This window comes from Psychrobacter sp. APC 3279, assembly GCF_030407795.1.
In the GTDB taxonomy this organism is placed as follows: domain Bacteria; phylum Pseudomonadota; class Gammaproteobacteria; order Pseudomonadales; family Moraxellaceae; genus Psychrobacter.
In genome coordinates, this window is sequence record NZ_JASDCR010000006.1 from 1 (window position 1) to 57,671 (window position 57,671).

At 42.4% G+C, this 57,671-nt stretch carries 51 protein-coding genes, 1 tRNA gene and 2 pseudogenes (1 of these 54 running past the window's edge); 25 read left to right on the plus strand and 29 right to left on the minus strand.

Annotated features, from left to right (window positions below; all coding sequences use genetic code 11):
- Together QL898_RS04060 and QL898_RS04065 are read right to left on the minus strand one after the other, a co-directional pair.
- A pseudogene (locus QL898_RS04060) lies at positions 1 to 286 on the minus strand (Na+/H+ antiporter NhaC); the annotation flags it as partial.
- Positions 287 to 502: 216 nt separating this feature from the next.
- Positions 503 to 577, minus strand: a tRNA-Gly gene (locus QL898_RS04065).
- A gap of 529 nt (positions 578 to 1,106) precedes the next feature.
- Here QL898_RS04065 and QL898_RS04070 point away from each other — a divergent pair.
- The 4 genes from QL898_RS04070 (at position 1,107) to QL898_RS04085 (ending at position 3,520) form a co-directional block, all read left to right on the plus strand.
- On the plus strand, positions 1,107 to 1,919 hold the full coding sequence (locus tag QL898_RS04070) for a M48 family metallopeptidase (RefSeq protein WP_057761502.1): 813 nt from the start codon (positions 1,107 to 1,109) through the stop codon (positions 1,917 to 1,919).
- A gap of 284 nt (positions 1,920 to 2,203) precedes the next feature.
- Complete coding sequence (locus QL898_RS04075; RefSeq protein WP_290175894.1) at positions 2,204 to 2,524, plus strand: BolA family protein; 321 nt, start codon at positions 2,204 to 2,206, stop codon at positions 2,522 to 2,524.
- A 74-nt stretch (positions 2,525 to 2,598) separates the two neighbouring features.
- Positions 2,599 to 2,958 (plus strand): SirB2 family protein, encoded by a 360-nt coding sequence (locus QL898_RS04080; RefSeq protein ID WP_290175895.1) that lies wholly within the window; start codon positions 2,599 to 2,601, stop codon positions 2,956 to 2,958.
- A 166-nt stretch (positions 2,959 to 3,124) separates the two neighbouring features.
- The gene (locus QL898_RS04085; protein ID WP_102091853.1) at positions 3,125 to 3,520 is read left to right on the plus strand and encodes a hypothetical protein; all 396 of its coding nucleotides are present in this window, start codon (positions 3,125 to 3,127) and stop codon (positions 3,518 to 3,520) included.
- Between the two features lie 206 nt (positions 3,521 to 3,726).
- Here QL898_RS04085 and trxC read toward each other — a convergent pair whose 3' ends face one another.
- The 4 genes from trxC to QL898_RS04105 form a co-directional block, all read right to left on the minus strand.
- Complete coding sequence (gene trxC / locus QL898_RS04090; protein ID WP_290175896.1) at positions 3,727 to 4,164, minus strand: thioredoxin TrxC; 438 nt, start codon at positions 4,162 to 4,164, stop codon at positions 3,727 to 3,729.
- 145 nt (positions 4,165 to 4,309) lie between these two features.
- The gene (locus QL898_RS04095) at positions 4,310 to 4,930 is read right to left on the minus strand and encodes a class I SAM-dependent methyltransferase (RefSeq protein ID WP_290175897.1); all 621 of its coding nucleotides are present in this window, start codon (positions 4,928 to 4,930) and stop codon (positions 4,310 to 4,312) included.
- Between the two features lie 75 nt (positions 4,931 to 5,005).
- Positions 5,006 to 5,194, minus strand: a complete 189-nt coding sequence (locus QL898_RS04100) for a DUF2892 domain-containing protein (protein ID WP_201548079.1) — start codon at positions 5,192 to 5,194, stop codon at positions 5,006 to 5,008.
- 115 nt (positions 5,195 to 5,309) lie between these two features.
- Positions 5,310 to 6,176, minus strand: coding sequence for an MBL fold metallo-hydrolase (locus tag QL898_RS04105; RefSeq protein WP_201548080.1), 867 nt, complete (start codon positions 6,174 to 6,176; stop codon positions 5,310 to 5,312).
- Positions 6,177 to 6,554: 378 nt separating this feature from the next.
- Here QL898_RS04105 and QL898_RS04110 point away from each other — a divergent pair, with 378 nt between their 5' ends.
- From QL898_RS04110 to QL898_RS04135, 6 genes are all read left to right on the plus strand, one after another.
- Positions 6,555 to 6,842 carry a metalloregulator ArsR/SmtB family transcription factor gene (locus QL898_RS04110; protein WP_057761516.1) on the plus strand — a complete coding sequence of 96 codons (288 nt, stop codon included), beginning with the start codon at positions 6,555 to 6,557 and terminating at the stop codon, positions 6,840 to 6,842.
- Between the two features lie 46 nt (positions 6,843 to 6,888).
- Entirely contained in the window at positions 6,889 to 8,592 is a 1,704-nt protein-coding gene (locus QL898_RS04115) for a SulP family inorganic anion transporter (protein ID WP_290175898.1), read from the plus strand.
- Positions 8,593 to 8,838: 246 nt separating this feature from the next.
- Positions 8,839 to 9,165, plus strand: a complete 327-nt coding sequence (locus QL898_RS04120; RefSeq protein WP_057761519.1) for a sulfur transferase domain-containing protein — start codon at positions 8,839 to 8,841, stop codon at positions 9,163 to 9,165.
- 66 nt (positions 9,166 to 9,231) lie between these two features.
- Positions 9,232 to 9,564 (plus strand): TIGR01244 family sulfur transferase, encoded by a 333-nt coding sequence (locus tag QL898_RS04125; protein WP_057761521.1) that lies wholly within the window; start codon positions 9,232 to 9,234, stop codon positions 9,562 to 9,564.
- A 388-nt stretch (positions 9,565 to 9,952) separates the two neighbouring features.
- Positions 9,953 to 10,810 (plus strand): bile acid:sodium symporter family protein, encoded by an 858-nt coding sequence (locus QL898_RS04130; RefSeq protein WP_102078816.1) that lies wholly within the window; start codon positions 9,953 to 9,955, stop codon positions 10,808 to 10,810.
- A 197-nt stretch (positions 10,811 to 11,007) separates the two neighbouring features.
- Positions 11,008 to 11,766, plus strand: a complete 759-nt coding sequence (locus QL898_RS04135) for a glutathione S-transferase family protein (RefSeq protein ID WP_290175900.1) — start codon at positions 11,008 to 11,010, stop codon at positions 11,764 to 11,766.
- An 84-nt stretch (positions 11,767 to 11,850) separates the two neighbouring features.
- On the opposite strand, the gene QL898_RS04140 is transcribed toward QL898_RS04135, so the two are convergent.
- Positions 11,851 to 13,299 (minus strand): alanine/glycine:cation symporter family protein, encoded by a 1,449-nt coding sequence (locus tag QL898_RS04140; protein WP_290175901.1) that lies wholly within the window; start codon positions 13,297 to 13,299, stop codon positions 11,851 to 11,853.
- Positions 13,300 to 13,558: 259 nt separating this feature from the next.
- Entirely contained in the window at positions 13,559 to 15,136 is a 1,578-nt protein-coding gene (gene ahpF / locus QL898_RS04145) for an alkyl hydroperoxide reductase subunit F (protein ID WP_290175902.1), read from the minus strand.
- A gap of 439 nt (positions 15,137 to 15,575) precedes the next feature.
- Between ahpF and QL898_RS04150 the strand changes: the two genes are divergently transcribed.
- Positions 15,576 to 15,824 carry a DUF465 domain-containing protein gene (locus QL898_RS04150; protein WP_057761532.1) on the plus strand — a complete coding sequence of 83 codons (249 nt, stop codon included), beginning with the start codon at positions 15,576 to 15,578 and terminating at the stop codon, positions 15,822 to 15,824.
- Between the two features lie 170 nt (positions 15,825 to 15,994).
- Here the strand turns inward: QL898_RS04150 and ahpC are convergent, their stop codons facing one another.
- Positions 15,995 to 16,561, minus strand: a complete 567-nt coding sequence (ahpC, locus tag QL898_RS04155; RefSeq protein ID WP_057761534.1) for an alkyl hydroperoxide reductase subunit C — start codon at positions 16,559 to 16,561, stop codon at positions 15,995 to 15,997.
- Positions 16,562 to 16,829: 268 nt separating this feature from the next.
- Here ahpC and QL898_RS04160 point away from each other — a divergent pair, with 268 nt between their 5' ends.
- Both QL898_RS04160 and QL898_RS04165 read left to right on the plus strand, forming a co-directional pair.
- Positions 16,830 to 17,741 (plus strand): hydrogen peroxide-inducible genes activator, encoded by a 912-nt coding sequence (locus tag QL898_RS04160; protein ID WP_057761536.1) that lies wholly within the window; start codon positions 16,830 to 16,832, stop codon positions 17,739 to 17,741.
- Positions 17,742 to 17,780: 39 nt separating this feature from the next.
- Entirely contained in the window at positions 17,781 to 18,452 is a 672-nt protein-coding gene (locus QL898_RS04165; protein ID WP_290175903.1) for a hypothetical protein, read from the plus strand.
- Here the strand turns inward: QL898_RS04165 and QL898_RS04170 are convergent.
- From QL898_RS04170 to QL898_RS04200, 7 genes are all read right to left on the minus strand, one after another.
- Positions 18,430 to 19,032 carry a methyltransferase domain-containing protein gene (locus tag QL898_RS04170; RefSeq protein WP_290175904.1) on the minus strand — a complete coding sequence of 201 codons (603 nt, stop codon included), beginning with the start codon at positions 19,030 to 19,032 and terminating at the stop codon, positions 18,430 to 18,432. The two genes, QL898_RS04165 and QL898_RS04170, sit on opposite strands and share 23 nt — an antisense overlap.
- Positions 19,033 to 19,236: 204 nt before the next feature.
- On the minus strand, positions 19,237 to 19,770 hold the full coding sequence (locus QL898_RS04175) for a M48 family metallopeptidase (RefSeq protein WP_290175973.1): 534 nt from the start codon (positions 19,768 to 19,770) through the stop codon (positions 19,237 to 19,239).
- 216 nt (positions 19,771 to 19,986) lie between these two features.
- Entirely contained in the window at positions 19,987 to 21,549 is a 1,563-nt protein-coding gene (locus QL898_RS04180; RefSeq protein WP_290175905.1) for a DUF1513 domain-containing protein, read from the minus strand.
- Between the two features lie 3 nt (positions 21,550 to 21,552).
- Positions 21,553 to 22,704: an imelysin family protein gene (locus QL898_RS04185; RefSeq protein ID WP_290175906.1), complete on the minus strand. Its 1,152-nt coding sequence runs from the start codon at positions 22,702 to 22,704 to the stop codon at positions 21,553 to 21,555.
- A gap of 82 nt (positions 22,705 to 22,786) precedes the next feature.
- Entirely contained in the window at positions 22,787 to 24,367 is a 1,581-nt protein-coding gene (locus tag QL898_RS04190; protein ID WP_290175974.1) for a di-heme oxidoredictase family protein, read from the minus strand.
- A gap of 382 nt (positions 24,368 to 24,749) precedes the next feature.
- Positions 24,750 to 26,207, minus strand: a complete 1,458-nt coding sequence (locus QL898_RS04195) for an imelysin family protein (RefSeq protein ID WP_290175907.1) — start codon at positions 26,205 to 26,207, stop codon at positions 24,750 to 24,752.
- Between the two features lie 426 nt (positions 26,208 to 26,633).
- Positions 26,634 to 27,290 carry an OmpA family protein gene (locus QL898_RS04200; RefSeq protein ID WP_290175908.1) on the minus strand — a complete coding sequence of 219 codons (657 nt, stop codon included), beginning with the start codon at positions 27,288 to 27,290 and terminating at the stop codon, positions 26,634 to 26,636.
- 375 nt (positions 27,291 to 27,665) lie between these two features.
- Here QL898_RS04200 and QL898_RS04205 point away from each other — a divergent pair, with 375 nt between their 5' ends.
- From QL898_RS04205 to minE, 5 genes are all read left to right on the plus strand, one after another.
- A complete protein-coding gene (locus tag QL898_RS04205) occupies positions 27,666 to 28,628 on the plus strand; it encodes an acyltransferase (RefSeq protein WP_290175910.1) in 963 nt (320 codons plus the stop codon).
- Positions 28,629 to 29,009: 381 nt separating this feature from the next.
- The gene (locus QL898_RS04210) at positions 29,010 to 30,107 is read left to right on the plus strand and encodes a hypothetical protein (RefSeq protein WP_290175911.1); all 1,098 of its coding nucleotides are present in this window, start codon (positions 29,010 to 29,012) and stop codon (positions 30,105 to 30,107) included.
- A 71-nt stretch (positions 30,108 to 30,178) separates the two neighbouring features.
- Positions 30,179 to 31,003 (plus strand): septum site-determining protein MinC, encoded by an 825-nt coding sequence (gene minC / locus QL898_RS04215; protein WP_290175912.1) that lies wholly within the window; start codon positions 30,179 to 30,181, stop codon positions 31,001 to 31,003.
- 289 nt (positions 31,004 to 31,292) lie between these two features.
- Entirely contained in the window at positions 31,293 to 32,105 is an 813-nt protein-coding gene (gene minD / locus QL898_RS04220; protein ID WP_057761560.1) for a septum site-determining protein MinD, read from the plus strand.
- Positions 32,106 to 32,107: 2 nt separating this feature from the next.
- A complete protein-coding gene (minE, locus tag QL898_RS04225; protein ID WP_057762631.1) occupies positions 32,108 to 32,398 on the plus strand; it encodes a cell division topological specificity factor MinE in 291 nt (96 codons plus the stop codon).
- A gap of 85 nt (positions 32,399 to 32,483) precedes the next feature.
- Here minE and QL898_RS04230 read toward each other — a convergent pair whose 3' ends face one another.
- From QL898_RS04230 to pilG, 9 genes and pseudogenes are all read right to left on the minus strand, one after another.
- Positions 32,484 to 33,011 (minus strand): cytochrome b, encoded by a 528-nt coding sequence (locus tag QL898_RS04230; protein WP_290175913.1) that lies wholly within the window; start codon positions 33,009 to 33,011, stop codon positions 32,484 to 32,486.
- A 138-nt stretch (positions 33,012 to 33,149) separates the two neighbouring features.
- Positions 33,150 to 33,647 (minus strand): hypothetical protein, encoded by a 498-nt coding sequence (locus tag QL898_RS04235; RefSeq protein WP_290175914.1) that lies wholly within the window; start codon positions 33,645 to 33,647, stop codon positions 33,150 to 33,152.
- A 17-nt stretch (positions 33,648 to 33,664) separates the two neighbouring features.
- Positions 33,665 to 34,660 carry a chemotaxis protein CheB gene (locus tag QL898_RS04240; protein WP_290175915.1) on the minus strand — a complete coding sequence of 332 codons (996 nt, stop codon included), beginning with the start codon at positions 34,658 to 34,660 and terminating at the stop codon, positions 33,665 to 33,667.
- Entirely contained in the window at positions 34,650 to 41,525 is a 6,876-nt protein-coding gene (locus tag QL898_RS04245) for an Hpt domain-containing protein (RefSeq protein ID WP_290175916.1), read from the minus strand. Before QL898_RS04245 ends, QL898_RS04240 begins: the two co-directional genes overlap by 11 nt.
- A 30-nt stretch (positions 41,526 to 41,555) precedes the next feature.
- Positions 41,556 to 42,413: a CheR family methyltransferase gene (locus QL898_RS04250; protein ID WP_290175917.1), complete on the minus strand. Its 858-nt coding sequence runs from the start codon at positions 42,411 to 42,413 to the stop codon at positions 41,556 to 41,558.
- Positions 42,414 to 42,598: 185 nt separating this feature from the next.
- Positions 42,599 to 43,696 (minus strand): annotated as a pseudogene (locus QL898_RS04255) (methyl-accepting chemotaxis protein); the annotation flags it as partial.
- A 492-nt stretch (positions 43,697 to 44,188) separates the two neighbouring features.
- Positions 44,189 to 44,719: a chemotaxis protein CheW gene (locus QL898_RS04260; RefSeq protein ID WP_160022438.1), complete on the minus strand. Its 531-nt coding sequence runs from the start codon at positions 44,717 to 44,719 to the stop codon at positions 44,189 to 44,191.
- Positions 44,720 to 44,722: 3 nt separating this feature from the next.
- Entirely contained in the window at positions 44,723 to 45,085 is a 363-nt protein-coding gene (locus tag QL898_RS04265) for a response regulator (RefSeq protein ID WP_057761573.1), read from the minus strand.
- A gap of 179 nt (positions 45,086 to 45,264) precedes the next feature.
- Positions 45,265 to 45,642: a twitching motility response regulator PilG gene (gene pilG, locus QL898_RS04270; RefSeq protein WP_057761576.1), complete on the minus strand. Its 378-nt coding sequence runs from the start codon at positions 45,640 to 45,642 to the stop codon at positions 45,265 to 45,267.
- A 687-nt stretch (positions 45,643 to 46,329) separates the two neighbouring features.
- On the opposite strand from pilG, the gene QL898_RS04275 reads away from it, so the two are divergent.
- The 7 genes from QL898_RS04275 (at position 46,330) to QL898_RS04305 (ending at position 54,816) form a co-directional block, all read left to right on the plus strand.
- Complete coding sequence (locus tag QL898_RS04275) at positions 46,330 to 47,547, plus strand: HlyD family efflux transporter periplasmic adaptor subunit (protein ID WP_290175919.1); 1,218 nt, start codon at positions 46,330 to 46,332, stop codon at positions 47,545 to 47,547.
- 259 nt (positions 47,548 to 47,806) lie between these two features.
- Positions 47,807 to 48,529 carry a response regulator transcription factor gene (locus QL898_RS04280; protein WP_057761578.1) on the plus strand — a complete coding sequence of 241 codons (723 nt, stop codon included), beginning with the start codon at positions 47,807 to 47,809 and terminating at the stop codon, positions 48,527 to 48,529.
- An 85-nt stretch (positions 48,530 to 48,614) separates the two neighbouring features.
- Complete coding sequence (locus QL898_RS04285; RefSeq protein WP_290175920.1) at positions 48,615 to 50,753, plus strand: sensor histidine kinase; 2,139 nt, start codon at positions 48,615 to 48,617, stop codon at positions 50,751 to 50,753.
- Positions 50,754 to 51,009: 256 nt separating this feature from the next.
- Positions 51,010 to 51,780 carry a methionine ABC transporter ATP-binding protein gene (locus tag QL898_RS04290; RefSeq protein WP_290175921.1) on the plus strand — a complete coding sequence of 257 codons (771 nt, stop codon included), beginning with the start codon at positions 51,010 to 51,012 and terminating at the stop codon, positions 51,778 to 51,780.
- 19 nt (positions 51,781 to 51,799) lie between these two features.
- Positions 51,800 to 52,486, plus strand: a complete 687-nt coding sequence (locus QL898_RS04295; RefSeq protein ID WP_057761583.1) for a methionine ABC transporter permease — start codon at positions 51,800 to 51,802, stop codon at positions 52,484 to 52,486.
- Between the two features lie 170 nt (positions 52,487 to 52,656).
- Complete coding sequence (locus QL898_RS04300; protein WP_290175922.1) at positions 52,657 to 53,640, plus strand: MetQ/NlpA family ABC transporter substrate-binding protein; 984 nt, start codon at positions 52,657 to 52,659, stop codon at positions 53,638 to 53,640.
- Positions 53,641 to 53,967: 327 nt separating this feature from the next.
- Entirely contained in the window at positions 53,968 to 54,816 is an 849-nt protein-coding gene (locus QL898_RS04305; RefSeq protein WP_290175923.1) for an aldo/keto reductase, read from the plus strand.
- 101 nt (positions 54,817 to 54,917) lie between these two features.
- Here the strand turns inward: QL898_RS04305 and ccmE are convergent, their stop codons facing one another.
- From ccmE to QL898_RS04325, 4 genes are all read right to left on the minus strand, one after another.
- Positions 54,918 to 55,418 carry a cytochrome c maturation protein CcmE gene (gene ccmE / locus QL898_RS04310; protein ID WP_290175924.1) on the minus strand — a complete coding sequence of 167 codons (501 nt, stop codon included), beginning with the start codon at positions 55,416 to 55,418 and terminating at the stop codon, positions 54,918 to 54,920.
- 243 nt (positions 55,419 to 55,661) lie between these two features.
- Complete coding sequence (gene ccmD / locus QL898_RS04315; RefSeq protein ID WP_057761592.1) at positions 55,662 to 55,883, minus strand: heme exporter protein CcmD; 222 nt, start codon at positions 55,881 to 55,883, stop codon at positions 55,662 to 55,664.
- 16 nt (positions 55,884 to 55,899) lie between these two features.
- Positions 55,900 to 56,688: a heme ABC transporter permease CcmC gene (gene ccmC / locus QL898_RS04320; protein WP_290175925.1), complete on the minus strand. Its 789-nt coding sequence runs from the start codon at positions 56,686 to 56,688 to the stop codon at positions 55,900 to 55,902.
- A gap of 286 nt (positions 56,689 to 56,974) precedes the next feature.
- Positions 56,975 to 57,671: the 3' portion of a heme exporter protein CcmB gene (locus QL898_RS04325; RefSeq protein ID WP_160023583.1), read on the minus strand. Its footprint extends 11 nt past the window's final position; 697 of the gene's 708 nt are visible here — the last part of the coding sequence; its start codon lies beyond the right edge, outside the window — the gene reads right to left on this strand; it ends in the stop codon at positions 56,975 to 56,977.

Below are 57,671 nucleotides of genomic sequence, written 5' to 3' on the forward strand. Positions count from 1 at the left end.
GTATAGCACCTGACATCATCAGAGCCGCAACCATCAGTCCAATAAAGAAGAACAAATAGATGGCACCAATACCGCGCATGACACCTGAGGCCATTTGCGCTTGCATGTCATCAAAGCTGAGTCCTTTATACATACCGATAGCCAGTAGCACACAGATAGCCAAGATAAGAGACAGGTGCGGCACCCAGCCAAAACCAATCATGGTGATACCCATGATACCGATGACGATGGCGGATATGATAAAGGCGAGTTTGGCACTGATTAATGTGAGCGGTTTTGGTGGCATTGGATGCCCTTATGTTGCTATAGGTTTAATTTTCTCAAATATTTAAGTTATGCGTCAATTCTTCAGTATTTATTATGGCTAGACTCTGTCTTGCTTATAGTTAGCTTTAGTTTTTGCTTTCTATGTTCTCGCTATTAGCTGACTTAGCACAGATTTTACACATAAAAAAAAGCCTCACTGTGAAGTGAGGCTTTTTGCGCTTTTTCAAGCCATATTTGGAGCGGGAAAAGAGATTCGAACTCTCGACCCCAACCTTGGCAAGGTTATGCTCTACCACTGAGCTATTCCCGCTTAGTATCAATCCGTAGCGTTGTTAACAACTACTCCGTCTCGATAGGCTGGCTATTTTAGCAAATATTCTGTGGGTGTCAACACCTTTTTTAGAATTTATTTCTAATATTTTTAGCTAAATGCCCTTTTTATCGGATAAATCAACATAAGCAATTGATTTAAAAACAGGAATTAATTTTAGCTAAATGAAAAATATTTCACATTAATTATAGAACTTTAAGCCTAGGCTCTACTTCCTTCAGCTTTATAACGGTCATAAGACAATCGATAAAAGAAAAGTGCACTATTTTCACTCTAATAAAAAGATATCGTACTTACAATCATACGCTTTATTGTTACTTTTCCTATCTTGGTTTTAGGTGGTTAACATTATTATACTTATGTCCAATGGCAGTTAAGGTAAACTTTTACTGTTTAAGCGGATGAATGAGCACTACTAAAAGATTAATAAACACGGCTCCCACATCTGCTGCACTATTCTTTAACTTGTTTGACTTTATGTTTTTCCATCTTATAGAGAGGATATTTTATGAAGAAGTTATTAACCACGACAGTGATGGCCGCTTCGTTGTCAGCACTGACTTTAACTGGTTGTACCAGCACTACCAATTCTGGCGCAGTTGGTGTTGATCGTCAGCAGTTGCTATTAGTGTCTAGTGAGCAAGTATTGGCACTGTCTGCCCAAAGCTATGCCAAAACAATACAAGACGCAAAATCAAAAGGTGTGCTAGATACCAATACCGCTCAGCTAAACCGCTTAAAAAATATTGCGAACCGTTTGGTTGGTCAAGTTGGCGTCTACCGCGCAGATGCAGCCAAATGGCAATGGGAAGTACACACCATCAAGTCTAACGATTTGAATGCCTTTGTGGTGCCGGGTGGTAAGATTATGTTTTATTCAGGCATCATCGATCGTCTGAACCTTACTGATGATGAGATTGCTGCCATTATGGGTCATGAAATCTCTCATGCATTGCGTGAGCATTCACGTGAGCGTCTATCACGCGAATATGCAACCCAAACTGGTATCGGTCTTGCGGCCAGTATATTTGGCTTATCACAAGGACAGGCTGAGTTAGCTGGTACTGCTGGTAATTTAGGCTTGAGCCTACCCCACAGTCGCACTCAAGAAAGCGAAGCCGATCAGATCGGTCTTGAGCTGATGGCACGTGCAGGTTATAACCCTCAGGCGGCTGTCACTCTTTGGCAAAAAATGCAAAAAGCCAGCCAAGGTGAGCCACCACAATTCCTTAGCACTCACCCAACGAGCAGCAGCCGTATCGCAGAGTTACAGTCATTGATGCCAAAAGTTACGCCTCTATATCAACAGTCGCGCCGTTAATAAGTAGCTAATTAGCGACTTTTAGGTTTTAGCAGTGCCTGTTTAAATATCATAGAAGCAAAGTACAGCCAAAGCGTTGTACTTTGCTTTTTTAGTGATAGTCAGACATTGCAGGTTTTATAATTGACAAGCACTGTAGTTGATAAGCACTGTAATCGGCAGGATTTGCACTTGGTCAATTTGGGAATCACACTCTATCCCGCTTACCGTGTCTGTTATAATACTGATAAATATTATTTGCAGATTGCTCAATCAAATTGCGCAAAATACATTGAAGGATTGTTATGAGTACCACACCTACTGCCGACGCACTTCATGCCGAATTACAAGCGCTTGCGCCGCAGCACATCGAACTGCTCAATGAGTCGATGTCGCATGCCGGTTACTTTGAAGGTAAAGAAAGCCACTTTAAACTCACTATCGTTAGCGATGCATTTGAAGGCAAACGACTGGTCGGACGTCATCAGCTGATATATGGCTTAGTTACGCCTTTACTCACTTCACAAGGCGGTCAAGTACATGCTCTCGCTATCCATGCCTATACTCCGACAGAATGGCAAGGTCAAAGCCCTGCGAGTCCATTATGTGCCGGTCAAAACAAATAGCCGATTATGTTTGAATCGCAACTAACTATTTTAAATTAGCCTATATACTGCAGTTTTAGAGGGAGCAATATTCAATGAAACATCTCCATATGCTAATGGCCTTGCTAACGGTTGTGCTGTTTTTGTACCAGAGCTATTTGGTACTGAGTGCAAACAGACAAGCGCCACGTGTAATCAAGATAGCCACTCATATTATCTATGCCCTGCTTATCCTGTCAGGTGCGATGATGCTAATGCAATTGATGGGTGCCAACGCTCCTGTACAGTGGGTGTTTGCCAAAATCATCTTACTGATCGCGGCTATTAGTTCAAGTATTAAAGCGTTTAAGGTTGATGCGACACCTGTGCAAAGAAAAACAGGTATCCTTATTGCTGCCGTTGCTTATATCGGGATCGTAATACTTGCCTTTGCCAAACCAGCAAACTTATTTTAATAAGCAATTTTCTGTTTCAATAAATAACCATTTTAGAAAGCTGTCGATATTTTGATGACATGATGCGAAAATTTTTCATCATCGATGGATTTTCAATATCTTAATCGCGCTATTTTTGCTATCTTAAATAGATATAAATACAATCACTTAGCCTACTGGAGCCATTATGAAAACGTTTACGACAGCGACACTACTAGCTGGCATTTTTGCGCTCTCAGGCTGTGCCTCTACTGGTAACATCACCCCGCAATATGTACCGCCAAGTACTTATCAAAATTATAATTGCCAAGCACTTGGCCAAGAGTACACTCGCGTCAACCGCTATGTCGAAGCGGCTCGCAATGAGCAATCTACCCTATCGGCATCAGGCGTCGGTGTTGGTGTCTCTGCCGGACGCTGGGGTATCTCGCCGAATATCAGCTTTGGTCTAGGCAAAAGTAACAATACCAAAGCACGCGATGCAAAATTATCGCGTCTCTACGGTGAGCGTGATGCAATTGTCCAGTCGGCGCGCATTCAGCGTTGTAGCTTTGCCAATGGCATCAAGATTTATGGTGAATAAGCTTAAGCAAGTGCAAAGCTATCTACACGGCTAAAACAGTGTATGACACCGTAAAAAAGTACATGACACCGTAAAGTAGTACATGAAATAGCAAAAAGCCAATATGCAGATCGCATATTGGCTTTTTTATTGCTACGGTTTTCTGTAAGAAAACATAAGTATTTGGATAAATAGCTTGGATGGTAAACAGTCTTATCTGGTTCATATTACGACTGTAAGCTTTGTACCCACTGAATGATTTGATGACTTGGTAACGCGCCTGATTGACGTGCGACTTCTTTACCATTTCTAAAAGCAACCATCGTTGGCAAGCTGCGAATATTGTAAGGAGCGGCCGCCTGCTCGTACTTATCCGTTTGTACCTTGGCAAAGACCACCTGTGGCAATTGGCTAGCAGCGCTCTTGAATTCTGGCGCCATCATGATGCAAGGTTGACACCAGCTCGCCCAAAAATCCACGATAGTCAGCACATCGTTCTTTTGGATGACCTTATTGACTGTTTGCGCATTTAGCTCATATGGACTGGCAGTCAATAATGGCTGGCCACATTTACCGCATTTTGGCGCAGCGCTTAATCGTGCAGCAGGTACACGGTTGGTTGCTTGGCAATGTGGGCATACTAGATGAAAACTTTGCTCACTCATTATTTAATTCCTATTCTAATTATTTTGTTATTTCAAATACTGTTCATGAACCATTTTATCTAAAAGCTAGTTACGTTGCTTGCTGTAGTTATAGTCGTCGCGTTGATTGGTAAATAATTTTAGCATAGTGAATTGGGCTTATCCTTTATGCCAGTGGCTGTGCCACACCGCTATACACATAGCTCGTCGGTCGTGGACCAGGCAAATACGCTTCGCTCAACTCGTCAATGACAAAACCACCTTCTCTAATAAGCGCCGGAATATCGCGATCTAAATGACACCCACCTGCTATAGGTTTCCAAATAGGCGTCAATCGATGCTGCCAACGCTCAACAGAAGAATCTGGTGCCAGTCCATGCTCACAAAATAGTAAGCGACCGCTAGGTTTTAGCACGCGCGCCATTTCTCGGAGTTCCGCTACTGGGTCATCAATACTGCACAAGGTAAAAGTCATTACAATCGTATCAAATTGATCCGTATCAGCATGGATACCTTGTACATCGACGGCTACCATTTCAACCGGAATGCCAATGCCAGCTGCACGCTCAAGAGCCAGCGACTGCATTTGAGCCGCTGGATCCACACCGATAATAGAAGAGACTTTGTCAGGATCATAAAACTGTAAATTCAGACCGCTACCAATGCCAATCTCCAATACGTTACCGCGTGCTTGCGGAACAATTTTGGAACGTGCTTTCATTACATTGCCCGTACTACAGGCAATATCTATCATTTTGGGCAGCACATACTGCTGATAAAGGTTCATATACCACTCACCACTATATTCAACGTTATCTTTAGTCTATTACTGATTGCACAAAAATACAGTAAATGAATACGCTTACGACTGACGCTTGCACGTATTGATACCGAGTATCGAATAAAGCGCGCATGAGCGGAATAAGCCGGTAAACAGAGGAATCAAGCCAACGATACCCCATAGGCTTTGATAATAAAAACCTAAGGCAATGATTATGAGACCAGCCACAACACGTAATGTTCTATCGGTACGACCTACATTAACTTTCATAATAAATTCCTTGAAATGATAAAAGCGATAATATTTGAGATCAAATCCTATCAAGTTAATGACTATTGACTCATAGTTGATTGATCATAATTTTGCCATTTCTGTAGCAGCTTGACTACAAAGCGTTAATAGGTACTTTCAAATAACGCGTACCATTATCTTCTGTTTCTGGAAAGCGTCCTGCATCGATATTGATTTGTACAGCAGGAATGATAAGGCGAGGCATATCTAAAGTCGCATCACGGCGCTCACGCATCTGTACAAACTCTGCTTCGTTTATACTGTCTTTGACATGGATATTTTCTAGTTTTTGTGCGGCTACTGTCGTCGTTGGGCAATGCTGACGACCTTTGCTCGGATAATCATGACACAGATACATGACCGTATCTTCAGGAAGTGCTAGCAGCTTTTGGATAGACTGATAGAGTGTTTTGGCGTCGCCGCCTGGGAAATCACAGCGTGCTGTACCCACATCAGGCGCAAACAACGTATCGCCGACGAATACCACTGTTTTTTCATCATCAGCGGCTAGATAGGCCATATCGGCACGCGTATGACCGGGTACATACATCGCAGTGATAGTAATATTGCCGAGCTCTAAGGTCTCGCCTTCGTCTGTCAAAATATCAAACTGGCTGGCATCAGTGCGAAAACTGGTGTCAAAGTTAAAAATTTGCTTAAAGATTTTTTGTACTTCGGTGATATGCTGACCAATGACTAACTGTCCACCAAGGCTTTCTTTTACATGAATGGCCGCTGACAAATGATCTGCATGCGCATGGGTTTCAATAATGTACTTAAGCGTCCAATCTTGCTCACGTACAAACTCAATCACTTCATCGACACTGCTAGTATTGGTTCGGCCTGATTTAGCATCGAAGTTCAATACAGGATCGACAATGGCGCATAATTTTTGCTCAGTATCAGCAAGTACGTGGGTATAGGTTTCTGTATCGCTGTCTAAAAAAGAATGAACTTGCATGGCGGCCTCTTTGATTATTTATACATAAGTTATTTATACATATTTTGGACATAGGGATTTTTATCTTTAATTAACCCTTAAATATGATATTCAGTCGTATATAATGCGTTCCTACGACTTATCTGATGCCACCAATATAACAACCACCATACAATTTATCAATTTATATAATGTAATTAATGATAACTTGCTATGTAGCGTGATATCATTGATAATCAACTATATATTGTTCAAAACATCATGACATTTGTTACCATCTAATGTAAGGAATTTGTTCTGACTACTTCTATTTCAGCCGAAGGTACACCTACTCGCAGTCCCACTGACGATGGGTCATCTGATACTGCAGATTTAGTACCTGTCGATCTTGCCAAGCAAATGCAGCAAGCATCACTACAAGCCAGCCAACTATTAAAGTCACTATCGCACCCTGATCGACTACTTCTTCTCTGTCAATTGACCCAAGGTGAATATTGTGTCGGTGAGCTAGAGGATTTGGTCGGAGTTGGGCAGCCGAGCTTATCGCAGCAATTGGGTATATTGCGTAAAGACGAGCTGGTCGCCACACGCCGCGAAGGTAAGCAAATTTACTATAGTATCGCAAGCGAGGATGCGCTAGCTGTACTCGATCTGCTGTATCAACGTTTTTGTGCCAAAGCAGAATAACGCCGCCCTCGCCTAATTATTTGTACTATCTACTGTGGTGATTGATATGTCCTCTATCGTCGCTCGTCTGATTCCAGCTTGGCTGCGTCAATACCAGCTCTCAGCGTTACCGACTGATCTCGTCGCAGGCATAGTGGTGGGCGTGTTGGTCATACCGCAGAGCCTAGGTTACGCCGTATTGGCAGGACTGCCACCTGTCTATGGCCTATATGCAGCGATCGTACCTGTCCTCGTTTATGCTTGGCTCGGCTCTAGCAACGTGCAAGCCGTAGGACCTGTTGCCATTACCGCTATCATGACAGCCAGTGGCTTACTGCCTTATGCCGAGCAAGGCACTGAACAGTATGCACTGATGGCCAGCCTATTGGCACTGATGGTAGGTGCACTGCTATGGATAGCAGGACGGTTAAAACTTGGCTGGATCATGCAGTTTATCAGTCGCGGTGTGTCTGCAGGGTTTGTAAGCGGTGCAGCGGTCCTTATATTTGTCAGTCAGCTCAAATATCTGACCGACATTCCGGTCACTGGCAATAGTTTGATTGGGTATCTATCTACCATGCAACGCTATGCCAGCCAGCTGCATCCATTGACCTTAGCTATCGGTATTACCGCATTTGCGCTATTGGTTGCCAATCGCTATGCAAGTGAGTGGATATGGCAGACGTGGCTATCATCGTCATATGCCAAATGGGCAGAGCGCTTATTCCCGCTTATTTTACTTGGCATTGCTATCGTACTTAGTATGGCATTGCATTGGAGCACATATGGTGTCGCCACCATCGGTCGTATTCCCCAAGGGCTACCGAGCTTTACGTTACCGCATATCTCAGACCTACAAGAAGCACTGAAGCTATTGCCAACCGCAGGATTGATGGCACTGATCGTATTTGTGTCGAGCAGTTCAGTCGCCAGTACCTATGCTCGCTTGCGTGGTGAGAGTTTTGATGCCAATCGCGAGCTGACTGGACTTGGGCTGGCCAACCTGTCTGGTGGACTGTTCCAAAGTTTTTCGGTTGCAGGAGGCTTTTCGCGTACGGCTATCAATGCCGACTCAGGCGCTAAGACACCACTTGCCAGTCTCGTCACCGTACTGGTAATGATTGCCGCACTCATAGCCTTTAGCAATGCGCTTGCTCCACTACCCTATGCACTATTGGGCGCAACCATCATGGCCTCTATCATTGGCCTAATAGATATTGCAACGTTGAAATCTGCATGGCAGCGTGATCGCTTAGATGGTGCTAGCTTTTTGGCTGCGTTCGTCGGTGTGCTTATATTTGGACTAAACACGGGACTGGTCATTGGTCTCATGGTGTCATTCGCCAGTCTCATCTGGCAGTCGAGTAAGCCGCATGTGGCTGTCGTTGGGCAATTGGGTGGTACAGGACATTTTCGTAATATCAATCGCCATGATGTGGTGACTTTTAGCAATTTATTGATGTTGCGTATCGATGAGAGTCTGTTCTTTGGTAATAGTGAATCTGTACATCGACGCATCCTCAATGCTATGCAGCAATATCCCGATGCCAATGAAATTATATTGATTATGGCCGCCGTCAACCATATAGATCTGACCGCTCAAGAAATGCTTTGTACCTTAAACCATGAATTGGCGTTACAGAACAAGCGCTTACACTTTAGCTTTATCAAAGGTCCTGTAATGGACATAATCGGTCACACCCCATTGATTAGCGAGCTATCAGGGCAAGTCTATCTAAGTACCTTAGATGCTGTCGATGCGTTAAAGTAATCTATATTTTGACCACAACAAAAACGCTGCAACAGCTATAACATTAGTTTTCGCTCAACCTCAATTACTATTGTCGCCTACAACACAATATCGCTATGATAGCGCCTGTGTTATGCTAGACGCACTAAATAAGGAATCAATTAACCTAGAAATCGGTGTAAAAAATGCTGATTTATAGTCCTTTGATATTCTTAGCCCAACCCTCAATAATAAATATACCTTAACAAATATAACTGAACCTATTTTATGACCGATGATTTAACGATTTATAAGCAAATATATCCAAGCCAGTGCGTTAAAATTGCTGAACTTGGCTATCGCTCAGTGCTTAATATTCGCCCAGATGCCGAAATTGAGACACAGCCTAATAGCTGCGATTTGGCAACGGCTACCGAACAGGCAAACCTAGCGTATCAGCATCTGCCGTTTGATGATGAGCGCTTAAGTATGCTGACGGTCGAGCAGTTTGCCGATTTTTACCACTCAATGCCCAAGCCTATATTAATGTTTTGCGGTACTGGGGCACGCGCCAAACTACTGTACCAAAGCGCATTGATGCAAGGTCTGTTATAACAACAACCGTCGCTCGAACTAACACGTTTTATACACCCAACAACACCAATAAAAAAAGGAGCTCTTATGAGCCATGAAGTTAGCTTTACCGGACAAATCACGCCTGACCAAGTGCCTATGATTGCCGAAAATGGTTTCAAAACCATTATCAATAACCGTCCTGATGGTGAAGAGCCAAATCAACCAACCAGTGCCGAAATCGAAGCAGCAGCCAAAGAAGCTGGACTTGCTTATAAAGAGATTTCTTTTGCAGGTAATGAGCTAAATCAAACACACGTCGAAACGTTTGCAGATTTCTTTAATCAAGCTGAGCAGCCAATGCTGATTTTTTGCCGCACAGGTAACCGCTCAAACGGTATCTATGAAGCAGCTAAGCAAATGGATTTACTAGACGACTAGTACAGCATAAATAGACTAGAAAGTTAGCGTATTTAGCCCACAGAATCTTGTGGGCTTTTTACTGCGTTTATCATTATGCTCAAAGCATCATTAGCCACAAACAGCCCAATCACTACCTAGTCACTGCCTAATCATTTTCCGATAGCTTCTAACAACCTCGACCAACCTCAATAGTCACGACAAGTGGGTTACTATACGAGCGTAATACCGCTATTATCAATTGATAGGCTTGATCTAGCTTGGTGGTTGAGACACCTAAATAGCTAGACGATTAAATACCAAAACACATGGAATGTGAGCAGCTGTATAGTGACAAAGGTTGCCCCGCTGCTATTTACTTTCAAAACGCCATCTTGATATGGCATTTTAGTTTTACAAGGAATGTTTGATGAATAATACCGCGCTAGCATTACTGCCACTAGCCCTTGCTTACATTATGTTCACTCTAGGAGCAGGGCTAAAACTGAGTGATTTTAAGGTCATTGCCAAATATCCAAAAGCGTTCTTTGTTGGCTTAATCAATCAAGTTGTATTGGTACCGTTGGTTGCGCTAGCAGTCGTGTTAGTAACGGCTCCGCCACCAGCCATTGCTTTTGGGATTATGCTGATTAGTTTTTGTCCCGGCGGCGTCACTAGCAACATGCTAACCTACTATGCCAAAGGAAATGTCGCGCTCTCCATCGCGTTGACTGGTGTGGTCAGCATACTATCGGTCATTACATTGCCTATCTTAATTACGTTGGCTTTTGATCATTTTATGAAAGATCAGGCGAACTCTATTAGCGCGATAAAGATTGGCTTAGTCATGTTCTTATTGACCACATTGCCCGTATCTCTTGGTATGCTTGCTCGCCACAAATTTACTGACTTTATGGTACGTCGCAGCAGTCTTCTAAACGGCTTGGCTAGCGTATTTTTTGTCTTAATTGTCTTTGCTGCTATTGCCTCTAACTGGCAACTACTACAATCACAGTTCACTCAGATTGGTTTAGAACTGGTCTTTATCATTGCTATTTTATTCGCTATTAGCATCTTAATCTCTAGAGTCCTGAAGCTTAGCTGGTTTGATACCAAAACCATCTCGATAGAAACCAGTATCCAAAATAGTACGACGGCTATTACCTTAGCTCCTATCATCATGGGTGTGAGCACACTACCCGTTATCGCGCTGCCTGCTGCTTTGTACGGTGTGCTGATGTATGTCGTTGCGCTGCCCGTTATTTTCCTAATTAAAAACAAGAACTGATGATAGCGAATGTAAGAAATAAAAAGCGCCCTTCTCAATAAGTGCCCGTCTAAATAAGCGCCCTTCCAAACATTGGATGGGCGTTTTTTTGAAATATGATTTAAATGATAGGAATATAGCTCGGTTTATAGACTGGTCAATACTCAATATTGAGTACATAATAAAATGCTACTGTTATCGCTTAATAGGACTCTATGATGCAAAAGCCGCTACTAATTATTGGTAATAAAAACTACTCATCTTGGTCGCTACGAGCGTGGCTATTGCTCAAAGCATTCAATGTTGATTTTGATGAGCAACTTATTGAGTTGTTTCATCCATCAGCACGTCCAACGCTCGAAGCACATTCGCCAACAGGTAAAGTGCCTATTTTAGTCTACGGTGAAAAAGATAATAAAGTAACCGTTTGGGACACCTTAGCGATTGCGATGCATGTCAATGAGTACTTTACGGATATTGATATTTGGACAGGTATTGATAAATCCAACGCTGAAAAACGAAATAATAACCAAAGTAGAATAAATAGCGCCTATTGCCAAAGCATCGTGGCTGAGATGCATTCGGGATTGACAGGTGTTCGTAACGAGATGCCGATGAATATACGAGCAACGGCTAAGATACAACCAAGTAGTGCTTGCTTAGCAGATATCGCTCGTATCGAAGACACCTTTGCCGATTGTTTAAAAGATCGCTCAGCAAACAGTTTCTTATTTGGAGATTTCACAGCAGCTGATGTCTTCTTTGCTCCAGTGGTGCTGCGATTACAGACTTATGCTGATGCATCTAATATTACTTTGCAGCCACTTACCAAGCAGTATTGTCAAACCATGTTAAATCATCCGCACATACAAACGTGGCAACAATCAGCACTGACAGAAACTCGTATTATTGAAGAAGATGAAGCAGGCGAGATCATGTCGTTAGCTGGCGTATTGGCGAATAACCATTCATTTTAGGCATAAATAATATCTTGCATAAAAAAACCACTTCAACTCAGTTAAAGTGGTTTTTTCTTTCATGACAAGTAAAGCGTACGGTTACTATTGTTTTTGGTCTAACGCCTCTTTTACCGCTTTTTTGCCCCATGCGCTCAGATCAAGATCCAGTTTTTCATACTCTTGCGCATCGAACAACGGCTCTTTAATCCCTGATTTTAACTGACTTGCAAAGTCGTCAAGTAGACGCTTAGCTCGTGGAAATAACATTATCAAGGCCAATAAGTTTGCTAGCGCTAGCACGCCCATCAACGGATCAGCGAAGAAGAACACTGCGGTTGCTGCAGGAGCCACTGCGCCCAAGAATAATACCGCAATCACCACAATTCGTAAAACCAAGGTCGCCATTTTGATATTCTTTTTGATCAAGAAATTAATGGCATTTTCACCCATATAATAGTTATACATGATAGAGCTTAGGGCAAATAGCAATATCGATATGGTGAGAATATACTGTGCCCAATCCCCAAGCTGGGTCGTTAGCGCCTGCTGTGCCAGTACAATACCATCGACTTCCGCACCTGGTTGATACACGCCGCTCAGTAAAATCATAAATGCGGTGGCACTACATACGATTATCGTATCAATAAACACAGACAATGACTGCGAGATACCTTGACTCACAGGATGAGTGGCGTAAGCGGTGGCGGCAATATTAGGCGCAGAACCTAGACCTGCTTCATTAGAGAATAAACCACGCTTCATACCTTGCTCAATTGCCACACCAATACCACCGCCCACGACAGATTCAATGCCAAAAGCATTTTTGACAATCATTACCATCAGTGCAGGCAGTTCTGTAAAGTTAAATGCAATAATAATAAGTGCCATACTGATATAGATTAATGCCATAACGGGAATGACAACGTCGGCTACTTTTGCAATGCGCTGAATACCGCCAAAGACAATAAATCCACCTGCAATTACCAGTACTACACCCGTTATCCAGCGGTCAATACCAAAGCTTTCAAGCGCTGAGCCTGCTACTGTGTTGCCTTGGAACGCCACAAACCCGATAGAAAAAGACAGTAGTAACGAGATCGCATAAATAACAGCAAGCCAGCGATAGTCTTTACCTAACCCATGTAAAATATAGGTCGCAGGGCCACCGCGAAAGTTACCATCATTGTCTCTACGCTTATAAAGCTGGGCTAAGCTACATTCCACAATGCTGGTCATCATACCAATTAAGGCCACAACCCACATCCAGAATACCGCTCCCGGTCCTCCTAAAGAGATGGCAACAGCAACACCAGCAATGTTACCGCCGCCTACACGTCCACCGATGGAAACGAGCAACGCTTGACGGGCAGAAATCCCGTCATCTCCTACCTCATCCGTTTTGAACACACGGAACATACGTTTAAAATATCTAAACTGAGCGAACCTACCTACGATGGTAAATAATAAACCAAAGATAATTAGCATAGGCACGAGCGCCCAGCCCCACGTTAGATCCCCGATTAGGGCGAAAAAATCTTCAATGTATTCCATGCCTACTTTCCTTATAGTTCATGACGCTATGATATGTTTTATTGCATACATTATTGCATCAACAACACGAGTTTGTAATGCAAATGTCGAATTTGTAACGTAAATACTGATATTTTCTAAGTGAAATCGCGTTATTGGCTCATACAAATGACCACTTTCTAAATATTAGGATTTTTTCTATTTAAAAGTATTTATGCGATAGCATAAAAAAACCACCTCAACCGAGGTGGCCTTTTATACTAAAAATAATCCGAATAACTTACTGCATAACCAAGTATTCAAACGCTGACAGTGCCGCTTTACTACCTTCACCCATCGCAATGTTAATCTGCTTAAATGGTACGGTGGTTACATCACCACAAGCGAAGATACCTTTACGATCTGTACGGCAGCGCTCATCGATTTCGATCTCACCAAAGCGGTTTAGATCAACGAAGCCTTTGATGAATCCAGTGTTTGGCACTAAACCAATCTGTACAAACACCCCTGATAAGTCACGTTCATGAGTCTCACCTGTGCTGCGATCTTGGTAGACGATAGACGATACTTTGCCATCAGTCGCTTTGATCTCTTGTGTCGCTGCACCAGTAATGAACTCAATGTTGGTTTTCTCTTTAGCTTTATTGATCAGTACTTGGTCAGCTTTTAACTCATCAGCGAACTCGAGTACAGTAACGTGATTGACGATACCTGCCAAATCTAGTGCTGCCTCAACGCCTGAGTTACCACCGCCGATCACTGAGATGTCTTTACCTTTAAAGAATGGGCCGTCGCAATGCGCACAGAAAGCCACGCCTTTACCGATATTCTCTTCTTCGCCCGGTACACCAAGCTTTCTCCACTGAGCACCTGTCGCCAAGATAATACTACGAGTATTAAATGTCTCACCAGTATTTAGATGGATACTGTAGTTCTCTTCTTCAGTCTCACCGATTTCTTTAACGCTTACATGCTCTTTTAACGTGATGTTGTATTCGGCCAAGTGCTTGACAAAGTTAGTAGATAAATCTGTACCATTGGTTAGCGGCACTGAAATCAAGTTTTCGATATCTTGCGTGTCTTTTACCTGTCCACCGATACGATCAGCGACCATTGTAACTTTTAAACCTTTACGCGCTGTATAAATAGCAGCAGCAACACCTGCAGGGCCAGCACCGATGATAGTGACGTCTTGCTGCTCTAACTGCTCGGCATCGTCTTCTACTTCTGACAATAAGTCAGGGAACTGCTCTTGCAATTTTCCAATCAATTTAGCAGTGTCGATTAAGCCGTTAGCAAATGGCTTACCGTTCAAAAATACAGCTGGTACGCCTTGGATTTTGTTCGCTTCTACTTGCTCTTGGAACAATGCACCGTCAATCATCTCATTGCTGATACCATCATTTAATAGCGCGAACTGGTTCAATGCCTGAACGACTTCTGGGCAGCTATGGCATGACAATGACACGTAGGTCTGGAACTGTAGCGGCTTATTAAAGCGCTTAACTAGCTTTTGGATACCTTCATCCAACTTTAGCGTATGACCACCCGCTTGCAGAATCGCCAAAATCAATGACGTAAACTCATGACCACCTGGGATACCGCTGAATACGATACCAGTGTCGTTTGATGTACCATCAATGTGACTGACTACTTTGAAACTAATCGCACTAGGCAAACTATCGTCAGTTGCTTCTGCATCGAAGTTGATTTTGTCTGTTGTTCCAGCAATCTTGGTCAAAAAATCTACCAATTCTGCACGTTTTGCATGCGTACCATTACCCAATACAAAGGTAATTGGACGTGTCATGTTTTCGCTATAGCTCTTAACGGCATCTAATAAATTCTGATCTATCATGTTTGTTCCTCATTATGACTTAATATGTAACGGCAGCTGTCATGCCACGCGTCTAAATATGAAATAGTTGGTGTTAATAATTTTGTATAAAAGATTATATATAGTGGGCTCTTGCCCTTTGATGTGTCTATTATCAAGCGTTTAGCGAATTTCGGCAAGCTGAGAAACTCAAACTTTATGTTTTATAAAACCAATCGTTTATTGTTTTAAATAATTAAATACAAATACACAAACAAATTATAGTGATGGTACATGGTCTATTTTTTCGCTACAATCGAATGGTATTGATAGCAATATGCATTATCAATATCGTGAAATAACTATCTTTATTACCATTAAACTTTCACCCCTTCTAAACAAAGTCTCACCATCATAAGCGTCTTAACCATAACGTGCTTACGCTTATTCTAAGCTTGCACTAAATAACAAGGATGACAACATGACAATGACAGACACATGGCAAGATCACAGTGATATTATCGATGAGCTCAAGCAAAAGGACACGCATTTTGCGAGTATCTTTGACGAGCATACGACTCTAGATAGGCAAATTAATAAGCTTGAAAACGATGTGGTCAAGCATGCCAGTCGCGACGAAGAAATCGAACAGATGAAACGACGAAAGCTACAGCTTAAAGACGAGATTTATAAAACTATTGATAAAAATAAAGCACAGTCTCGCGCTTAATATTGCGTCTATACTTAGAGATATGCTGAAAAAATAATACTAACAATATCTATGCTTAAGACGTAAAAAGACCCCATCAACTTATGTTAATGGGGTCTTTATTAGTAGTACTGACTTAAATCAGATGTTTAAGATACGGCGCTACTTTTATCTAAGTATGAAATATCTACTTATATTTTACCAACTAGGTCAAGACTTGGCTTCAATGTGTCGCCGCCTTGTTCCCAAGCTGCTGGGCAAACTTCGCCGTCATTTTCACGAACATACTGTGCTGCTTTCACTTTACGTAGCATATCTTTCGCGCTACGGCCGATACCGCCAGCATGGATTTCAGCAACTTGGATCAAGCCATCAGGATCTACTAAGAACGTACCGCGCTCAGCCAAACCTGCTTCTTCAATCATGACGTTAAAGCCACGAGTGATTTTACCAGTAGGATCGCCGATCATTGGATACTGTACTTTACCGATAGCTTCTGAAGAATCATGCCATGCTTTGTGCGTGAAATGCGTGTCAGTAGATACTGAGTATACTTCAACACCAAGGCCTTTTAGCTCGTCATAATGAGCGGCCATATCTTCTAATTCAGTTGGGCAAACAAACGTGAAATCAGCTGGGTAAAATAGGAAAATCGCCCAGTTGCCTTTTACGTCTTCTGAAGTGATGGTTTTGAACTCACCGTTTACGTATGCATCTGCTGAAAATTCTGGGATTTCTTGATTGATAATAGACGCCATGGTTGGCTCCTCTATAGTTAAGTAAATTGGAAATTATTTATATGGTTTTTTCAATTAGCCCTCTAGCTCTCTGGGCTACCTGACAAACTATACGCGAATTCTATGGTTAATCCAGTTAAAAGTTTTTAATGTGATGTTTTGTTTTATTAAACTTGTTAAACTATTATCTCTACATTTTATCATTGGTGCTTAATTGGTAATTTGCTACCTTATAAAGGTTGACCAAACATAATAAATTGCATTAAAAACCCATTAAAAGAGAGGTTTTATGATTACTTTACGACAACTTGAGTTTGCCCTAGCCGTCGCCAAACATCGTCATTTTAAACGTGCTGCTGAAGATTGCAATATTTCGCAATCTGCACTGAGTTTGGGTATCGCAGAATTAGAAAAACAGCTAGATACTCAGATTTTTGAGCGTAATAATAAACAGGTACTTATTACCCCTATCGGTCAAGACATCCTCACACGGGCGCAGCGAGTGTTTTCTGAAGTCAGTGATTTGACCACGCGTGCTCATAGCCATCAGACGCCGCTTGCCTATCCCATGACTGTCGGTATCATTCCGACGATTGCGCCTTATTTGCTGCCAAAAGTACTGCCTGCGCTGCGTGCACAATATCCAGAGTTCCGTATGACCATCGTCGAACAACAAACAGAGCGTTTGCTTGAGCAAGTACGCTATGGTCATATCGACACGGCTATCATTGCACTACCGTATGCGGTAGATGGGCTGCATAGTTTTGAGTTTTGGAGTGAAGACTTCTTCGCCGTGTTCCCAAAAGACGACATACATGCCAAGCTTGATACCATCAATGCTGACGAACTGGCGACTGCCAATCTGATGTTACTTGGTGAAGGTCATTGCTTAACGGACCAGACGCTGTCTGTCTGTCATTTCGACCGCGCACAAATGAAATCAAGCTTCTCAGATGCTAGCCTGAACACTTTGATTCAAATGGCGCTTGCCAATATGGGCACAACGCTCGTACCTGAAATGGCGCTCGATCAGCTACACCTGCAAAACCAAAATGCCGTCGCTATACCATTGGCTGAAGACGGGCCGCATCGCCATATTGCCTTTGTCACCCGTTTGAACTATGCGCGTGTCGATGATGTTAGCTTGCTAGGTGATGTATTTAACAAAGCATTTAAAGACGCAGTAGCTAATAAAGAATAATCAAACCATTTTTACCACGGTCATAGTGAAAAACGACATATGAAAACTGTCTCAAATAAGCATGATGAGCTTGGCAAGTGCTTTGCACAGCATTTGTCAACTATGACCAGTGATATCTCGCCAAAGCAAGTAGATAGGCTTTGGCAGGAGATCGTGACGCGCTATGGTGAACCACAACGTGTTTATCATACGCTTAATCATATTGAGCAGTTATTGGTACAGTTTGAAAGTATTAAGCACCATCTGTCTGAGCCGCATATCATTGCATTGGCACTGTACTATCATGATGTGATATATGACCCAACATGCTCCGACAACGAGCTAAAAAGTGCAGAATTCTCGACAGATGCCTTGAGCTCGTATCTAAGCACAAAGCAATACCAACACATTCACGCTCTCATTATGATGACGGCTAATCATCAGATAGATACATTAATAGACAGTGACAAATATAACGATGCGGCATATCTGTTAGATATGGATTTGAGTATTTTGGGTGCGCCTTGGCCTGTCTACAAGCAATATGCAAAGGCGATACGTCAAGAATATAAGCATATCGCAGATGACAGATACCGTGATGGACGCACTGCAGTGTTACAAGGATTACTAGTACATCCCAAACTTTATCTGACTGACCATTACTATAATCAGTTAGAAACGCAAGCTCGAGCTAATATCAAGCTCGAGCTTACTTCGCTCGTAGCTTTATAAACAGCTCACTACCCTGCCGCGCTGGATGTGAATTATAGCTAGGTTCCATAATATCGATAATAAAATGACTTTGAAAACGCTGCTGGTACTCTTCCTTGCTGCCGCCAAACGGTGGCTCTTCCCGTCCAAAATTCGTGTCGAATAGCAACCCAACTAATTTGCCTTGTGGCTTTAGCAGCTTTGCCATCTGTTGCACATATTCATCACGGCGAGATGGATTAATCGCACAAAAAAACGTCTGCTCAAGTATCCAATCAAATTGATACTGCTCAGCTGATAAGCTAAAAAAGTCCGCACAGATCAAATGCTCAGAGGGAAAACTAGGATAGCGCTCTGCAAACGCTTCAATTGGCGCAGGGGCAAAGTCAACCAGCGTGATATTGGTAAAACCTTGCTCATATAAGTAACCCACTTCATAGGCGTTACCTGCACCTGGCACTAGTATCGCCTGATCTTTTGCGCTCTCAGGTAACTGGTCGATATAAGCTTTGAGCGGTGGCGATACCTGCCCCATATCCCAACCGATGCTATTCTTCTCATAACGCTGCTGCCAAAACTCCGCTTGGTTGACGTTTTCCATATGACATCCCTGTATATAAACCTGCTGATTAAACGAAACGATTTGTACCATTATTCCTTATCATATCAGGCTTATTCGGGTGTGTCCTTATTTTAAAAATGATGATAAAAATAGGACTTAGTGCTCTGCATAATGAAAGTTGCGCAGATGATATCGAGGTGCTTACTAGAACTATTTAAATGGTTAGATAGTTAGATGATACGTTTAATCCAGCTGCCCTGTTGTGCCCGCTAGGATATTATGCCATTGCTGATAATCTGGCATCGCTGTGGCAACCGTTTGCCAAAACGCTCGGCTATGATTGGCATGATGTAAATGGCACAGCTCATGAACGATTACGTATTCGGTGCATTCGATAGGATAGGCAGGAAGATAGACTGATAGCCAAATTCGTTTTGCGCGCGTGTTGCAGCTGCCCCAGCGCGTGTGCATTTTTTTTAACCGTATTTCATTGGCATAAGTGCCAACGATTGGCTGCCACTCTTCAAATAGTGCAGGTGTGACTTTGGAGAGTTGTTGTCGATAATAGGTGACTTTTTTATCAGGACTGAGCGTAAATGATTGCACTGTACCCCATAATAAAACTGAATTATTAGCAGTTGAAAAGTTTGATGACGTATTCTGTCTACGTCTATATTGTTCTAATACCTGCGGGTGATTTTCAATCGCCCAAGGCACCCGCTTAGCCACAGCATGCAACATTTGTGATGCGCTGACATGCATCGGTGCAGAGACCATCAACGTATAAGGCTTTAAGCGAAAGTTGATATTTTTAACACGCTTTTTACTGATATGTAGCTCGATGCCTACCTGCGCAAGCTGCTGTCTGACCGTATCTAAACTGATATCTAAGCTAATGCTCTACCTCCTTGGCTTACTATTACTATTGTTCTAGTAATAGTCATTATTAATCGCCGTGCCTATTCGTCTGTCGCTCTTGCTTAGCGTCACTTATTATAACGCTTGTAAGTGGTTATCAAACGACATCATATGCAGTTGACTGTCTTTGATAATTCGCTCATGAGGTTCGATGTCGCCTACGTCTAACTTTACTTCTGGTAAAGCATTTACTCTTAACGCGGTTAACTGACCTTGACCATCACTGACGATAAATCCTGTCGGCTCGGCATGTTTATCAATTTTACTCATTGAAGCACTAGAATTAGCTAACACCGAAGCCCCTGCACAATCTGGCAGACTTACATCATCAATCAGCTTGCGAGTATGTAAATCATAGATCGCCGCACAGCCACCAATCGGCGTGGTCACACACAGTAAGTTACGCTCACTATCCACCGCCACGCTAGCGATATATTGGTGAAAACGTTGCCATTGATTGTTTGGCATGGTCAATGGAGTAAAGCTGCCGTCACCACGTTTATGGGTCAATACCAATGGGACATTGATATGTTTTTCACCTTGGAACTGAATACCGATCATCACTGTGCCGTCATCGTGCATGGCTAAGTGGCGCACACTCATCTGATTATGTTCGGGAGTCACTTGCTCAAGCAATGTGCCATCGTGACGATTCAGATAAACCAGTGATGGTCGCATGGTATCTAGATTTAGCTCTTCGCGTGAAGCCTGCTCGGTTTTGATACCACCATTTGCAATGACGAGCGTTTCGCTATCAGGATGCATAATCAGCTCATGCGGGCCTATACCATATGAATCAAACTCTGCTATTTTTTGATAAGCATCATGGGCATCATAGATACCAATTTTACCTGCCAAACTCACTGTGTCATTCTCAGTTACGTAGAGCAAGCTGCCATCTAAACTGTAGCAAGCATGACCATAAAAGTGACGGTTTACATCAGCTGTAATCGCATGTTGTACTTGCCCATTTGACGTATTGAGTACCCAGAATTTTTCGCTTGGACGGCGACCCATAACGACGACATCACGTCTTTGATCCACATTGCTATGCTGAGTTTGAGCTTCATATATATTGACAGGCAGAGGCTGAACAACGATGTCGTGGACACGCTCAGGCATAGTCGTCTGCCAAACGATTTGTCTGTCAGCATCAATACCTACCACACCAAAGTCGTGCTCATTTTGGCCTGATGTAGTCTGAACTTTTGGCATAGATGCGACGCCACTGACCCAGCTGACTGGTCGCGCTAGCATTGTTGTCTTATGCATAACAGCAAAGTCAGGTGCATCACGCTTATCGTCATCTACAGCGTGATAAGCCTGTTTCCATGTTGCCGCTGCTTGCTCACAAGCATAACGCAAGCGCGAAAGTTTCGGCATTGAATCAGGACCAGCTCGTAATACCTGCAGTTGCGTACAAATACCATCTACATAATCTTGCAGACTGGCATCTGGATACTGCTGCTTACGATAACGATGATGAATACCAACTAATGCTGCCGTGCCAACTACTGTCAGCACTGAAGTCGTCAAAAGCTCATGAGTTGACGAAGTTCTCCTAGACAGATTAGACCTATTTAACTGGTCATGAGTCTGGGCTACTGACACTGCTGTACCCGCTTCGATAGTAGACATTGTCTAATCGCCATCAGTGCTGTTAAAGCCCACGCGGATACCAAGTGCTGGGATTAACTGGCGTTTAATAAGACGAGTGACATCAGTCAGATGATCGTATAACGCTTGTTGATCGTCCTTACTAGCTTCTGATAAATCTTCTGGCATTTGTGCTAATAATGCAGTCGTGTCAGCCAATGCAGTCGATAGATTATCCGAAACTTTGTTTTCGTCATTGCTGCCAAGAATAGCTGTCAGTACTGGGTCAGTCATGGCTTTATTAATCGTATCTAACTTAGCATTGATGATAGCGCGGCTTTGACCAGCAGTAGCAGCAGGCAAATGCCCTTTTGCTTTACCTGTCAGACCGAGTGGCTGATCAATAGCGTTAGACTTCATAGTCTCAATTAATGACAGTAGAGAGTTAATCCATTGATTTAGACCTCTATCGCTCTCTGCTGTTTTGTCTATCGCCAATAAATCAGTCGCGTTTTGCTGCCAGTTTTTCTCGATGTCTTTTAAACGTGTGCTTAACGCACTACTGGCACTAATCACATAAGCACACTGACCAGTGTCTAAACTTTCATTGGCAAACAAAGCTTCTTCCAACCCTGGCACACCTTGTACGATCGCGCTCTCGCCAGCAAGCTGCTCTGGCGTTAGTTTTGGATTGGCAGCGATTAAATCAGCCACGCCACTATGTACGAGTCCGCGCTCGTCAGGGTAGTAGTTAATGTATAGATTGCTCATACTAGCGGTCGCAGGACCAAAGTTGACCATCTCAGCACTTGACCATGCTTGTGCCAATACTAGCCACTGCGCACGTAATGCTTGTAGCTCATCGCCACTTACTGGAGCTTGGGTACAATGCTTCTGCGCTAGCTCGTTTAACAGATCGCTTTGCTTTGCTGCATCAGCATACGCAGGAATCACGATATCGTCTGCCACATGCGTCAAATACGTTTTTGCAGTCTCAGGGCTGATATCTACTGCAACGATTTGCTCAGTACTTTCTTTGCTATTTTCTACTGAGCTGTCAGTAGCTGCACTGTCTTGCACAACTTTTTGGCTGTCTACATCTGCAGCTTTGTTGTCATCGGCAGGTTTGACACAACTGATCAGCAGTCCAGCACTTAATGCAGATAGCGCCATTGCCAAAGCGTGGTTTATTTTCATAGGTTTCTCGGTAATATTATAGGTAGTAATTTATAGCGTTTTATAATGATTTTATTACAGTGATTTTATTACAGTGATTTTATTATAGCGACTTTAGGAACGCATTAAGCTCTGCACGACCTTGTTTATCTAACTTCAATACTTGTTGCTTTTGCTTTTCGGCTTCTCCGCCATGCCATAAAACAGCTTCCATCAACGTACGGGCACGGCCATCATGCAAAAACGTCGCTTGAGGATCAACTGTCTGCGCAAGCCCCACGCCCCAAAGTGCTGGCGTACGCCATTCATAAGAGTTGGCTAAAAATTCAACTTGGGCACTTTTCGGTGGTAGCTTACCGGCAATCGTACGATCAGCGAGATCATCGCCCATATCATGCAATAGCAAATCTGTGTAAGGATAAATCACTTGTCCATGCTGCTCAAGATGATCATCGTCGGTTTTTGGCAACTGATATCTTGGCGTATGACAGCTTTGACAACCCATGTCATAAAAACGCTTTTTGCCAGCTAACACAAGCTTATTATCTGCATTACGGCGATGCGGCACTGCTAGATTTCGAGTATAAAACTCTACAAACTTAGCAACCTCATCGTTTACTTCAACGGGTGATTTACCATTACCCTGTTCATCAGCGCCTGTCGCCGCATTTAGGCAAGCGGTCTGCGTTGGCATACAGGATTCGTTAGGACGGATGTTCGACGTCAGACCCATATCTTCGTTAAAGGCACTTTGGTTCTGAGTAATCAGCTTGGTTTGACCTGCTTTCCACCCAAATCGTCCAAGCGCACGCTTACCGGTTTGCGGATCCATCACCCAGTTAAATTTACCACTGATATCACCATTACTACCGTCGTTGGCTTGCTTTTTAATGTCATCGTCAGGTATTTGCTCTAGCAGCCCAAGCCCAATCATCGGTAGCGCCACACGCGGTGATACCATCATGTCATCATCAAAAGCACCGTAACCAGGTTTGGTCAAATTAAACGTTGGCGCACGTAGCGTCTCGACATATCCGTCAGCAAAGGTAACTGGTTTGTCTGTCCACTGCACCGCAATTCTCGCTTCAGCAGGCACGCCTTGAATACCGCGATCTTGTAGCTGCCCGCCATACATAGGATGAGCTATCTTTTCAATCAGCGAATCCTGTAGCTGCTGGCGCTGCTCATCGGTAGACGCTGGCATAGACAGACGAATTAACAAACTATCAGCATCGTCATCGGCAGTCATCGGCGCATGACCTCGCCCATCTTTGACATGACAAGACTGGCAAGCAGCCACATTAAATAATGCACCCAGTCCATCACGACTATCAGTACTAGCAGGTGCAACGACCCATGGCTGCTTAAAGAAAGCATTACCAATAAAGAACGCCCCTTTACGAGAAGCTGCTAGGTTAGATGAGGGTTTTGAGTAGCTCTCAGCACTGCTAATACTAATACCAGAGTCACCGCCCTGCTTGATCTCTTGAGGGTCAAAGCTCACCAGTTGCTGCATCGGCACGCCTGCCAATGCTTCTATATTTTTGGCATGTTCGGATGACAGCGATTGGCTGTTTTCACTGCTGCTTTCATTACTTGAGGCCTGCTCTGAAGTATTATCAGAAACATTGTTAGAAGTGTCGTCAGAAGCGCTATCAGATGGTTGACACGCACTGATGGCCATTGCACTGGCGATAATTAGCGCAAGCTTAGAAGGTATATGTCGTAGGATTTGAGTAGCAAGAGGAGAGTCAGAGGGCTTAACATAATTGGCGTTCATAGAAATCAATTGCCTTAGCGCTAGAGTAGAACCATTAAAATTTTGTCATACCATCTCATTATATGTCGGCACAATCATTGCCTATCGACATATAATGAAATGGTACACCGGCCAATTGGCTTATTTAATGCTCATAAAAATGCGTTGCCAACGGTGGCTGACAACGCACGTATTATATCTAATCTAAGTATCTAATAAACAGCGGTTACTGACCTACAACGACTAATAAAACGTCGCAAAGCCAATGACAGGCTTTTAAATAAGGGCCGCTAGCTTAAATTTTTTCTTAAAACTGTGACCCAGCATCTGCGTCTAGATTATCGATACCAACTGCTTTTGCAGCGTTTTCGATACTGGCCGTCAGCTCTTGTAAGCTAGTGATACCTGCTTCAACCCATCCACGACGGACGTTTTGTTCTTCAGCAGAGATACCTTCTTGGCTGGCTTGACCGACAGTTGCAATCATCTGGTCAATCTTAATGCCATCTTTTTCGCCTTTTTCAACGATAACGTTAAACGCGCCTTCTACTTTGTTGAACTCAGCAGCCAATTTATCAGCAGCTTCTGTGTGGCCGTTATCCGTTAGATAATCTTTGATACCGTAGCCGCCCACTGTCTTACCAGCGACTGTTGTATAGCTACCATTAAAGACGTTTTGGATACCGCGCGCATTATTGGCATAGCTTAAATGAGTCAAATCACTAAAGCATTCGTGCTCATCTTCAGTAGAGCCAGTAACAAAAGCGACCTGCATACGCTCAGACGCAAGCTCACCTAATGCTAGGCTACCCATTTGATACATAATTTGGCGCAGACCATTGTCATATTTGCGCGCTATCAAATCACTACGCAAGGTATTCTCAGTATCAGGCTGCCACTGAGCTTCCATCGCGGTCAAATCATCGACCAATAGTTGAGTTGCAGCAGTTAAGAATTCACCACGGCGCTCACAGATATCGGCATCTTCGTTGACGGTCTCACCACTAGTACACTGTCCGGCTTCAGTCGCATAGTCAGTGACTGGGCGATTACCTGCACCTTCTTTTACGCCATTGTTGTCTTGACCCCACAGCATAAACTCAATCGCATGATAGCCAGTTGTTACATTGGCTTCACTACCACCGATTTCATTCATTTCTGCGAGTAGCTCAGGTGTGATTGTACTGGTATCTTGCTTGGTACTACCGACCGTAATACTGTCGCTATTGATGATGTTTTCTTGACTGTTGTATTCGCCTTGATAGTCATCACTGACATAATCAATCAGCGCTTCATCCAGTGGCCAAGCATTGATCTGACCTTCCCAGCTATCGATACTGTTGATAGCACGTTTGTCATTGGCAGTCACAAAGCCTTCATCAAAACGGAAAATCTCAGTTTGTGAATATGGCTGGCGCGCAGCTTTATAGGCAGCTTTTGCCGCATCAAGGTTGGCTTGAGTTGGCGTCGCAACATAGGTATCTACCGCTGCTTGTAATGCCTTAGCAGTATCTAGAGAGTCTTTATAAGCGGCGTGTGCCATGTTTGCATAGCTGATCATCAGTCTATCAATATGTGCTTTTTCGGCAGCTGATATCTCTGTGTTATCGCCTGTTTCTGTGCTTACAACCTCTGTCTGCGTCTCAGTAGCAGCAGTGTCTTCTTCGGTTTTTTTGGTACAGCCCGATACCATTAACAATCCTGCAAGTGCAACAGCTAAAGTAGTTGGTAAAATCTTACGGCGTGTTTCTGTGGTAATCGTCATACAAATCCTCAAAGAGATAGCAAAATTCGTTTTGGTTAAATGGCTTCCATCATATCGATTATCAAATCACAGCTTAATCAGCTGATTTGATTTCGTATATCTATGCTTATCGCATATTATCAAGCTTGTAACTATTCAGTAATAAAACACTAACAAATTATAGTGTTATTGATAATCATTATCAATACTTAATTTTATATTAATAATCATTAATCTTTATGATGATTTTATAAAATGGTATCAAACGCTAAACGAGTACTATTCTATTTTGGACAGCAGACATTATACTCGCACTCTCCTGACTATCTAGTTTGATCAATCAAAATTTAGCGCATAAAAAAAGAGCCAGCATATTGCTGACTCTTTTTGCTAGATAAATGCGTGAAAATCATTCGCACCTACCAAACAGTTATATGGAACTGTCGATTAGTTGACGCTTTGTGGTGCATTAACCGTTAGCTCAACACGGCGGTTTTGCTGACGACCAGATTCAGTGTTGTTAGTAGCAACTGGACGTGACTCGCCATAAGCAACTACGTTGATACGGTTAGAAGCAACACCGCGAGCAGTTAGATAGTTAGCAACTGAGTAAGCACGGTCACGTGACAGACCCATGTTGTAAGATGCTGAACCTTGGCTATCAGTGTGACCAGCAATCGTGATGGTGTTTTGGTTATACTGGTTCATGGTTGAAGCAAGCTTGTCTAGCGTTGGCTTGAACGATGAGTTAAGCGTTGCATCATCAAACGAGAAAGTGATGCTACCTGGCATAACAAGGTCGATATTACCAGTAGTTGGGTTTTGGTTAACAGTCACGCCTGTACCAGCCATTTGCTGCTCAAGCTGACGAGCTTGACGCTCCATGTAGTAACCAACGCCAGCACCAAGTGCAGCACCGATAGCAGCATCACGACCAGTTTTGTCGCCGCCTGTTGCTTTTGAAATAGTTGCACCACCTGCTGCACCAACTAGACCACCTAGAGCAGCTTTGTTTAGACGCTGTTGTCCAGTGTTTGGATCTGTTGTACAACCGCTAAGTGCTAGACCTGATGCTACTGCTGCAATCATTAAAGTATTACGCATAATATTTCCTCTTAAGTTTAAAAAATCGTGCTTTTTATAAAGATTGTCCATTAATCTTTTTTAAGTACTTATCTACATTCCCCATTATTATGGCAACTACAACCTATCTCTGTGTAATATTTTGTCATACCTCTGTATGAGAAGTGCAGGTTATATTTCAATGATTTTATAGGTCAAATCTTCGCGCCTTGCTACCACTAGTCACGTTTACAACCGTACACTACAACATGTTTCTGCTAAAATTATATTGCTAAATTTGTCGGCTTTAAATAGTCATGATTTAAAGCTTTACGTTCATAATATTCCTGATTTTACTAGGACAGATTCAGCGACATACGGCTTATTATTAATCAGATAGACTGAAAAGGATTGAGCATGCGATTGACATCTACCATTCGAAAAATGCATAAACGTTCGCCTAAATTGGGTAAAGCTGTGTCGCTTGCAACAGCTACTGGTGTCATCGCCGCCAATAGCTTCGGTGGTAGTATTCCTTTGTGGTTAATGGGTGTTGGTAAGGTCATTACTGGCGCCTCTATTGCAGACAAAGCCGTTATCAAAATTGCTACTCACTGGATCAGTAGCAACAGTGCCTTGATCGATAACATGTTGCCTCGTAAAGATTGGCGTATCAACCTACCGGACGATATCCATACCAATGGTAAATACCTGCTAGTGAGCAACCACCAATCATGGGTCGATACTAGCATCGTGCAGTATATTGGCGAAAAACGTTTGCCACTTACGCGATTTTTTACCAAGTTTGAGCTGATCTACATCCCTATCGTTGGCCAAGCTTTTTACTTTTTAGATTTTCCAATGATGCGCCGACACTCAAAAGAAGCCATTGCCAAAAACCCTGCGCTAAAAGGCAAAGACATCGAGGAAGCCAAACGTGCCTGCGCCCTACTAAAAGACAAACCGTTTACCTTATTAAACTATTTGGAAGGTACTCGTTTTACCAAAGCCAAACAAGCTCAGCAAAAATCGCCGTATACTCACTTATTAAAACCTCGTGCAGGCGGATTGTCATTGGCCATCAGCGCATTAGGTGAAGATATCGATGGCATATTAGACATGACCATCGTATATCCTGATGGTGTGCCAAGCTATGGGGATCTTTGGAAAGGTAATATCAAACGCTTGGGCGTTGATTTGCGCTACATTGACATACCAGATGCGTTGTTCGAAAGTATCAAGCAAGGTGGCTACGAAAATGACGAAGAGACAAAAGCTCAAATGTTCGACTGGGTTGAGCAAGTGTGGCGTCAAAAAGATGAACGAATTAGCACTATGTTGGCAGATTTTGAAACCAATTCTAAAACGCAAGATACCTAATGAGGATGCTCAGAAATACTAAAATGGCTGTCCGTTAAATCTTATCAAATACCAAGCACAGTCTATGCAAGCGTACTAAGTAGTAAATATCGATGTAACAAACGTTGATGTAATAAATATCGAGCACGAGATCAAAAGTTATTGAGGAACAAATTTACGGGTGCAAATGTCACAATATTCATATCTTACTTATAATGCTTAATCTTAAAACAGCCATGCATCATAAGTAAATTTTAATCAAAGATGGGTTGTTTTTTAGCCTTATTCATTGATAATGTGACTAATTATGAACTCATAGATTTTCGATGTCTATTTCAATAGTAAATGGTAGTAAATATCGATTTCTGACCCATTTTTTGTGCCATTTATTACTTATAAGGTATGACTGTGCCCACCTCTACTACTAGCTCGCCGTTAGCTACCGAATCTGTTTTGAGTCAGCCTCCTTATCCAATAAGCGATGAGCCACCAAAACCGAATCATCCAAAGCCGAGTCGCTTTAAGCTCACTTACGATATCGTCATGATTATTGCCATCAGTATTGATCTGCTATTGATCAGTATCGATGCTATTTTGATGAGCAATTTTAGTAGTAATGCTGCAGAATGGCTAACCATCAGTGAAGGGCTCAATTGGTATCAGAGCACTCTACATGATCCTCTACGCACTGCTGGAGGATTTTTTACTATCTTTTTGGTCGTTGAGTTGCTATTGCGCTGGGCGATTGCCATTAAGCAAAAAGTCTATTATCGCTGGTTCTTTTTCCCATTCGTTCATTGGTACGAAGTATTAGGCTGTTTTCCGCAGCTACGTGCTTTGCGACTGCTGCGAGCGGTGGTTATTGGACGACGTCTATATCAGCTTGGCTACCAAGTACTGCCCCAGACGTGGATCAATCGAATCAAATTCTACATTGACCTACTGTTAGAAGAGCTCTCCGATCGCGTTATTTTGACAGCGATACAAAACTTTCGACAAGAGCTAACCAGTTCAGACACGCATAAATCATTCATTGAGTCGACGATTGCAAAAAATCGAAATGAGATTGAAGCGGCCGTATTGTCCGTGCTGCGTACAGAGCTTGCACCGAAGCTGCAGGAACTGACTGCTTCATCAGGTGGTGGCAGTATATTGGCTAGCGAAATGGGCAATGCTATTGAAGAAGGGTTGGCCAACACACCTGAATTGCGCCGCTATCTACGCATGATACCTATCGCGGGCAGCCTGATTGAATCACAGCTACATCACGTCGGGCACAATATCGGTGAGAACGTCGTAAACGCATTAAACAAGCGACTTTTAGACCCTAAGCGCTTGGATATATTAATGATGGAAATTGCTAGCGGTATTGCGCAAATAGATACCAATAATACAGCGCTAGATACTTTGATTTCTAGTATCATTGATGACAGTTTGACTGCGTTTGAAGCGCAAGTGAAAGTGCAGCAATGGAAGCACCAAGATATGCTAAATCTATAGTTTAGCTATCTAATAGCATGACGTAATAAGAGACATAATACCGTGACAGAATTATTTTTAAGGGTTTGTATATGACAGTTTCAGCTAACGATAACCAGACTGCACCAGCGCTAGCTTTCTATGGCAAGATGCTGACGTTTTCACGCGTACAGTTTAGTACAAGCGATCTAGCAGCTATAGAAGCTCAGCTAACTGAAACGCTCAGTAATAAATCGAGCAATATCCCTATCCTTATTGATAGTGACGTTGAACAAGATTTATCAGCATTGGTAGAGCTGTTATGGGCATGGGGATTGCAGCCTATTGGCGTGGTGACAGGAGTGCTTGATGCGCAAGCACGTGAGCAGCGCTTAGCGATATTTCCAGCAGATGGTAAGCGTATTGAACGTATATTACCAAGTAAAAAAGCGCCCATCCCTACCCAACCATCGGCAGAGAACAACAACGCCGAAACCGTTAGTGCTAATAGCGTCGATGATACTTCTACCACGAGCGAATCTGCTACTGAAACCACACTATCTAATATGCCAACCGAGACGTTGGTAAGTACTCAGCATATTACCAGCTTAATCTATGATCAAATGCTGCGTTCAGGACAAAGCCTCAATCACGTTGGTGGCGACTTAATTTTGACCAGTAGTATCAATAGCGGCGCTGAAGCGATTACTGACAATAGCTTGCATGTATATGGCCGTGCACAAGGGCGTCTGGTGGCAGGCGCAACAGGGGATAAAGATGCCCGTATATTCTGCCAAGTCTTTAATCCGTCACTGGTGTCAGTAGCAGGAACCTATTGCTTGCGAGACAATTTACCTGATCATGTTATCGACAAGTCCGTGCAAGTAAAATTCGTAGAAGGCGAAGGCTTAGTATTTACCGTGATGGATGAAGCTTAAGGCACCATTAAAAATAATACACCGTAAAGTGACTTTATAGAAAACTAAGGTAGTTAAGCTGCTCTATTCGACAAGCCAAAAACCATAGTTATAACCCTACCAATACCACGCAGAAAGGCTAATTGAGCGATACATAGGTTGTTTTTCTGCTTTAGTATCGAGCTGCTATAAATTTTTGTTTATTTATGCTAGGCTAGCTTCGAAGATAGTGTATATATGTTAGGTAAATAACATGTAATTTTGCTATTTATATAAAAGATATCCCATTGATTCATAGGAGTGTGCCATTGTGGCGAAGATAGTTGTAATCACTTCAGGTAAAGGCGGTGTGGGTAAAACCACGACAAGTGCTTCTTTTGCCGCTGGTTTGGCGTTACGTGGCTATAAAACGGTTGTTATCGACTTTGATGTAGGTCTACGTAATCTAGACTTAATCATGGGTTGCGAAAACAGAATTGTTTATGACTTCGTAGATGTCATCACTGGAAACGCGCGCTTGTCGCAAGCACTTGTCAAAGACAAACAGCTTGAAAACCTGTATATCCTGCCAGCCAGTCAGACGCGCGATAAAGACGCATTGACTGACGAAGGGGTATCAGAGGTAATGGCTGAGCTCTCTAAACAGTTTGACTATATCATTTGTGACTCACCTGCCGGTATCGAGCGCGGTGCACAGCTAGCGATGTATCATGCGGATGAAGCTATTATTGTCACTAACCCTGAGATCTCTTCAGTGCGTGACTCAGATAGAATCATCGGTATTTTGCAAAGTCAGACGAAAAAAGTAGAAGAGAACCAAGGGACTGTTCGCGAGCATTTGATTATCACTCGTTATAATCCTGAACGTGCGGCTGCCAATGAGATGATGGATATTGATACTATCTCGAACGATATCCTAAAAGTTCCACTACTTGGTGTTGTTCCTGAGAGCCATTCCGTGCTTGAAGCGTCCAACCATGGCGAACCAGTTATTCATTATACCGACTCTGTTGCTGGTCAATGTTATGAAGACATTGTCGCCCGTTTCTTGGGTGAAGAGCGTCCACTACGTCACATTGACGTGAAGAAAAAGAGTCTATTACAGCGCTGGTTTGGGGGATAATGATGACTAAGAAAAAAGGATTTTGGAGTAGCCTATTTGGTACTGACGACAACAGTAACGCAGGTAGCGCAAATTTAGCAACTGAGCGTTTAAAAGTTATCGTTGCTAGCGAAAACAGATTGAACAATCGCTTAACGGTTGATCGTATCGAAAAAATGAAACGTGAAATCTTAGAAGTTGTGAACAAATACGTTAACGGTGTGCAGATTGATGATGTCAATATCAACCATCGTTCTGAAGACAGCTTAGATGTGTTAGAGATGAATATCAATTTACCTGAGCATAAGAAATAGCGTTCTAACAGTACGTATTTCTACAATCAATAAAAAAAGCCCCAAGTTTGATACTTGGGGCTTTTTGATGTCGATCGATTATAGATTATTTCATACGGGCAATAAGATTGTCTTTTTTGACAAACTGATGGTATAACGCGGCTGCTATATGCAAGACCGTAAAACCAATAATCATTGGCCAGATAATCTCAGTATGCAAGTTATTGTAAAAGCGAGCCAAACTTCTATCTGGGGTTACGAATACAGGGATCTGAAAGATACCGAAAATATCAACCGGTCGACCGCCATATACTGCCATCAGTAAGCCAACCAGTGGCATAGCAATCAGTATGGCATAGAGAGCAAAATGTGACAGCTGAGATACGAGCATTTGCCATTTTGGCATGGCTAACGGTGGTGGCGCCTTAGTAAAAACGCGGTTGAGGACTCGGGCAATCATCCAAAATAACAAGCTCACGCCGAACGCTTTATGATATCCAATAAACAGATTGCTATCTAAATTCTCATATAGCAGTATCATTATCCATGTGACTAACAGTAAAGCTGCACTAATCCAATGAAAAATACGGCTACTAACCGACCACTTTGATACATTCGAGTTGGCATTATTCATGAGTGACTCTACTACCTTTATCAGGAATTATCTCTAATCAATTTTATAAGCCAGCTAATGCTCTTCAAGAGATGAAGTCATTAACATTACTGGCTTACTATTTATAGAATGGAGAATACCTTAAATAACGATAAGAATCTAGCTATCCGAATCAATCAGGTGATAGGCAATTTTATCCAAATCTGGCACTAAGTAGATTTCGTCATCAATCATCACTGTTTGATATAGGTAGGATGAGACGTCATTTTTATCAAAGTACTCTTCCCTATCTTCGCCATTGGCAGTACTAAACTGTTCAGGTGTCTCTACATCTTTCACTTCAGAAATTCGTGCTTGCAGCTGACGCAAGTCACCTGCCGTTTGTAAGGCAAATCGGTGATTAGTCGTATTACCTTCCAAAACAATCATTTTGTCTGGAGCTTGATCTTGCAGTAGCAAATGAAATACAGCCAAATCTTGTTGTTGCCAGTCGTATCTAGAAACCTGCTGTTGGAGCTCATCCACACTCAAAATTAGGCTACTTGGAATGATCCATTCCGGCTGGTTAACTGCTGGAACAATAGTGACGTCAAGCATACCGTTGTTGGTAGTCAACAGACTCACAGCCTCAAACGAATGTTTCAAAATTTGTGTCATACGTCACTCGCAATAAGTTAATGTGAATGGCTAGCTGCCCTTTCACCAATGTAATCGGTTAGTTTTTTTGCCAAATCGGTAGGGCTACCAACAAAATTGCAATACCCTGAGTCAATGATAGCCTGAGGTTGACTTGGACATGCGCTTAAGCTCGGATCTTGTGCCCATAATTGACTGTTATTGTCTTGGATTAAGTCTAGATACTGAGAGCCATCATTACCCATACCTGAAAATATAATATTAATAAGCTCGCTACCATGGACATCGCTGGTATTTTTAAGCAGCTGCCCGATTGCAGGCTTATATTCACCATGCCAATCTTGATCCAATAGTATCACGCGACCTGTTGAATCGCAGACAACCTGCTTATCAATAGGTACTATCAGACACTCTCCTGCTCGTAGCCGCTGTGAAGAAGCGATAATCTTACAGCGCCAGTCATTATGACGATTAAGTATGCGGGGCAACGTACCAATCATAGCCTGATTGAAATGATGTGCCAATAAAATACAAATTGGTAGTGTGGCTGGCACATTATCCAAAAACTCTTTCACCGCACTAGGGCCACCCATAGAAGCACCCAAAAATACGACATAATGCCAGTCAGTATCAGCACTCTTGTAAGCTGGAGCATCTACCGGTGTTGGTAAATCAAGTAATTGGGCAAATTTACGCTTTAACTTACGCTGCCATTTTGCATATTCTTGTGATTCATTTAGATACGGTGCCTGACTGAAGCCAACCAGTACTGCTGCTGGTTTGGATGCCACCGTCGCTATTGCCACACTGTCATCATAATCACTGTCTATCAGCCAAATATCGATAGCTGAGTTAGAAAGCTCACCTGTTTCCTGCCACTGTGCTCGTGACACACAGCCAACTAGCATAAAGCCGAAACCACGTACCGTATCTGAAAATGCCATGCGCTGGCGATGGTCTTCTGCCACCACCATCACTTTAATATCGTTTCTATTCTTTTTTCGCAGTGCTAAAACACGTGCATTATCCTTCATTAGTCAGGCTGACCCCTTCACCTAGTAATTTTTGCATTTTATCAAGCAGCTCTTTTTCTTGGAATGGTTTACCCATATAGTCATTCACACCAATCTCTAAGGCACGTTCACGATGCTTTTCGCCAGTACGTGACGTTATCATAATAATCGGAATTTGCTTTAGACGACTATTATGTCGGACTTGAGTGGCAACCTCGAAGCCGTCCATACGAGGCATTTCGATATCAAGCAATATCATATCTGGTGTCATATCTTGCAATATCTCAATTGCGTCAATACCATCTTTAGCGACTGCCACATTGAACCCTTGACGCTCTAAGAAACGTGAGGTTACCTTACGTACCGTCACGGAGTCATCGACGACTAAAATGGTAGATTTAGATTCTATACGTCCTCTTTTAGCATCAGCAGCTTTCGTAATATTCTTGACCAATTGCGCATTACGCATAAGAGCAATCAGATCTAAGATGAGCATTACCGAGCCATCACCCATGATAGTAGCAGCTGAAACCCCTGGAATATTTGATAATTGTTGGCCTAAAGGTTTGACAACAACTTCTATGCGCGAACCTGCAATCTGATCCACTTGCAAAGCAATATTTTGTCCGGTACGGTTTTTAATAATGATAAGCGGTAAGCTGGTATTGGTATTTACGACCAACTCATTTAACTTATTACCTGATAAAATCTCATTTAGATAACGTACTCGATACTCAGTGTCTTCAAAATTCAATGTGGCATCATTTGATTGATAATAGTCATAGAGCTTCTCTGGATTCACTCGAACCACGCGCTCAATCTGTACCAATGGAATCGCATAGTAGCGATCTGCAGCACGAACAACCAACGCGTCAGACACGGCTACTGTCAGTGGTAAGCGCATCGTAAAACTAGAGCCTTTACCCAACTCTGAAACGACGGATACTGAGCCACCTAGTTGGCGAATCTCACTAATAACAACGTCCATACCAACGCCGCGTCCAGAAATCTGAGTCACTTGCTGACTAGTACTTAATCCAGCGTTGAAAATATATTGCATAATATCAAGGTCTGACAGACTATTATCGTCTGCATCAATTAGACCCTGAGAGATGGCTTTGCTACGTACCGCTTCAACATCAATGCCTCGCCCATCATCTGTTAATTGGATGACGATCTCACTACCTTCACGATGTACCTCAAGAGTAATACGACCGCTGCGCTCTTTGCCTGACTTTAGACGGGTCGACGTGATTTCAATACCATGGTCGACAGCATTACGTAACATATGCTCAAGCGGTGAAGTAATGCGCTCTAGGATGGTTCTATCCATCTCGTCATCAGCATTAATAATAGTCAGTTCAACAGACTTATTAAGCTCATTAGCTGTTTGACGTACGATACGTTCTAGACGTGGTGTCAAGCGAGTGAATGGCACCATACGTGAATTCATCAAGCCGTCTTGCAGTTCAGTCTGGGTACGAGACAACTGTAGCAGCAGGCTTTCGCTATCACGGGTCTTTTCTAATAATGTATGGTTAATATCAACCAAATCCGAGGCCGACTCTGTTAAAGATTTAGATAGCTGATTCAAAGATGAGTATTGATCCATCTCTAGAGGGTCAAAGTCTTCATTATCGATGAGTTCCTCATCTATCTGAGACAGAATCTGTGCTTCTAGCTCGATCTCCATACGACGTAGCTGATCTGCCAAGCGTTGTACTGTCGTACCCATCTCTTCAATACTGTTTGTTAAACTACTGATACCCATATCGATACGAGCACGGTTAATCGCTGACTCACCAGATAAATTAATCATGTGCTCAATCAAACCACCTGAGATACGAATCATCTCATTGCTACTAGCGCTCTGATCTTCCTCATGAGTATCTCTAAGCATAGACGGCATTTCACTGATATCTTTTGCAAGATACTGTGAATCTTGGTTGTCTTTGGCAATTAGGATTGCTTCACGCTGGGCTTGTAGAGACTCTTTAGGTATCGTTTTTAAGCTATCAGGGTTTCTACCAAATTGCTCCAATGCTTCAATCAACAACGTAGGCGTTGGTGGATTAACTTGTTGTTGAAGAATAAATACTGCATCAGCTAGCCAGTCATGACTTGCAACCAGCAACTCTAATACTTTTTTGGTGGCTGGACGTCGATTACTGACAAAATCAGTATAGACTGATTCCATTTCGTGAGCTAAGTCAGCGATACCAGAGGCAGTGACCATGCGTGCGCCACCCTTTATGGTATGCAAGTCACGTTGGAGTGCTTGTAACGCTGTGGTATTACTCGTGTCTTTTAAGAACAAGTGCAGATACTTATTACGATTAGTAAGCTCTTCTGCTTCTTCTAAAAATACTGCTAATATATCAGGATCAGGAAGTCCGTTAGCCCATGATTGCTTAATCATGCTATCCAGACTTAGGGTACTCAATACCTCATTATTACTGTCAACAACATTGGCAGCAATACTACGCTCTGTAGGGGCAAAATGATTTTTTGGTACTGGTATGACTAGATCGACTACATCTGGTAACGTTTTTGCTTTTTCAAGCTGGCGCAACTGTTCAATCAGCTCTGGAGTAAAGAAAGATTTCTTATGACTCACAATATGCATCACTTGTAGTGACATCGTGTCTTGCACCATTTGCATGATTTCAAGCCACTGCGCGGTTGGCGCTCTTCGGTTCTCTACAAACGACTCGTAGACACTTTCTGCTTCGTGAGTCAAATCACCAATACTACGGATACCAGCCATCCGTGCACCGCCTTTAATCGTGTGCAAATGACGCTGTAAAACTTTCAGCGCATTGATATTGGTGATATCGGCACGCCACTTATTGAAACTTTCATCTAGTGCAGTATCAAGCTCTTGAGCTTCTTCTAAAAATATTTCTAACAGCTCGGCATCAGTATCAATAGTCTCAAACTGTAGCTCAGCTGCTGGAACAACTTTAACGGTGAAGCCAACGTCCTCGTTCTCATCCCTTTCTTGATAAATACTCTGTAAATCATCAATGACTTGTTTATCTATTTTTAAGGAGGTACTTCCAGCTAAGGCATCAAACAAGCCAATCAGCTGAGCATGACCTGCATGCAATATCGCTTGAATGTCTTGATTTTGAGCTATATCAATATGATTACTCAAATAACGATACGCATGACCCAGCTCATCTAAAATCGTGACGAATTTTGGAAATGCTTGCGCCTTTTCCATCAGAGAAGCTATTTGTGAAACTTGCTGCTCTATATAGCCTTGAATATGCTCTATTTCAGTATGATTCAACGCATCATCTAACTCCCACTCAGCATCGAGTAACGTATCAATATTACTGTCTAATAACTCTTCTATCGTCGGTTTCTTATTTGTCATGACGGTAGTGTCATTAGCCACGTATTGCTCACCAAGCATGGCTTGCAATGACGCTATATCATGCTGACTCTGCGACCCATCGTCCTCTGCTGATACATCGTGCTGCTCTATATTTTGCTTATAGTTATTTAGATAACCCTCTATTAATGTGGCTGACTGGGCCAATGCTGCTAGGTGCTGAGCATTCATGCCTATATCTTGTTGTTGTAATGACTCCAAGCTATGCTCGATGGTCGCACTGACTTCGCTGATAGCGGCCAAAGCACTAGAACCCGAAGCGCCGCGCAAAGTATGAAATGCGCGTACGATCTCATCTGTGATCTCTATAAAATTTTGCTCTCTGTTGTCTTTGACAAACTGTTCGATACGATCAAGCAACTCTTCTGCTTCATCAATAAATATCTTACAAAATGCTTTTTCTTCCTCAGTTTGCGGGGTCAGGACAACCGCTGCCTCTGCCATTCTTTCATTGACCGAATGAAAGGTCTGCAAAGTAGAGTCTATGGATGCATTACTGTTGTCATCATAAGCATAGCCAGTCTCAGCCGTATCAGACCATGGAGTCCTTTCTTCCATCTTATCTATAGAACTACTTGCTGATTGTGCAAACAACGCAGAATAACTAAATCCATTACCCTGCTGTTTGCTATACGCATCAGCACACGCAATCCACACTGGAACAACAGCTGGATAGTCTTGAGTACCTTGTTCAAATGCTATGAGCATATCAGGGTAAGCTGCCAGTACATCTGTAATCAACTGACGTATATCAGCTGAGATAGCGACACTGTTATCTAAAACACGGTTAAGCATGTTTTCTATAGACCATGCTAGTTCAGCTGTATAGTTAGCGCCTACCATGCGGCCCGAACCTTTCAAGGTATGGAAACCACGGCGAATATCTTTCAAGCCCTCTAGATCGGTCGAATTTTTCTGCCAGCTTTCATACAACGGCACAATTTCTGCCAATACTTCATTGGCCTCTTCTATAAATATCTCTTTGATATCAGGATCTGCATCGTCGGCATCGGCTGGTAGTTGATTAGTCTCTCTAATAAAAGGTGCAAGACTCTCTGGAATATCCAATGTAGATAGATATTCGTTGATATTTGCGTCTTCGTTATTCGAGTCAGTGACTAACTCGGTACTATCGTTATTAGAATCGTTATCAACATCATCAATTTCTAGTAGCGATTTTTCTAATTCTGCATCATCTGACATAACCTCTTTAGGAGCAAGTTCAGTTAGCGTCAGTCCAGTATTAACCGGCTGCTGACTCATCAGATTACTACTTTGTAAGATAGCAATCGCAGGATCAAAGCTTGGTGGTCGCTGCGCTGAAAAATCTGCTACCAATGCTGGTAGAATTTTTGTGGTATCAACCACTAGATTTACAACATCATCTGTTACTGGCAATGTTTTATCTAATAAACGATTGAGTAGGTTTTCGATTGACCATGCTATCTCACTGATACTAAAGGCACCCACCATACGACCTGAGCCTTTTAGAGTGTGAAAACCTCTACGCACTTCGGTCAGTGGTGTTAGATCTTGTGAGTCTTGCGCCCAGATAGGAAGGAAATCTTCAAGATCAGTGATGATTTCAGTCACTTCTTCAATAAAGATATCGTGGACATCTTCATCTGTTTCGAAGTTATCAGGCTTCACGTGTTCACGAGCCTGCTTTAGTGCATCACTTTCAGTATTGTTGGACAGACTCACACTATCTTGTTCAACTACATTTGTATCGTCTATATTGATAACGGGACTAATCTCGCCACTATCATCGTAACGTACAACATTTGCCGCAGCTGACTCTTGAGCGAACACAGTCTCGTTAAGCGCTTCTGGTGAATCGATATCAGTATCAAGAAGCTGTGTTGCTCTGGCCGTATGTTCGTTTGCTAAAGTGAGCAACTGCTGGTGGAAAACCTGCTGTGCAAGATAATCAAGCAATAGCTCAATAGACGTTAAACTTTCAGCCAACGCCTGCACCAAACTCCAGCTCGGGGTAGTAATATTACGAGTAGTTAACTGTGCAAATAGACTACCGATATCATCCATAGTATGACGAATTTCTGGCAATTCCATATCGTCGAAGGCTTGACCAATACTGGTAAAATCAGTAGACGCTGGTAATAACCCAATATCTTGACGCTGTATATAATCGTTGAAATTTTGCTTTATCTCTTCTACTGCGATTCGAAGCTCACGTAGGCCATCGTCGGTAGGAATAGAGCCATGTTTACCTGTTAATTCTGTCTCGTTACTACTTATCACTTCAGGCACAGTAGCGAAAGAGGTCGCATCACCAATCTTAAGTGAAATAGTTTGCTCAGTACTATAAATAGCGTTGTATAACTCTTGCAGCTTGCGTTCAATTTGCCATTGCTCTTGCGCAAAACTTGTTTCTGATATGAGAGACTGTTTTAAATCTGCAAGGATTGACTCTACCTGAGACACGTAGTAAGTCCAGCCTCGGTTTTTGAGCTGTTCTTTGATATGTTGTAAAGGAGCTACTAAGCTATCTGGCTCATCCAGCTTAAAAATAAGCGCATCAAGCTGAGTTAATAATTGCGGTAAAAAACGAGACGCTGTCGTAGTACTTTGAGATACTTTATCCAAAATAGACTGCGTACGTTTGCTACTGTGCGCTAGATAACTCAATTCGACATAGATTGCGGTGGTCAATCTTACAACTATAGTTGAAGGTACTTCATTTGATTGGGTACAAGATTCGATAACTTGATCAAGCTGACCTAATAATGGGGCATAACGCTCAGGAAGCGGCGTCTCGTTTTGGGCCAGATCGCTTAGCAATAACTCAGTCATACACCATAATCTTTGTAAATTATTATCTTGTGTTGTCTGCCTGAGATACTGACTGGCTTTTTCTAAGGTATTGAGTGCTGACGACTGATTTGTATTAGTGATCAGTAATGCTTGTACTTGCTGACGCCATACGAGTAGCAACTGCTGACACTGTTCACTTGTCAAGCTAGCGATAACTTGTTCTGTCGGAACGGCCGCTTCAATACTATTGACGATATTCTCGTTATTCGCATGAACATTTGCATATTCATGCTGAATATCACTAACGTTTACAAGAATGTCAGTTTCTATTTCTCGTTGAGACAGGGCTTGGGTCAGCTCATCAACGGCCCTATTTATTAGCTCTATATGATAAATTCCTGTACGCGCATACTGATTAACCTCTCGTTGCAATAATCGATGAGAGAACTGACCTATACGGTGCTCTCTAATAGAAAAATCATCACAATTTCGTAATCCTGCGAGTTGACTCAATTTACTAGCAACATCTGCGAGTAAAGGAAGTTTAAGCATGATGAGCGCACCACTAATCTGATGATAACTTGATATCAGTTGCTCATGGTCGATGCTAGATTCACCTAATTGCCAACCATCAGATATCTGTGTTAACTGCTGATTGAATAATGGTAGCAACCATTGAAACGTCACTATGTCATTGGGCTGGTTTTTCATAGGTTTATCCTAACTCGTCTATGCACTAATTTAGGCACTAATTTTTTGCCACACATTAACCTGTGGGTGCGCAATGCGGCGCATATTTGAAGGACGCCAGAACAACGCCTCACCTGGAGCCAATATAATATATCCCTCTAACGCGCACTGCTCTGATAACCGTGCCAAAATATCACGCTGATCAAATTTACGAAAATATAGCAGCATGTTTTGGCAAATAATCACATTCTGAAGATGCGTAGTGGGTGGTTTTTTTTCAATGATATTGTGTACAGAAAAATGGACATGTGGCTGCAATACGGGTGCTACCTGCCAATTCTCCTGCATAATATTAGCCGCTTCTGGTGTGTCAGATTTCAATCTGCTTAATATATCTTTAGATGGCAGCGGCTGAACAAACGGCTGACACGATTGTGGAATTAAAGTTTGCTGCCTGTTATCGTATTGCCCCAATCGTGCACTTTTAATAGCCTCTTCGCTGATATCTGTCCCTAATATGGCATAGTCTTGACATTTCTGTGCGGCTAAGCTCATAGCCAGTGACCAAGCTTCTTGTCCACTTGCGCAGCCAACACTCCAAATACGAAACAAACTATCAATGTTGCCTGCTTTACGATGCTGCAGTGCATACTCTGTGACAAAGTCGATAGAGGGTCTATGTCTAAAGAAGCGACTCTCATGAATGAGTACTTTGTCTAACAACTGCTGATGCAATCCATCGTTTTTCGATAGTTGATACCATAATTGTTGAACACTCAATCCGTTCGACAGCGCCGTACAGTCGATTGCATTAGCCAGCCACTGTAGCTGTATGTCTGGCAGCACAAATCCAGTCTCTTGCTCTATGTACTTCTGCCATCGCTGCACATCCAAACTATCGACTTTCATCAAAGTATTACCTAATGTCAGCTCAACTGTATTAAGCAGATGGTTTAGCTAATTAACACCATCTATGCTAGACAAATCACCTGCTATGATTACGGCTTCTTTTTATCATTTTTACAGCAGCAAATTTATTCAATATGCAGAAAAATCAAATGCTATCAATCTTGATCTAAAAGAGTAATTAATCACTAAACGCTTTCTTTCAATGCGCCTTCCGTATCCAACACTTCATAATCTACTAGCTCGTCGTCGTTCGATACCTTAAAGCCTGTTACCGATTCCTGTAGTGCTGCTGCCATTTCACTTAGCTCACCAATAGAACGGGCTGTTGCCATCGTTCCAGAAGAAGTTTGTGAGGTAATATCTTGAATGATATTCATGGTGTGAGAAATATGACCCGCAGACTCAGCCTGTTGTAATGCAGCGTTCGAGATGTTTTGAATCAAATCAGCCAAAGTATTAGAAACGCTCTGTACCTCTTCTAGTGCTTCACCCGCATCTTTTGCTAAGCGTGCACCGCGTACAACTTCAGAAGTTGTTGATTCCATCGACATAACCGCTTCGTTGGTATCGGCATGAATGGTTTTTACCAATGTTTCAATCTGCTTAGTAGCGTTCGCTGAACGCTCAGCCAGACGCTGTACTTCATCAGCAACAACCGCAAAACCTCGGCCTGCTTCCCCTGCCATCGATGCCTGAATAGCGGCGTTCAATGCCAAAACGTTGGTCTGGTCAGCAATATCGTTAATTAGTCCAACAATATCACCAATCTCTTGCGAAGACTCACCAAGGCGCTTAATACGTTTTGATGTTTCTTGAATCTGATCACGAATAACGTTCATACCCTCAATAGAGCGCTGTACAACTTCTGCTCCATTGTGAGAGATAGCAACTGAACGCTGGGCAACCGTTGCCGATTCTGCAGCGTTGTTTGAAACCTGATCAATTGAGACAGTCATCTCATTAATAGCGGCTGATACTCCAGCAATTTCTTGTGCTTGGTGTTCAGAAGCTTCAGCCAGTTCAACAGCATTCATCTGCGTTTGATCTGAAGACTGCGATACGCGGTCAGCAGTGCTGTTAATAACCAGTACCAGCTGTCGTAATTGGTCAATTGCAAAGTTGACTGAATCAGCAATCGCCCCTGTAAAGTCTTCTGATACAGTCGCATTAACGGTCAAATCACCTTCTGCCAAATCACCCAACTCATCAAGCAGACGTAAAATAGCGATCTGGTTACGTTCGTTTTCTTCTTGAATTTGACGCGCTCGCTCAGACTCAGCTTCTGCTTCTTGGCGACGACGCAAGGTTTCTTTTTCAATAAGCGATCGCTCTGATCCACCACGATTTTTCAGTAGCTGGTACAAAGCAAACAGAATCCCCAATGCGCCGATTGCAAATACAGCCGCTGGCAAGATAACGGATTGATTGAAACTATCGAAATACTGACTTACCGATGATAGCGAGTTAACTAGCCAAATCAGACAAGCCAAACTTAATAGAACAAAAAATCCTAACAATAGCTTCCAAGTACTATCAGAGTCTTTGCCATCTGCTGATGTTTTAGCCATACCAGCTACAGGTTTTTTTATCACATCACTCATCTTGCGTCTTCCTTTCAAACAGTCATCAAAGTCTAATTGTGGCTGACTTTGACAATCGTATTGTTATCTAAACAATGATTAGCAAAGCCTGTATAAATGCTGACATCGAACCCTATTATGTCAGTCGCTATTATTCTGTCGTTACTCAATAAACAGGTATTGTATAGTTAATAGCTATATCGCAGCATCTGAATACTGAGGATCCTGTGCGAGCAAACTTGGCATAAATACATACCAGTCTTGGTCATTTTTGAAAAACTTGCCATGATTATAAGGCGCGAATGGCGACTCTGGATCTATGGCTTCTGGACGATACTGTTCTTGTGTAAACTGTTCGATACCAAGTACTTGATCCACCAGCAGTCCTGAAAAGTTATTGTCATAATCAATGACGATAACTTTTCGTTGGCTCATTTGTGTCAAGCGACTAGGTACTTGTAAAAAATGAGACAGATCCGTCAAAGGTAAGAGTCGCCCACGAATGTTGGCAATACCTAGCATCCATGGCTTTACTAGAGGTAGGCTAGTATATTCTGGCATAGATAATACCTCTGATACCTGACCCATAGGGGCAACTAAGCGCTGCCCACCAATTTCAAATACCACACCTTGCCAATCAAACTCTTGGCCACCGCGGCGACCGCTTTTGCGCGCGCGTGCCAAATCTGCTAAACGCAGAAGCTCGATAAATCCTCTAGAAGCCACAAGTTACTCCATCACTTTGCGAATCATATTGACCAATCCACTTTCATCAACTGGCTTGTTCATATATTCTTTAGCGCCTTGACGCTTGCCCCAAACTCTATCTGTTTCTTGGTTTTTGGTACTGATCATAATGACAGGGATATGAGCAGTGGTTTTACCGCGAGTAATCTTGCGCGTGGCCTGAAAACCATTCATTTCAGGCATGACCACATCCATCAAAATCACATCTGGTAAATGTTCAGCTGCCATCTGGCAACCCTGCTCACCATTGGTCGCTTCCAACACTTGAAAGTTATTTTTGGCAAGCATATCGCGAAATTTCGCCATTTCTGATGGCGAGTCGTCAATGACTAAAACGGTAGTCATAGGAGGTTCCTTTAAGTTCTAAAATATCTGTGAAGATATATTGATATATGGTTCAGATAAAATGATTAAAAATAGCACTTATAAATCTACTGGTGGCCATTCTTTAATCATAATTATTCAGTATTGAATAATCTGGAGCGATAATATCAATCACTCCCTGTAAGTCTATATTTATTCGATTAACGGTACTGATTAATGGCATCAAAAAGCTCATCTTTGCTAAATGGCTTGGTCAGATACTCATCAGAACCCACAATACGACCACGCGCCTTATCAAATAGACCATCTTTAGATGACAACATGATTACAGGTTTATTAGCATAATCAGGGTTGTTTTTTATCAGCGCACAGGTCTGATACCCATCTAGACGTGGCATCATAATGTCGACAAAAATAATATCTGGATTGTTATCTACAATCTTTGCTAACGCATCAAAACCATCGATAGCGGTCACTACTTCACAGCCCGCTTTTTGTAATAAAGTTTCTGCAGTACGGCGAATGGTTTTTGAATCATCAATTACCATTACTTTTAAACCTTCAAAATTATTTTCCATTCTCATTGTCCTGTAAACGACTATTTGTTCGTAACGCTATCTAACAATACAAAATTTGCTTGGCTATTTTAAACTTTTATATCACTTCTTGTCAGATCGATATAAGTACCTGCATTTGCATTGTCTGCGTTGAAATTTGTGATAACAGCGAATCTTCTACAATTGATGCCTACTGACTAATCGTGGTATCAATATAGCGTACTATACGCACTTTATTATTATTAATCTTACAAAATCTAGCGTTATTTAAGTGCCTTGGATAAGTTAACTTACCCTGCGAATATCTGATAAAAAATTCAAATCTAATAAGTATTCTAATTAACAATAAATCCAATTTTTGGTATATAAATAGATTGAAATTTGAATTAAAGATAGCGTTATTATATTTTTGCATTGTATATAACTGGCAATGATATTACTGAATAATTTTCATTTGTAATAAAAATGTATCAATGCATTTTATAGTGTTTGTTTTAGCATAGTTATTATTGATTTTCCAGTAATTAGCAAAATTATGTTCGAACTCATTAGTATCACAAATAGCTGTTTTTATTTATTAAAGGTATAACTTCAACTCTTCTTAATATTCGATTCATCAACTTTCTTAAGTTTAGTAAATATCTTACAGTCGTTCCACCGAGTTACAATTCACTATATAATGATATGACGATTACAATGGTGACTGCTATGACAGCTTCTAGACATTTAAGAAAAAGCATCTATTTATTCACCATACTATTTATCGCTGCTTGTCAGCCGTCACCTATAAATGAATCAGCCGTTACTGATACTGAAGAAACCGCAGACACGCCTCTTATCATCACAAGTGACAGTGTCACCATGACGCCAGAACATATCTTGAGTATAAAACCTTCAAGGTATCAGCCGAGTCTCGGATTACAAGGTAATATCGAACCTATCAAGCAGACCACATTTGTTGCGGTACATCCCATTCGTGTAGAAGAGACACTAGTTAGTGAAGGTCAATGGGTAGAAAAAGGCACGCCATTGCTAGTTTTTAGACGTATAGGTACTGCTAGCAAAGCTGAAGGTTTGAAAAAGCCTGAACAAGGTAATTTAGAATCAGGGGATGCTAATCAGAACACTCCAGAAAATATGCAAAACTCTGATGCTAAATCTGCACAAGCTGCGCCAGACGCAGACATTGCTGTTGCAAGAAAGACTAATAATGATAAAACGTTAGAAGCAAATTCTGCGATAGATACTGATAGCAACATCACTAATCAAAATGCAGACATTAATACGGCTAAACAAGATACCTCGTATAATTCGATTACCATTCATGCCAGCTTTTCGGGGCGAGTAGAAAGCTTATCTGCTGATGCAGGACAACAGCTAGCGGCGCGCGCGTCTCTACTACAGATCAGTGACGAAACCAAGCTGCACTTTATGGCTACCCTGCCTATACAAGCAAAACCACAGCTCTCAGTTGGCCAAACGGTCAATTTTACCGCCGAAGGTATCTCAGACAAGTTTACGGGACAGGTCAGTAAACTGGTATCTACCAGTCAGCCCAAAAAGCTCTTGGTCTATGTTAATGTCATCGATAATGAAGTAAGTCGTGATAAATTATTGCCAAATATGAAAGTCACAGGGCGCGTCAATTATGGTCAAATAGATGTCGGTACTATCGTACCTAGGCGCGCGCTACACGATGTTGACCTAACAGAGTTGCAAACTCCTCCTTATATGCCGCTACAACCATTGACTGCGAATGTTTGGATAATCGGTCAAGATCAGCGTTTAACACGCCAACCTATTGAAGTAGTTGAATACGATCCTACTACGCAGCAGTATTTAATAGCTGGTGTGAGCAATGATAGCTTAATTTGTTTGGCGGACTTACCTGTTGATTCTAAAGGAAAAAAAGTTATTGTGTCATAATAGCTTATGCTGACAGTTACATTGCGTAGAAACATTAACAAAGCTTCTCTTGTTTTGTAACAGCATAATTAGGCAATATGACCCTACTATATATAGCATTATCCGAGTATTGAAATACGACTCATATTTAATTATGCGCTATTCTGTATATTTGAAAACGTAGAGGCTTAATAGTTTAACTATTTATCATTACCGACAGCTCATCATTACCAGAAACGTTATACTTTTATAAATCACAATAACAATTAGAGGACATCCCATGAGTAAACAGATTTTATTGATTGAAGACGATCCAGATTTGGCTGAGCTGATCAGCGATTATTTGACCATGAACTATTATGATGTGCATCATGCTGGTCTTGGTCAAGAAGGTCTCGACTTATTAGACACCAAAGAGCGCGATATTGATTTGGTTGTATTGGATCTCATGCTACCTGATATGGACGGTATGCAAGTATGTCAGAAGATTCGTGGCAACAAAAACAACATGACCAATAAAGTACCTATTATCATGCTGACCGCAAAAGGCGACACAACCGATCGCGTGTTGGGGCTAGAGATGGGTGCTGACGATTATATCGCCAAGCCTTTTGAGCCACGTGAGCTTTTAGCTCGCATCCGTGCGGTTATTCGTCGTCATGAGCAACCAAATCAAGCCGATAGCCAATCAGACAGCTTAACCTTTGGCCGTTTGAGTGTGTTCCCTGATAGTCATGAAGTCACCATCGATGACCAACCGGTACGTCTAACCACGCATCAGTTTCAGTTGTTACACTACTTTGCCACTCACTCTGGCAAGGTGTTGAATCGTGAGCAACTTTGGCAAGCGATGCCAAATGATGACAGCTCAGATAACATTGACCGTGCAATTGATGTACATATTTCGCGTCTACGTGCTTTGATTGAAGACAATCCACGCCAGCCAAAACGTATTATTACCGTACGCGGCGTCGGCTATCAATTTGCCACTGATCAGGTGTAATCGTAAAGGATACCTAATTAGCTGACTCATGGTGTAAACTCTATACTATGAGTCGGTACAAGCGTTTAATAATAGAGATCGTTTAATGCAGCAATTGGGTTTTCGTTCCGTATTTGCCAAACTATTTGCCAGCGTTATGCTGGCACTTACGTTATTTGCTGTAGCAATGGTGCTGTTGACACAACTTGTTCATGACAAAGACGCTGGTATTCGCTCAGAGATATTAGCCACACAGATTTTGGGTCAAATCGATCCATTCTTGCACGAATTGAATATTTCCATCAGCAAAGACAACCGTTTACAGTCGCGTTTTATGCTGGCTGTCGTTAAGAAAAGCTTCGATATTTTTGACGAATCACTGCAAGCGAAAATGGGATTGTATGACAGTGAAGGTCGACTGCTCATGCAAACCGACAATAGCGACCTACCCCTAGAGCTTCCCCCTACTCCTTCTTTGTTCTCACGTGTTTTTCCATCACTTGCAGATACATCACCTACTAAGCAAGCTCAAGTGTATAGCAGTACAGGTTATACCTTACTGTATGAATCACGTCTAACGCCTAAAAAACCTGTTCTTTCTGCAGCCCTGAATTTGTTCACTGGTACGCTACTACTCTTGCTCATTATGGCAGGTGTACTGTGGTTGATTGCACGGACGATGACATGGCGTATTGATCAGTTGAGCCAGCAAATGACTCAATTGGGTGATGGTGATTTTACGGTGCGTGTGAATGCGCGTGGTAATGATGAAATCGCTGCATTAGCGCGTGGATTCAACCAAGCGGCACAAAAAATTGAACACTTAATTGATGCCAATAACTTGCTACTGGCACATGCCTCTCATGAGCTACGCACACCGATTACACGTATCCGTCTACAGATTGAAATGATGGATATGTTGGCTGGTGCGCTGCCAACTGATACCAAAGCAAAGTTCGATAAACGGGCACAAGCCATTAATAGAGACTTGTCAGGTCTTAATGACTTAGTAGAAAGCATATTACTGGTTAGCCGTCTGGATGCAGGTCATGCTTTACAGCAAGTTGAAAACCTAGATTTGTATGATCTGGTAAATCAAGAACGTCAGCACTATCCTGAAGCTACGCTGATTGGTGAGCACATCGTGATAGACGGTCAATCATCAATGTTGACTCATTTGATTCGTAACTTACTTACCAACGCTATGCTACATGGCAAGCCGCCTGTTACGGTATTGCTATACGGTGTTCAAAGCATAGAAGAAGCTGGAACTGTACCTGACTATCTATTACAAACAGTGCTATGCAGCAGTTTTGTCGATTACAACAGTTTAGACTTCGACGATTATGAAGAAAACGCTGATGCCAAAGTAATTGAACACCAAACCGCTAAACATGAAGCTACTAGTTCGGTTGATAAAAATAAATCCGAAACGACTGATTCAATAGCAGAGCTACCGACGCCGACTATCTACAAAAACGGTGAAGATATAGCTGCTCGCAATGAAAACAACGAGAGCAATGATGAAGTCAGTATTGATAATAGCCTTTCAGATGACAGCTTAATAGACAGTGCCAGCAAACCCCAACCTACTACTGGCGAAACATCACTACTTGCTGACTATTACAGCTTTACCAGTGAGTTGACTGACAGAATTAAGAAAGTTATTTGGAGAGCTGTTCCAGATTCTACTAATCTTGCTAACGATGCTAATAGGATTAATAATACTGATAACGCTGGCATGACTGAAGTAGCATCAACAAGCTCTATAAGCAACGTAGAAAGCGAGAATACTGGCACTCTCGTCAATAATAGTGCTCAAAAATCAGATAAATCTATTACTGATACTGCTACTAAAAATAACGGCTCAAATAATACAAAAGATGACGCCAAATCTAACAACTCAAACAGTGAAAACTCAGGCGCAGTCGTGCGTAAAGAAGGTTTGTTTGCTAAGCATATGAAAAAAGCCAAAACTGAGCCCGAACGTCCTCTGCCAAAATATGCTGTGCTGGCGGTAATTGACGAAGGCACTGGTATCCCTGAAGGTAAGCGAGAAGAAGTCTTTAGCCCATTTGTACGTTTACAGCAAAAAAACAAAGGCTCTGGACTAGGGTTATCGTTAGTCTCACAAATCGTTACCGCCCATCAAGGACGTATTATTACAGATACGCTAAATGGTCATACTAGATTTTTGGTGACCATCCCAATTCATCATGATCCTCATTACAACTATCACGAGTAATCAATCCTCATCGTTATATAGATAGCTATCACGCTGTCGCCTTCATACTTGCCATTTTAACCGCTTATTCTTAATAGCTATTAATCATAAGCCGGACACGTATGTGCATATCCAAAGTACCTGATAATATGCTATATTACCGCCCCTTATTATACGGTTATTGACTGTTGTCGTTTTGACAAGCTTCTTACATATTGAAAGAGACCTGATGACGCGTTTTTAACCATTAAAAAATTTATTAAATTTTGAGCCCTCCATGAATGACATGATTGTCTTAAACGATGTGACCAAAAGTTTTTTAAGCGACCGATCAATCAAAGACAAAGACGGCAAACCACATTGGTTTACCGCTGTTGAGCCGACATCTCTGACTATCAAACAAGGCGAAATCTTTGGTTTAATGGGCTATTCAGGTGCAGGTAAATCTACCTTATTGCGCCTAATCAACATGCTTGAACGTCCAGATTCGGGTCAAGTCGTGATAGACGGTACTGACCTAACCACGCTGTCTGCCAGTGAGCTGCGCATTGCCCGTCACAATATCGGTATGATTTTTCAGCAGTTTAATCTGATGTCTAATCAAACGGTTTTTGACAACGTAGCATTTAATTTAAAAGTGTCAGGCTATCCTAGCCGCGACATTCATAAGCGCGTCATGGATTGTCTTGCGATTGTTGATTTGACTGATCGTGCTGGTCACTATCCTGCGCAGCTATCAGGCGGACAAAAACAGCGTGTGGGTATTGCCCGCGCGATTGCCCCTAGTCCGAAAGTATTGTTGGCCGATGAGCCAACCAGTGCGCTTGACCCTGCAACGACCCGTAGTTTGCTGACTTGTCTGCGCGATATCAATGAGCAGCTTGGCGTGACTATCGTCATCGTGACCCATGAGATGAGTGTTATTCGTAGACTTTGCGATCGCGCAGCATTATTGCACCAAGGACAACTATTAGAAGTTGCGGATGTGCGAGACGGTCTGATTCAAGCAACCACCCCGATTGGCAAAGGCTTAGTCGTCGAGGACTAATGAGGCAGGAGAAATAGATATGTTAACTGGTACTGAATTATCCGCCTCTATAGACAAGCTACTTGTATTACGCAAAGAGATCGTGAGCGCGTTTATTGATACGTTTGTGATGCTCGGTATTTCGACCACAGTCGCAATCGTCATCGGTGGACTGTTTGGCGTATTCTTGTTTTTGTCTAGTGATCGACAGTTTTTGCAAAACAAGACGTTGTACGGTGTGCTTGGCGGTATTACCAACTTTATGCGTGCTTTCCCTTTCGTAATTTTGATGATTGCGATGAGTCCGTTTACCAAGGCCATCGTTGGTACGGGTATCGGACCAATTGCTGCATCCCTCGTACTTGCTATCGCTGGTTCGTTTTATTTTGCGCGTTTGGTCGAGCAAAATTTACGCGAAGTGCCGCGCGGTATTATCGAAGCAACCGAATCGATGGGTGCACGTCCTTTTACCATTATTAAAGTACTACTAAATGAAGCGCGCTCAGGTTTAGTATTGTCGGTCACTATTCTTTGTATCAGCTTGCTCTCTTATTCAGCTGCCGCTGGTATGATCGGTGGTGGCGGTTTGGGTGATTTAGCCATTCGTTATGGCTATTATCGCTATCAAACTGAGGTAATGATTTTTATCGTGATTGTACTATCCATCATGGTCGTCTCGATTCAAGCCTCTGGTAACTGGCTCGCCAATCGTTTAGACAAACGTTAAGCCGCTTTAGAGAATACTTGACTTTACGAGCGACTAGGTTTATTTTTGGCAACACTCAACCCTTATCTCAGCTCTTACAACAAAAGCAGCATTACTATTTATAATGTTGCTTTTTTAATGTTCAGACGATAAACGCTTTACTCAATTTTATTCATTATTAAGGACATATTATGAAATTAACAGATATCAGCCGTCAGTTAGCTACCGCATTTGCCGCTGTTGGCGTATCAGGTTTGGTCTTAGTCGGTTGCAACAACTCATCAGCGCCAGAAGCGAACCAAGAGCCAGTAACCGAAGGTACCACTGCAGAAACGACTGCGAGTACTAGTGACATCGATCCTGAACACACCAAAATTGTTATCGGTACGACTGAAGGTGATTTTGCTGATATGGTTCGTAACCAAGTAAAAGGCACACTTGAAGCTCAGGGTTATGAGGTTGAGTTAGTTGCATTTACTGATTATGTTCGTCCTAACCTTGCCTTGGCAGAAGGCGACTTGGACATCAACATTTTCCAGCACAAGCCATATCTTGATACCTTCAAAAAAGAGAACAACCTTGATCTTGTTGAAGTATTCCAAGTACCAACTGCCCCGCTTGGTATCTACTCAGGTAAAAAATCTAGCCTAGATGAAGCCTTCAAAGGCATGAGTGTTTCTGCGCCGAATGATCCAAGTAACTTTGCTCGTGCGTTGGTCATGATGAACGATCTTGGCTGGATTAAACTAAAAGACGGTATCGACCCATTGACTGCATCAAAAGCTGACATCGCTGACAACAGCAAATACGATATCGATATCGTTGAGCTAGAAGCGGCTCAATTACCACGCGCGCGTGATGAAGTTGACTTTGCAGTAATCAACGGTAACTATGCAACTGACTCTGGCATCAAGCTGACCGAAGCATTGTTCCAAGAGCCAAGCTTTGCTTATGTGAACTGGTCAGCGATCAAATCTGCTGATACTGGTAAGAAATGGGTTGAAGATGTCACCAACGCTTATAATTCAGAAGCCTTCAAAAAGTATGCTCACGAAACCTTCCCTGGCTACAAGTACCCAAAAATCTGGGGTTCTGACACTAGTGCAAGCATTGATACCGCAGCTAAAACTGAAAGCGCTGACGCTCCAGAAACTGCAGAAGCTGCTGCTCAATAAGACTTTAAATCAAAAGTACCTAGTTTTTCAGGTGTTATGATTGATAGAAACGCCCATTACTTAGAATGATGGGCGTTTTTTTGTCTTTGATTTTGGAATTGCTATCTTCCGATACAGCTATCAAAAGACTAACTGAGCATCAAATAACTATCAAAAATCACGTTACAGCCTGTTTGCCCTTTGTAGGAAACCGTCACTCACTCTTCCACTTGTCCTTGGTTTTTCCTATAGTGGACAGGCTCAATAGTGATTTACTCGTTAGACCATACTATTGATGACATTTAAAACGAATGAAAACTATAAGATACACATAACAAGGATAATAATATGAGCGCTAAAAACTATAATATTCGTACCGCTGGCCAAGCAAATATCCCCATCCTAGGCCTAGGTACTTGGCAGTCAACTGGGCAAGATTGCGTAGATGTGGTCAAAAAAGCGTTAGAAATGGGTTATGAGCATATCGATACCGCTCAAGCTTATGGCAATGAAAAAGAAGTTGGCGAAGGTATCAGACAGTCAGGCGTGGCTCGCGATAAGTTCTTTTTGACTACCAAGATTTTTCCAGATGATATGAAGTTTGAGCCAGAAAAACTGGTCGCAGCGGCGAAACGTTCTTTGGAAGATTTGGGTACAGATTATGTCGATCTGTTGCTATTACATTGGCCTGATGACCGCGTACCATTATCTGAGACCATACCTGCATTGTGTGAATTACAAAAGCAAGGTTTGACGCGTCATATTGGTGTTTCAAACTTCAATATCGCTAATATTATTGAGGCCAAGAAATATGCTGATGTGCCTATCGTCGTGAACCAAGTAGAGTTCCATCCGTTCATTAAGCAAAACACATTGCAGACCTTTTTGAATAATCATCACATTTTGCTAGAAGCTTACTCACCACTCGCTCGTGGCGATGTATTCGACAATGATGTTATCAAAGAGATTGCGGATAAGCACAACGTAACACCAGCACAAATCTCATTAGCATGGATCTTATCAGACAAGCATCGTGTGGCTATTCCAAAAACGTCTAACCCTGATCACTTGCAAGGCAATCTAGATGCCATCAAAGTTGAGTTAAGTGCAGACGAGTTAGAAAAAATCGGTAACTTAGCAAGCTCTGATGGTCGTAAAATTGAACATCCTGACTATAGCCCAGTATGGGATGACTAACAGGGTTAATAAGTACGATTAGCTGATTAGCTAAACAGAGCTCAATAAAAAGCCACCGATTATCGGTGGCTTTTTTTATATGTTATGGAAACTCACAATTATTACTGTTGCAGCGTTTCGGTCTCATGAATTTTTTCAGCAGGATTATACTGTTCAGAAGTAGGTATCGCTCCAGTACGATTGTTTTCTTTCATAGATTTGGCAACTTCTGGTGGCATATAGTTTTCGTCATGCTTAGCCAATACTTCTCCAGCAACGAAAGTATCGCCCTGCATTTTACCCGTGGCCACGACGCCTGAATTTTCAGCAAATAGGTCTGGCAGAATACCTTGATAAGTCACTGGCACGGTTGATTGAAAATCAGTAATCGAAAACTCAACATTTAATGGATTGTCTGCTGCACGCTGCACACTACCGGCAACCACCATACCACCAGCACGAATACGTTTGTCTTGAGGCGCTTCACCTTGGGCAATAGCAGTTGCATCAAAGTAGTAGTCAGTTTGCTGCCCGATGGCATAGATAACCAACATAACTGCTACTGCCGCACCTGCCAGCGTAAACATAACCCACGTCAGTTTTTTCCGACGAACTGCATTCATACCACTACCCCATTAATGAGTCACTGTTTTATAAATCATAATCAATCTACAAAACAGAAAATTTTGAAGAAACTACCATTAGAAAAACGTTCTAAAAATGTCTTTCTAATCGTACTCTTCTAATCGCTATATGGTAGCATTTTTCAGACAAATCAATAAGCCCTATCGCTACTTGCAAGGTCATATTTTTGTCAGTAAAAGGATACGGTTTCTTACGCTAAAACTCTGATATTAAGATGATTTTTATTCAGCTTGTTTGGTTACAGGCGTTGAGGTTTTGGTGGTTCGCTGTGCTTGACGCGCTTGCTGAATGGTCAGCTGTTTGATAAGTGACTGTCGTTGTTTGCGGCTATAAATAATAAATGCCAACATCACGCCAATCGTTATCGCCCAGCACGACCACACAAAAACCCCATGCTTACCCATGGCGAAAAACTCAGATACGCTATAAAAGTAAGGCTGCATAGTATTTTCCTAGCCGTTATTTGTGTTGACCACGAATGTATTCTTTAACCCACGCTTTGCCTTGATCACGGTATAAAATCAGCGTGTTGGTACGATAAATCGCTAATGTCGCAACCAGTAAATAGCTGCCAATAATCATCAGTAGCAAAGGCATCCACATATCTGCCGACATCTTCGGCGCAGCTGTCAAACTAAAGGTCGCGCCTTGGTGCAAGGTATTCCACCACTCTACTGAGTACTTGATAATAGGCAGGTTCACTGCACCCACGATAGATAAAATAGCGGCCGCTTTACCGCGATTGGCCGTATGCTCAAAAGCAGCAAACAGTGCCATCACGCCCGCGTACAAAAACGCTAATATCAACATTGACGTAAGGCGTGCGTCCCATACCCAGTAAGTACCCCATGTTGGCTTTGCCCAGATAGAGCCGGTAAGCAAACTAATGACACATAGCAAAAAGCCCATTGGGGCAAGTGCCTGCGCGACCAAACTGGCCGTCTTAATCTTCCAAACCAAATAGATCACCCCCAAGACTGCGAGAGAAAAATAGATAGAAATGGCAAGACTGGCCGCTGGAACATGGATAAAGATAATGCGATAGCTATTGCCCTGAAGATAATCAGGCGGTGCAAAAGCAAGGCCCCATACGCTACCAATGAGCAAACAGAGACCGGCTAATATCGCTAACCACTTGACCCAAGGGCTAAAGATACGAAAAAACTGCTTGGTACCCACAGTGGTCAAGAAACCCTGCCAAATGCGCTGCCACAAGCTAGGGGATGAGACGTTATTCAGGTTGGGCATGGGAAGAAACCTATTACACAGCTTACTGGCGATAAAGGATGCGGTCTATAAAAGCACCACTATCAACTCACCTGCTGGCGTTAAACACTGGATAGAATCTACAAAGAGCTGTTTACGTATTCAATTGACTATTATAGCAAAATTGCCGGTTTTCACCACGATGTTAATACATGTGGTGCAGATAACTAGATTTCGATGACTGAATTTAGATGGTTAGGTTTATATAACTGGGTTTAGATAATCAAATTTCGAAATCTGGACTTTAGGATTACAAAACGCAAATCGTTTAATTGAGCCATGACATTTTTAAAGTTGTAGCAATCACCCAAGGCATAACTAGGACAGAAACAATACTTCCTGCTAGTAATAAGGCTAGAATAGGCAAACCGTTCAGCCCAGAGGCAAATAAATCAACCGCACCTGTAGCAAAAATCAATACTGGCAACTGCATCGGTAAAGCAATCAAGGGAACTAATACTGCCCCATTCTTTAACGATAGCGTCAAGCTACTGGCAATCGCGGATAGCATTAGGAGCATTGGACTACCTGTCACGATAGAAGCCATCAATATCCACGCTTCAAACCAACTAAGCTGAAACAACGGCACGGCAAGCAAACTTAGCGCCGCCACAATACCACTACTAAAAATCCAATGAATGACCAGTCTAATCAGCACCCATAGCGGTAGTGACGCTTTGGCCACGACCAATTGCGCAAGCGTACCATTATCAAGCGCAGGCTTGAATAATCCATCAACGCCCATTACCAGTGACAGCAATGCAGCAATCCACACTGCTGATACGCCCAGACGCTGTAATAACGCAGGTTCACTACCGACTGCCAGCGGAAACAAAGTGATAATCACTAAGAACAGCACTAATGGATACAACCATTGTACCGCTCCTTGCTGCTTGACTTGCCATTCACGTCGCCATAGCTGCAGGAAGCCAATACTGCGAGGCACTGCGACAATAGCATTTGGA

Coding starts and splice junctions, on each gene's coding strand:
- QL898_RS04140 (WP_290175901.1), bottom strand. CDS start 13,299: ATGGAATACATTGAAGATTTTTTCGCCCTAATCGGGGATCTAACGTGG.
- QL898_RS04070 (WP_057761502.1), top strand. CDS start 1,107: ATGAAGAAGTTATTAACCACGACAGTGATGGCCGCTTCGTTGTCAGCA.
- pilG (WP_057761576.1), bottom strand. CDS start 45,642: ATGGAAAATAATTTTGAAGGTTTAAAAGTAATGGTAATTGATGATTCA.
- QL898_RS04210 (WP_290175911.1), top strand. CDS start 29,010: ATGACTGTGCCCACCTCTACTACTAGCTCGCCGTTAGCTACCGAATCT.
- ccmE (WP_290175924.1), bottom strand. CDS start 55,418: ATGAATGCAGTTCGTCGGAAAAAACTGACGTGGGTTATGTTTACGCTG.
- QL898_RS04290 (WP_290175921.1), top strand. CDS start 51,010: ATGAATGACATGATTGTCTTAAACGATGTGACCAAAAGTTTTTTAAGC.
- QL898_RS04105 (WP_201548080.1), bottom strand. CDS start 6,176: ATGCAAGTTCATTCTTTTTTAGACAGCGATACAGAAACCTATACCCAC.
- QL898_RS04160 (WP_057761536.1), top strand. CDS start 16,830: ATGATTACTTTACGACAACTTGAGTTTGCCCTAGCCGTCGCCAAACAT.
- QL898_RS04125 (WP_057761521.1), top strand. CDS start 9,232: ATGAGCCATGAAGTTAGCTTTACCGGACAAATCACGCCTGACCAAGTG.
- QL898_RS04175 (WP_290175973.1), bottom strand. CDS start 19,770: ATGGTCTCTGCACCGATGCATGTCAGCGCATCACAAATGTTGCATGCT.
- QL898_RS04100 (WP_201548079.1), bottom strand. CDS start 5,194: ATGAAAGTTAATGTAGGTCGTACCGATAGAACATTACGTGTTGTGGCT.
- QL898_RS04120 (WP_057761519.1), top strand. CDS start 8,839: ATGACCGATGATTTAACGATTTATAAGCAAATATATCCAAGCCAGTGC.
- ahpF (WP_290175902.1), bottom strand. CDS start 15,136: ATGATAGATCAGAATTTATTAGATGCCGTTAAGAGCTATAGCGAAAAC.
- QL898_RS04185 (WP_290175906.1), bottom strand. CDS start 22,704: ATGAAAATAAACCACGCTTTGGCAATGGCGCTATCTGCATTAAGTGCT.
- minC (WP_290175912.1), top strand. CDS start 30,179: ATGACAGTTTCAGCTAACGATAACCAGACTGCACCAGCGCTAGCTTTC.
- QL898_RS04080 (WP_290175895.1), top strand. CDS start 2,599: ATGAAACATCTCCATATGCTAATGGCCTTGCTAACGGTTGTGCTGTTT.
- minE (WP_057762631.1), top strand. CDS start 32,108: ATGACTAAGAAAAAAGGATTTTGGAGTAGCCTATTTGGTACTGACGAC.
- QL898_RS04150 (WP_057761532.1), top strand. CDS start 15,576: ATGACAATGACAGACACATGGCAAGATCACAGTGATATTATCGATGAG.
- QL898_RS04115 (WP_290175898.1), top strand. CDS start 6,889: ATGTCCTCTATCGTCGCTCGTCTGATTCCAGCTTGGCTGCGTCAATAC.
- QL898_RS04240 (WP_290175915.1), bottom strand. CDS start 34,660: ATGAAGGATAATGCACGTGTTTTAGCACTGCGAAAAAAGAATAGAAAC.
- ccmC (WP_290175925.1), bottom strand. CDS start 56,688: ATGCCCAACCTGAATAACGTCTCATCCCCTAGCTTGTGGCAGCGCATT.
- QL898_RS04170 (WP_290175904.1), bottom strand. CDS start 19,032: ATGGAAAACGTCAACCAAGCGGAGTTTTGGCAGCAGCGTTATGAGAAG.
- QL898_RS04130 (WP_102078816.1), top strand. CDS start 9,953: ATGAATAATACCGCGCTAGCATTACTGCCACTAGCCCTTGCTTACATT.
- QL898_RS04190 (WP_290175974.1), bottom strand. CDS start 24,367: ATGGCCATCAGTGCGTGTCAACCATCTGATAGCGCTTCTGACGACACT.
- QL898_RS04245 (WP_290175916.1), bottom strand. CDS start 41,525: ATGAAAAACCAGCCCAATGACATAGTGACGTTTCAATGGTTGCTACCA.
- QL898_RS04205 (WP_290175910.1), top strand. CDS start 27,666: ATGCGATTGACATCTACCATTCGAAAAATGCATAAACGTTCGCCTAAA.
- QL898_RS04250 (WP_290175917.1), bottom strand. CDS start 42,413: ATGAAAGTCGATAGTTTGGATGTGCAGCGATGGCAGAAGTACATAGAG.
- ccmD (WP_057761592.1), bottom strand. CDS start 55,883: ATGCAGCCTTACTTTTATAGCGTATCTGAGTTTTTCGCCATGGGTAAG.
- ahpC (WP_057761534.1), bottom strand. CDS start 16,561: ATGGCGTCTATTATCAATCAAGAAATCCCAGAATTTTCAGCAGATGCA.
- QL898_RS04075 (WP_290175894.1), top strand. CDS start 2,204: ATGAGTACCACACCTACTGCCGACGCACTTCATGCCGAATTACAAGCG.
- QL898_RS04165 (WP_290175903.1), top strand. CDS start 17,781: ATGAAAACTGTCTCAAATAAGCATGATGAGCTTGGCAAGTGCTTTGCA.
- QL898_RS04295 (WP_057761583.1), top strand. CDS start 51,800: ATGTTAACTGGTACTGAATTATCCGCCTCTATAGACAAGCTACTTGTA.
- QL898_RS04180 (WP_290175905.1), bottom strand. CDS start 21,549: ATGTCTACTATCGAAGCGGGTACAGCAGTGTCAGTAGCCCAGACTCAT.
- QL898_RS04300 (WP_290175922.1), top strand. CDS start 52,657: ATGAAATTAACAGATATCAGCCGTCAGTTAGCTACCGCATTTGCCGCT.
- QL898_RS04195 (WP_290175907.1), bottom strand. CDS start 26,207: ATGACGATTACCACAGAAACACGCCGTAAGATTTTACCAACTACTTTA.
- QL898_RS04235 (WP_290175914.1), bottom strand. CDS start 33,647: ATGACACAAATTTTGAAACATTCGTTTGAGGCTGTGAGTCTGTTGACT.
- QL898_RS04305 (WP_290175923.1), top strand. CDS start 53,968: ATGAGCGCTAAAAACTATAATATTCGTACCGCTGGCCAAGCAAATATC.
- QL898_RS04095 (WP_290175897.1), bottom strand. CDS start 4,930: ATGAACCTTTATCAGCAGTATGTGCTGCCCAAAATGATAGATATTGCC.
- QL898_RS04230 (WP_290175913.1), bottom strand. CDS start 33,011: ATGAATAATGCCAACTCGAATGTATCAAAGTGGTCGGTTAGTAGCCGT.
- QL898_RS04280 (WP_057761578.1), top strand. CDS start 47,807: ATGAGTAAACAGATTTTATTGATTGAAGACGATCCAGATTTGGCTGAG.
- QL898_RS04275 (WP_290175919.1), top strand. CDS start 46,330: ATGACAGCTTCTAGACATTTAAGAAAAAGCATCTATTTATTCACCATA.
- trxC (WP_290175896.1), bottom strand. CDS start 4,164: ATGAGTGAGCAAAGTTTTCATCTAGTATGCCCACATTGCCAAGCAACC.
- QL898_RS04110 (WP_057761516.1), top strand. CDS start 6,555: ATGCAGCAAGCATCACTACAAGCCAGCCAACTATTAAAGTCACTATCG.
- QL898_RS04265 (WP_057761573.1), bottom strand. CDS start 45,085: ATGACTACCGTTTTAGTCATTGACGACTCGCCATCAGAAATGGCGAAA.
- QL898_RS04135 (WP_290175900.1), top strand. CDS start 11,008: ATGCAAAAGCCGCTACTAATTATTGGTAATAAAAACTACTCATCTTGG.
- QL898_RS04200 (WP_290175908.1), bottom strand. CDS start 27,290: ATGCGTAATACTTTAATGATTGCAGCAGTAGCATCAGGTCTAGCACTT.
- QL898_RS04085 (WP_102091853.1), top strand. CDS start 3,125: ATGAAAACGTTTACGACAGCGACACTACTAGCTGGCATTTTTGCGCTC.
- QL898_RS04285 (WP_290175920.1), top strand. CDS start 48,615: ATGCAGCAATTGGGTTTTCGTTCCGTATTTGCCAAACTATTTGCCAGC.